Below are 47,902 nucleotides of genomic sequence, written 5' to 3'. Positions count from 1 at the left end.
GCCGGCAAAGCAATCGAGGCAGTGCGCGTCAACAATGGACGGCGCCAGCCAGTTAAAAAGGGTTTCGCGAACCCGGTCGGTGGTCGGCCGCAGGCCCGGGCTCTCCGGCACCGGTAATTTACGGCCGCGCCATTGCCCGCCGATGATGCGGATCTGGCCGCTGCCCGCGTGGTTTGGTTTTTTCATCTCTCTGCTCAAGTCTCAACTTCCAGCCTGCTATTCTAGCGATCGACGGCGGTTGACGAAACCTTAATCCGGGGGCGGTGCTGCGAGTTAAGTTAAGTGATAGACTATCCAACTAATTTCATCATTTTTTCAGCTTCTGATGAAGCTGCGCCATGAATAAACAGCGAGGAGTGTGGTCGCAAATGGCAAAAGAGAAAAAACGTGGCTTCTTTTCCTGGCTGGGCTTTGGACAGAAAGAACAGGCACAGGAAACCGAGACTGAGCAAAAAGTAGAAGAACAGCAAGCGGTTGCCGAAGAGATACCGGCGGTTGAAACCCCTGCTGAGCCGAGCGCGCCGAAAGCAGACCCGGAGGCGTTTGCCGAAGACGTCGTCGAAGTGACCGAGACGGTGGTCGAAAGCGAAAAAGCGCACCTCGCGGAGCCTGCCAGCGCGCAGGAAGAAGAGTGGGTGGAAACGCCTGCTCTGACCGAAGAAACGCCTGTTGTTGAACCGGAGCCCGCGGTCAGCGAACCGCCTGAACAGCCTGCGGTGGTTGAGCCGCTGGCGGAAGAGGTTATCGCCGAACCGGTGGTGGCGGAAGCCGTAGCAGAGCAGCCTGTGGAAGGCATCGTTGTCCAGCCGCAGGAGACAGAAGCGCCCGAAGAGGACGCGCCGTTAAGCGATGAAGAGCTGGAAGCGCAGGCGCTGGCGGCCGAAGCGGCAGAAGAGGCGGCGGTAGTGGTGCCGGCGCCCGAGGACGAGGCGCCGCTTGAAGCGCTGGCTCAGGAGCAGGAAAAACCGACAAAAGAAGGTTTCTTCGCCCGCCTCAAACGTAGCCTGCTGAAAACGAAGCAAAATCTCGGTTCCGGATTTATCAGCCTGTTCCGCGGTAAGAAGATCGACGATGATCTGTTTGAAGAGCTGGAAGAACAGCTGCTGATCGCCGACGTCGGGGTGGAAACCACCCGCAAGATCATTACCAACCTGACGGAAGGCGCCAGCCGTAAGCAGCTGCGCGATGCGGAAGCGCTGTACGGCCTGCTGAAAGAAGAGATGGGCGAGATTCTCGCCAAAGTAGACGAGCCGCTGAACGTTGAAGGCAAAACGCCATTTGTTATTCTGATGGTCGGCGTGAACGGTGTGGGGAAAACCACTACCATCGGCAAGCTGGCGCGTCAGTTTGAACAGCAGGGTAAGTCGGTGATGCTGGCGGCGGGGGATACCTTCCGTGCGGCGGCGGTGGAACAGCTGCAGGTCTGGGGCCAGCGTAATAATATCCCGGTGATCGCCCAGCACACCGGCGCCGACTCCGCCTCGGTGATTTTCGACGCCATTCAGGCGGCGAAGGCGCGCCATGTTGACGTACTGATTGCCGATACCGCCGGGCGTTTGCAGAATAAATCGCACCTGATGGAAGAGCTGAAGAAGATTGTCCGGGTAATGAAAAAGCTGGACGTCGACGCGCCGCACGAGGTGATGTTAACCATTGACGCCAGCACCGGGCAGAATGCTATTAGCCAGGCCAAACTGTTCCATGAAGCGGTAGGATTGACCGGGATCACCCTGACCAAGCTGGACGGCACCGCCAAAGGCGGCGTGATCTTCTCGGTGGCCGATCAGTTCGGCATTCCGATTCGCTATATTGGCGTCGGCGAGCGTATTGAGGATCTGCGTCCGTTTAATGCGGGCGACTTTATTGAGGCACTTTTTGCCCGAGAGGATTAAGAATGATTCGCTTTGAACAAGTCAGCAAAGCCTATCTCGGTGGGAGACAAGCGCTGCAGGGGGTGACCTTCCACCTGCAGCCGGGCGAGATGGCGTTTCTGACCGGCCATTCCGGCGCAGGGAAGAGTACCCTGCTGAAGCTTATCTGTGGTATCGAACGGCCCAGCGCCGGGAAAATCTTCTTCAGCGGTCATGAAATCAGCCGTCTGAAGAGCCGTGAGGTGCCGTTCCTGCGCCGCCAGATCGGTATGATTTTCCAGGACCACCATTTGCTGATGGATCGTACCGTGTATGACAACGTGGCGATCCCGCTGATTATCGCCGGCGCCAGCGGCGATGATATTCGTCGTCGCGTCTCGGCGGCGCTGGACAAGGTTGGCCTACTGGACAAAGCGAATAATTTTCCCATTCAGCTCTCCGGCGGTGAACAGCAGCGCGTGGGAATCGCTCGCGCGGTGGTCAACAAGCCGGCGGTGCTGCTGGCGGATGAACCGACCGGCAACCTCGACGAGGCGCTCTCGGAGGGGATTTTACGTCTGTTTGAAGAGTTTAACCGCGTCGGGGTGACGGTACTGATGGCCACGCACGATCTGGGGCTTATCTCCAGTCGTCCGTACCGCGTGCTGACGCTTAGCGACGGCCATCTGCATGGAGGCATTCGGGGTGAATAAGCGCGACGCAATGAACCAGATTCGCCAGTTCGGCAGCAAGTTCGATCGCCTGCGCAACGCCGCGGGCGGCGGCGGTGGCGGGCGCAATGCGCCAAAACGGCCGAAAGCGGCGCCTAACCCGGCCTCGCGTAAGAGCAACGTATTCAACGAGCAGGTGCGCTATGCCTGGCACGGCGCGCTGCAGGATCTAAAAAGCACGCCGCTGGCGACCTTCCTGACGGTCATGGTCATCGCCATTTCGTTGACCCTGCCAAGCGTCTGCTACATGGTCTACAAAAACGTCAGCAGCGCGGCGTCCCAGTATTATCCCTCGCCGCAGATCACCGTTTATCTGGAAAAAACGCTGGATGACGATGCCGCGGCGCGGGTGGTGGGCCAGCTGCAGGCGGAGCAGGGCGTCGACAAGGTGAATTATTTATCCCGCGATGAGGCGCTGGGGGAATTCCGTAACTGGTCTGGCTTTGGCGGCGCCCTGGATATGCTGGAGGAGAACCCGCTGCCGGCGGTCGCCATCGTGGTGCCGAAGCTGGATTTCCAGAGCACCGAGGCGCTGAATACCCTGCGCGATCGGGTAACGCGGATCCAGGGCGTCGATGAAGTGCGGATGGACGACAGCTGGTTTGCCCGTCTCTCCTCGCTCACCGGGCTGGTAGGACGCGTGTCGGCGATGATCGGCGTGCTGATGGTGGCGGCGGTGTTCCTGGTGATCGGCAACAGCGTGCGCCTGAGCATCTTCGCCCGCCGCGATACCATTAACGTTCAGAAGCTTATCGGCGCCACCGACGGCTTTATCCTGCGTCCGTTCCTCTACGGCGGAGCGATGCTGGGCTTTTCCGGCGCGTTTTTATCGCTGATCCTGTCGGAGATTCTGGTAATGCGCCTCTCGTCGGCGGTGACCGAAGTGGCGAAAGTCTTCGGCACCCAGTTTGAGCTGAGCGGCTTAGGCTTCGACGAGTGTCTGTTGATGTTGATCGTCTGCTCGATGATCGGGTGGGTAGCCGCCTGGCTGGCGACAGTGCAACATTTACGTCACTTTACTCCCGATTAATAAAAGCGTGATATAATCTTTCCCTGCTGCAATGAGTTCCTGTTCGCAGGGAAAGATACCGCAAGCTTGTTCCCCTTTTCCTGCCCTCACTTTTTCATCGTGGTGTCACATTTTGTGCGTAATTTATTCACACCGTTGCATGGAACTTGTGGATAAAATCACTGTCTGATACTAATGTGAGTGATATTCTCGTTGCTCATGAATGCTGGCATGCTTGTTGCCTGATGGGGACAAGAACGCGTCAGAAGATATCAATTGAGAGGATTTGAATGACCAAAGAAATGCAAACTTTAGCTTTAGCCCCCGTTGGTAACCTGGAATCGTACATCCGGGCCGCTAACACTTGGCCGATGCTGTCGGCTGATGAAGAGCGGGAGCTTGCTGAAAAGCTGCATTACCAGGGCGATCTGGAAGCAGCGAAAAAGCTGATTCTGTCTCACCTGCGCTTTGTTGTTCACATTGCTCGTAACTACTCGGGCTATGGCCTGCCGCAGGCGGATCTGATCCAGGAAGGCAATATCGGCCTGATGAAAGCCGTGCGTCGCTTCAACCCGGAAGTGGGTGTGCGCCTGGTCTCCTTCGCCGTGCACTGGATTAAAGCCGAAATTCACGAATACGTGCTGCGCAACTGGCGTATTGTGAAGGTCGCTACCACCAAAGCACAGCGTAAGCTGTTCTTTAACCTGCGTAAAACCAAACAGCGTTTGGGTTGGTTCAACCAGGATGAAGTGGAAATGGTGGCCCGTGAGCTGGGCGTGTCGAGCAAAGACGTCCGCGAGATGGAATCCCGTATGGCGGCCCAGGACATGACCTTCGACATGTCGTCCGACGATGAGTCCGACAGCCAGCCGATGGCGCCGGTCCTGTATCTGCAGGACAAAACGTCTAACTTTGCCGACGGCATCGAAGACGATAACTGGGAAGAGCAGGCGGCGAATAAGCTGACTGATGCGATGCAGGGCCTGGACGAGCGTAGCCAGGACATCATCCGCGCCCGCTGGCTGGACGAAGATAACAAGTCCACGCTGCAGGAACTGGCCGACCGCTACGGCGTCTCCGCAGAGCGCGTGCGTCAGCTGGAAAAGAACGCCATGAAAAAACTGCGTGCCGCTATCGAAGCCTGATACGCCACGCCTGCCTGATACCTGATATCAGGCTCCCCGATAACGCCCCGCCTCAGGTTGGGGCGTTTTGTTTTTCTGCGTCCTCCCGGAGCAGGAGCATCTGCGGGCAGTGCGTCTGCAGGCAGCCGAGTAAGACGCTGAACGCCGACGCCATCTGCTCTTCGGGCTGGCTGGCGAATCCCATCAGTAATCCTTTCTTGCGCGCCGCCGTCAGGTAGTAGCGCGACAGCGGCCGCACCAGAATGTGCCGCGCATTGGCCTCTCTGGCGATCGCCACATCGTCAGCCTCTGCGGGCAAATTGAGGATCAAATGCAGCCCGGCATTATCGCTGAAGTCAGACAGGGCGTACGGCATACAGTGCCGCTGGATAAGCTCAGTTAAAAAGGCCCGGCGACGGCTGTAGAGCAGCCGCATACGGCGGATATGGGCCGAATAGTGGCCGGCGGTAATAAACTCCGCCAGCGCCATCTGGATCAGCGAATGGCCGCCGCGGTAAAGCTCAGCATGGGCGTGCTTCAGGTCGCTGACCAGCGGCCGCGGGATCACCACGTAGCCCAGGCGCAGGCCGGGATAGAGCGTCTTGCTGAAGGTGCCGATATAGACCACCGGGGCGTCGGCGACCAGACCCTGCAGGGCGGGGATCGGCTGACCGGAAAAGCGAAACTCGCTGTCATAATCATCTTCGACGATCCAGCTCCCCTGCTGACGGGCGAGTGCCAGCAGGCGCTGGCGGCGCTCAAGGCTCATCACCGCGCCCAGCGGATACTGGTGGGAAGGCGTAACGAAGATCAGCCTCGGCGCATCGTCAACCGTCTCCGGCGGGCACAGGCCGTTGGCATCGACGGTCAGGGGCTCTGCCCGAACGTCGTTCATCGCCAGCACGTGGCGGATCCCCCAGTAGGAAGGCTCCTCCACCCACGCCAGATCGCCGTTATCACACAGCATGCGGGTGACCAGATCGATCGCCTGGTGGATCCCCTCGGTGATAAGAATTTGATCTGACTGACAGTGGACGCCGCGCGACACGCGCAGATAATCCACCAGCGCCTGCTGCAGTTCCGGGGTGCCGCCGTTGCAGCTATAGCTGAGCCGCTCCGGTTTGGGCCGACGGCTGATGCGGGCCTGGATCTTACTGAACAGCGGGTGGGGAAAGGCGTTAACGTCCGGCACGCCGGGTATAAACGCTCCCCACTGGCGCGGGCTGGCGCTGACCTGGCCGAGCAGATGCTGGCCTCGGCGTGAAAGATGCGCCGTCGGTGCTGCGATACTGCTGTTTTCTTGCTGACCTTTAGCCGTCAATGAGCTCTCAGGGGCGGTTTGGGCAACGAATGTTCCGCTTCCCCGACGGGAAACCACATATCCTTCCGCCAGCAATTGTTCATAAGTTGTTAATATGGTGTTTCTTGATACGCCAAGTTCGCCCGCCAGGTCCCGCGACGGCGGCAGACGGCTTTGCGGCGCCAGCGAACCGTCGAGGATCGCGCGGCGCAGCGCGTTATATAAGCGTTTGTGCAGAAGAGGATCCCGCTCTTCCTGCAGACGGACCAGCACCAGGTCACCCACCAGCGAACGCAATTGGATCCCTCAGATATTCAAAATTGGTACTCGATTATAGGGCCAACTCCTGTGTAAATAAACGACATCGTTTCTAATTTGTTGCGATAACGTGACATACACGACAGGAGATTCGCAGGTGAAAAGCTCAGAACTGAATCAACGTCGCCAGCAGGCGACGCCGCGCGGCGTAGGCGTAATGTGTAACTACTTTGTCGAGAAGGCGGAAAACGCCACGCTGTGGGATATCGAAGGCAATGAGGTGATCGATTTCGCCGCCGGGATCGCCGTGTTAAATACCGGTCACCGCCATCCGAAAGTGGTCGCCGCGGTAGCCGAGCAGCTGCAGGCGTTCACCCACACCGCCTATCAGATTGTGCCGTACGAAAGCTATGTTTCGCTGGCGGAGCGTATCAACGATCTGGCGCCAATTGACGGGCCGGCAAAAACGGCTTTCTTCACCACCGGCGCGGAAGCGGTCGAGAACGCGGTGAAAATCGCCCGCGCTTACACCGGTCGTCCGGGGCTGATTACCTTCGGCGGCGGTTTCCACGGCCGTACCTTTATGACCATGGCCCTCACCGGTAAGGTCGCGCCCTACAAAATCGGCTTCGGGCCGTTCCCGGGCTCGGTGTATCACGGCGTTTACCCCAATGCGGCGCATGGCGTGACCACCGCGGATGCGCTGAAAAGCCTGGAGCGCATTTTCAAAGCGGATATTGCGCCGGATCAGGTCGCGGCCATCATCCTCGAGCCGATCCAGGGGGAAGGCGGCTTTAACGTCGCGCCGGCCGATTTTATGCAGGCGCTGCGCGACCTGTGCGATACCCACGGCATTCTGCTGATCGCCGATGAAGTGCAAACCGGTTTCGCCCGTACCGGCAAGCTGTTCGCCATGCAGCACTATGAGGTGAAACCGGATCTGATGACGATGGCGAAAAGCCTCGCCGGCGGTTTCCCGCTGTCGGGCGTCGTTGGTCGCGCCGAAGTGATGGATGCGCCAGCGCCTGGCGGGCTGGGCGGAACCTATGCCGGTAACCCGCTGGCGGTGGCCGCGGCGCACGCGGTGCTGGATGTCATTGCCGAAGAGCAGCTGTGTCAGCGCGCTGAGCAGCTGGGTAGCCATCTGCAGGAAGTGCTCAACCAGGCGCGCGCTACCTGCCCGGCGATCGTTGATGTCCGCGGCCGGGGGTCGATGGTGGCAGTGGAGTTTAACGATCCGCAAACTGGCGAGCCGTCGCCGGAATTCACCCGCCAGGTGCAACAGAAAGCGCAGGAGAACGGCCTGCTGCTGCTGAGCTGTGGCGTCTACGGCAACGTGATCCGCTTCCTGTATCCGCTGACGATTCCGGATGCCCAGTTCTCGAAAGCGCTGGATATTCTGGCGCGCGTACTGAAGAGCTAACGTCTCCCCGGCGGGCTGCGGCGGCAGGGAAGCCGAACAGAAACAGGATGCCGCAGCCGGCTGTTTATGCTCAGCGTGAGTGGTTTATCACCCTGATATCACCTTTTTTCCGGCGGTGAAAACCGCCGGAGTAAAACGGAAAGTATTATGTCTGAAAACTCCACCTTTTCTCCCGTCCTCACCGGCCGGGAACGTACGGCTGTCCCTGCAAAATCTCTGAGCTTCATCGAAGGGGTATCGATGATTGTCGGTACCAATATCGGTGCGGGTGTCCTCTCTATCGCCTATGCGTCGAGCAAAGCGGGCTTCTTACCGCTGCTGTTCTGGCTGGTGCTGGTGGGCAGCCTGACCACGGTGACCATGCTCTATGTCGCGGAATCCACGCTGCGCACCCGTAAACATCTGCAGCTCAGTGGATTATCGAAGCGCTACGTCGGCGGCTTTGGCGCGCTGATGATGTTTCTCTCCGTCTGCGTCAATAGCGTCGGGGCATTGACGGCGTATATGACCGGCAGCGGTAAGCTGCTGCACTCCCTGTTTGGCATCTCGCCGGCGCTGGGCAGCGTGCTGTTTTTCGTTCCGGCGGCAGGGGTACTCTACCTGGGGCTGAAGGCGATCGGCCGCGGTGAGAAATTTATCAGCATCGGCATGGTGGTGATGATCTCGGTGCTGGTGATTGCCACGCTGTTGAAAGAGACCACCCGCGTCGGCTATCTGCTCGACGGCAACTGGCTGTATATGGTTCCGGTCTTCAACGTCGTGGCATTCTGCTTCTCGGCACAGTATATCGTGCCGGAGATGGCGCGGGGCTTCGCCGACAAACCGGAAAAACTGCCTAAAGCCATCATGGTCGGCATGGCGCTGACCTTTACCCTGCTGGCGCTGGTGCCGTTGTCGGTGATCTCGCTTAACGGTCTGGACAATATCTCGGATGTGGCCACCATCTCCTGGGGCCGGGCGCTTGGCGAATGGGCCTTCTTCTCAGCCAACCTGTTTGCGCTGTGCGCGATGCTGACCTCCTACTGGGGACTGGGCGGCAGCTTCCTGACCAATATCTTCGATCAGTTCCGCCTGGGGAATGACGAACAGCCCGCCCGGCGCCTGATGGTCCTGCTGGTGGTGGCGATCCCGCCGTTCGTACTGGCCTATAGCGGCATGGTCTCCTTCGTCAACGCGCTCTATTTTGCCGGGGTGTTCAGCGGCGTCATTTTATCGATTATGCCGATCCTGATGCTCAAGGGCGCCCGCCAGCGTGGCGATCTGACCCCGGGCTGGACTTGTCCGGCCTGGATGACCCATCCGCTTATCCAATGCTTCATTGTGTTGTTGTATCTTTGCAGCGCCGCCTACGCGATAGCATCCGCGGTGGGCTACCTACCCGCAGGCTGGTAATCAGGCTCTGTTTTGCACCGCGTCCGGTTCATGCTGGCGCGGTTTTTTTATTTGTCACTTATCTGTTACATAGCCCGCAATTTAGTCGTTTCAAATTCCTCAGAATGACGGTATGTTTAGCATAGTGTGCTGCAAAAGCGCGGGCAGTCCCCGGTTGATTAGCTATCATATGCTTTTCCTATCGGTATAAACAAAATAATGCGCTAATAAACAACATCACAACAAATGCAAAAACCATAATAATGGGGAGCCTCAGGATGAATATGAAGGGTAAAGCGTTACTGGCAGGATGTATTGCCTTAGTTATGAGCAGCGCGGCGCTGGCGGAAGATATCAAAATCGCGGTAGTCGGGGCGATGTCCGGCCCGGTGGCCCAGTACGGCGACCAGGAGTTTACCGGCGCAGAGCAGGCGGTAGCGGATATCAACGCTAAGGGCGGCATCAAGGGCAATAAGCTGCAGATCGTCAAATATGATGACGCTTGCGACCCGAAACAGGCGGTAGCGGTAGCCAACAAAGTGGTCAACGACGGCATCAAATACGTTATTGGTCACCTGTGTTCCTCTTCCACTCAGCCGGCGTCTGATATCTATGAAGACGAAGGCATTCTGATGATTACCCCGGCAGCGACTGCTCCGGAACTGACGGCGCGCGGCTATAAGCTGATCCTGCGCACCACCGGTCTGGACTCCGATCAGGGGCCAACCGCGGCGAAATACATTCTCGACAAAGTGAAGCCGCAGCGTATCGCAGTGGTACATGACAAACAGCAGTACGGCGAAGGTTTGGCCCGTGCGGTGCAGGATGGCCTGAAAAAAGGCGGGGCAAACGTGGTCTTCTTCGACGGGATCACCGCCGGTGAGAAAGATTTCTCCACCCTGGTGGCGCGCCTGAAGAAAGAGAATATCGATTTCGTCTACTACGGCGGCTATCACCCGGAAATGGGCCAGATCCTGCGTCAGGCGCGCGCCGCCGGTCTGAAAACCCAGTTTATGGGCCCGGAAGGCGTAGCGAACGTCTCCCTGTCTAACATCGCCGGCGAGTCGGCGGAAGGCCTGCTGGTAACCAAGCCGAAGAACTACGACCAGGTGCCGGCGAACAAACCGATCGTGGATGCGATCAAGGCGAAGAAACAGGATCCGAGCGGCGCTTTCGTGTGGACCACCTACGCGGCGCTGCAGTCGCTGCAGGCAGGTCTGAATCAGTCTGACGATCCGGCGGAAATCGCTAAATACCTGAAAGGCGCGACAGTAGACACCGTGATGGGCCCGCTGTCGTGGGATCAGAAAGGCGACCTGAAAGGCTTTGAGTTCGGGGTCTTTACCTGGCATGCGAACGGTACGGCGACCGACGCCAAATAATTTAACCGGCGCCTTTCACGCTGCAAATGCGTTGTCTGCGACCCTCAACCCCGGTAACTTACTAATGTAAGCTCCCGGGGATTTCGGGTCTTGACGCCTTTTTGCAACGCGAAATGCTGGGTTAAATGGGGGGCGCCTTTCCCACTGCAAATGCGTTGTCTGACCCCGGTCGCGCTGCGCTTACCGGGGCTACAGTCGCCAGGTAGCCCGGCTAAGCGAAGCGCCGCCGGGCTCTTCCTTGGTCATGCTCCGCTTATTGGGGCTACGGCTTAATGCTTTTCCCAACCATTCTGCTGGGCGCTAAAGCCGAGCGCCTGCATAAAGGCCGCCATCACGCCGCGGTCCTCCACCCCATGGTCGGCGACGCGCCAGCTATTGATCGCCGGGTTATCACGCAACGTCTCTTCCACTAAGTATTGCCCGACGCCGCGGCGGCGGGTCACTTCACGCACGCACAGATCGCTGAGCTCACCTTCGACGCCGCGCAGGGTAACGCGCACGGCGCCCAGCAGGCGCTCGTTAAAGCGGGCGGCGTAGAGACGATGGTTTTCATCAAGGGTCAGCGTCGACAGATCCTGCGACGGCCAGATTTTCCCCAGATCAATGCGATCCTGATCGCTGAAGTGCTGTAAACGGATAATGGTCAGTTTCATGGGCGGCAAATCCAGTGCAAAACAGAGGCGCCAGTGTACCCAAAATTGCTGTCTGGCGGAGCGCTGTTTTTTGCGCGTACATCAGGGGATTCGTTTTCCTGGCGTTGTCAGGGTAGCGCAATCCGTCATGGATCGAAAAATAAGCAGAATTTTAACCTAATGTGCAGCGTTTTATTCCGCCTTATGTATCGTTATTTTATGCTGCAGGATGGACTTTTTTTTGTTTATCTTCACCAAAATACAGAATATTATCTTTGCTTAATCGACTGAAAAATAGAGGTTTTAATCTGTTTTTTAGTGAAAAACTGCGCTAAACCATTAAACTCAATGGTAAAAATGGCGTTGTTTAATAAAAGCACAGAATGCTTTTTAACCATAAAAATACAAAACATTTACACCACATCACGAACGGGGTTCTGCAGCATGAAAAGGAACGCGAAAACCATCGTCGCGGGCATTGTCGCATTAGCGATGTCGCACGCGGCGATGGCCAAGGATATTAAGGTCGCCGTGGTCGGCGCGATGTCGGGTCCGGTGGCCCAGTGGGGCGACATGGAGTTCAATGGCGCGCGTCAGGCGATTAAAGACATCAACGCCAGCGGCGGCATTAAGGGCGACAAGCTGGTGGCCGTCGAATATGACGACGCCTGCGATCCGAAGCAAGCGGTCGCGGTGGCCAACAAAATCGTCAACGACGGCATTCAGTACGTTATCGGCCACCTGTGCTCCTCTTCCACCCAGCCGGCTTCCGATATCTATGAGGATGAAGGCATCCTGATGATCTCCCCGGGAGCGACCAACCCGGAGCTGACCCAGCGCGGCTATCAGTACATCATGCGTACCGCCGGCCTCGACTCCTCGCAGGGGCCGACCGCGGCGAAATATATCGTCGAGAAAGTGAAACCGCAGCGTATCGCCATCATTCATGACAAGCAGCAGTACGGCGAAGGGCTGGCGCGTTCGGTGCAGGACAACCTGAAGAAAGCCGGGGCCAACATCGTCTTCTTCGATGGCATCACCGCGGGGGAAAAAGATTTCTCCGCCCTGCTGGCGCGCCTGAAGAAAGAGAACATCGACTTCGTCTACTACGGCGGCTACTACCCGGAAATGGGCCAGATGCTGCGCCAGGCGCGCTCCGTCGGGTTGAAAACCGTGTTTATGGGGCCGGAAGGGGTCGGCAACGCCTCGCTGTCCAATATCGCGGGCGCCGCGGCGGAAGGCATGCTGGTGACAATGCCAAAACGCTACGATCAGGACCCTGCCAACAGCGCCATCGTCAACGCGCTGAAAGCGGAGAAGAAAGATCCGAGCGGACCGTACGTCTGGATCACCTATGCCGCCGTTCAGTCGCTGGCGCAGGCGATGGACAGAACCGGCAGCCAGCAGCCGCTGGATTTAATCAACGATTTGAAAGCGCACGGGGCGAAAACCGTGATTGGGCCGCTGACCTGGGATGAAAAAGGCGATCTGAAGGGATTTGAGTTTGGTGTCTTCCAGTGGCACGCCGACGGCTCTTCGAGCGCGGCGAAATAAGCGCTGAAGACGAGTTATCCCTCCGCCCGCGAACCGCGGGCGGTTTGAAAAAGGTTACCTTATGTCCGAGCAGTTTCTCTATTTTCTGCAGCAGATGTTTAACGGCGTCACGCTGGGCAGTACCTATGCGCTGATCGCCATCGGCTATACGATGGTGTACGGCATTATCGGCATGATCAACTTCGCCCACGGCGAGGTCTATATGATTGGCAGCTATGTCTCCTTCATGATCATCGCCGCGCTGATGATGATGGGCATTGACACTAGCTGGCTGCTGGTCGCCGCCGGATTCGTGGGCGCCATTGTGATTGCCAGCGCCTACGGCTGGAGCATTGAGCGCGTGGCCTATCGGCCGGTGCGTAACTCCAAGCGCCTGATTGCGCTGATCTCCGCCATCGGGATGTCTATCTTCCTGCAGAACTACGTCAGCCTGACCCAGGGCTCCCGCGACGTGGCGCTGCCGAGCTTGTTTAACGGCCAGTGGGTCGTCGGCCACAGCGACAGCTTCTCCGCGACGATCACCACCATGCAACTGGTGATCTGGGTGGTGACCTTTATCGCCATGCTGGCCCTGACGCTGTTTATTCGCTACTCGCGGATGGGGCGCGCCTGCCGCGCCTGCGCGGAAGATCTGAAAATGGCCAGCCTGCTCGGGATTAACACCGACCGCGTCATTGCCCTGACCTTTGTCATCGGCGCAGCGATGGCGGCGGTGGCCGGCGTGCTGCTGGGGCAGTTCTACGGCGTGATTAACCCCTACATCGGCTTTATGGCCGGGATGAAGGCGTTCACCGCCGCCGTGCTCGGCGGGATCGGCAGCATCCCTGGCGCGATGATCGGCGGCCTGATCCTGGGTATTGCCGAGGCGCTCTCTTCCGCCTATCTCAGCACCGAATATAAGGACGTCGTTTCCTTCGCGCTGCTGATTCTGGTGCTGTTAGTGATGCCGACCGGCATTCTGGGCCGCCCGGAGGTGGAAAAAGTATGAAACCGATGCAAATTGCAATGGCGCTGCTCTCTGCCGTGATGTTCTTCATTCTGGCGGGCGTCTTTATGGGCGTGCAGCTGGAGCTGAACGGCACCAAACTGGTGGTCGATACCGCCGCCGATATTCGCTGGCAGTGGATCTTCATCGGTACCGCGGTGGTCTTTTTCTTCCAGCTGCTGCGGCCGCTGTTCCAGAAAGCGGTTAAGAACGTCTCCGGGCCGAAATTTATTATGCCGGCGATTGACGGGTCGACGGTGAAGCAGAAGCTGTTCCTGATAGCCCTGCTGGTGATTGCCGTGGCCTGGCCGTTTATGGTGTCGCGCGGCACGGTGGATATCGCCACCCTGACGATGATCTATATCATCCTCGGCCTCGGGTTGAACGTGGTGGTCGGCCTTTCCGGCCTGCTGGTGCTGGGCTACGGCGGGTTCTATGCCATCGGCGCGTATACCTTTGCGCTGCTGAACCACTATTACGGTCTCGGCTTCTGGACCTGTCTCCCGCTGGCCGGCCTGGTCTCCGCGGCGGCCGGTTTCCTGCTGGGCTTCCCGGTATTGCGTTTGCGCGGAGACTACCTGGCGATTGTGACCTTAGGCTTCGGCGAGATCGTGCGCATTCTGCTGCTCAACAATACCGAGATCACCGGCGGGCCGAACGGCATCAGCCAGATCCCGAAACCGACCTTCTTTGGCCTCGAATTTAGCCGCAGCGCCCGCGAAGGCGGCTGGGATACCTTCAGCAACTTCTTCGGCGTCAAATACGATCCCTCCGACCGGGTGATTTTCCTCTACCTGGTGGCGTTGCTGCTGGTAGTGCTCAGCCTGTTCGTCATCAACCGCCTGCTGCGAATGCCGCTGGGCCGGGCGTGGGAAGCGCTGCGTGAAGATGAGATCGCCTGTCGTTCGCTGGGCCTGAGCCCGACGCGCATCAAGCTGACCGCCTTTACCATCAGCGCCGCGTTTGCTGGCTTCGCCGGCACGCTGTTCGCCGCGCGCCAGGGCTTCGTCAGCCCGGAATCCTTTACCTTCGCCGAGTCAGCCTTTGTGCTGGCGATCGTCGTGCTGGGCGGGATGGGCTCGCAGTTCGCGGTGATCCTCGCGGCTATTCTGCTGGTGGTCTCGCGCGAGTTGATGCGTGACTTCAACGAATACAGCATGTTAATGCTCGGCGGCCTGATGGTGCTGATGATGATCTGGCGTCCGCAGGGGCTTCTGCCAATGACGCGCGTGCAGTTGAAGCTGAAAAACGGTCAGGCGAAAGGAGAGCAGGCATGAGTCAGCCATTATTATCCGTTAGCGGCCTGATGATGCGTTTCGGCGGTCTGCTGGCCGTCAACAATGTGTCGCTGGAGCTCAGAGAGCGCGAGATCGTCTCGCTGATCGGCCCCAACGGCGCCGGGAAGACCACCGTCTTTAACTGCCTGACCGGTTTTTACAAGCCCACCGGCGGCACTATTCTGCTGCGCGACCAGCACCTGGAAGGGCTGCCGGGTCAGCAGATTGCGCGGATGGGCGTGGTGCGGACCTTCCAGCACGTGCGCCTGTTCCGCGAAATGACGGTGATTGAAAACCTGCTGGTGGCGCAGCATCAGCAGCTGAAAACCGGGCTCTTCTCCGGCCTGCTGAAAACGCCGGCCTTCCGTCGGGCGCAGAGCGAAGCGCTGGACAGGGCCGCCACCTGGCTGGAGCGCATCGGCCTGCTGGAGCATGCCAACCGTCAGGCCAGCAACCTGGCCTACGGCGACCAGCGTCGGCTGGAGATTGCCCGCTGCATGGTGACCCAGCCGGAAATTCTGATGCTCGATGAACCGGCGGCGGGGCTAAACCCGAAAGAGACCAAAGAGCTGGACGAGCTTATCGCCGAGCTGCGTAACCATCACAACACCACCATCCTGCTTATCGAACACGATATGAAGCTGGTGATGGGCATTTCCGATCGCATCTACGTCGTGAACCAGGGAACACCGCTGGCCAACGGGACGCCGGAAGAGATTCGTAATAACCCGGACGTGATCCGCGCATACCTTGGTGAGGCATAAGATGGAAAACGCGATGTTAACTTTTGACAACGTCAGCGCCCACTACGGCAAGATTCAGGCGCTGCACAACGTCAGCCTGCATATCAAACAGGGCGAGATCGTCACGCTTATCGGCGCCAACGGCGCGGGGAAAACCACCCTACTTGGTACGCTGTGCGGCGATCCGCGGGCTTCCAGCGGGCGCATTGTCTTTGACGGTAAGGATATTACCGACTGGCAAACCGCGAAGATCATGCGCGAGGCGGTGGCGATCGTTCCGGAAGGGCGGCGCGTCTTTTCGCGTATGACGGTGGAAGAGAACCTGGCGATGGGCGGTTTTTTTGCCGACCGCGATCAGTTCCAGACCCGCATCAAATGGGTGTATGAGCTGTTCCCGCGTCTGCATGAACGCCGTATTCAGCGCGCCGGCACCATGTCCGGCGGCGAGCAGCAGATGCTGGCGATCGGTCGCGCCCTGATGAGCCAACCGCGCCTGCTGCTGCTGGATGAACCGTCGCTGGGGCTGGCGCCGATTATCATTCAGCAGATTTTCGACACCATCGAGCAGCTGCGCGAGCAAGGGATGACGATCTTCCTGGTTGAGCAGAACGCCAACCAGGCGCTGAAGCTGGCCGACCGCGGCTATGTGCTGGAGAACGGCCACGTGGTGCTGGAGGACACCGGCGACGCGCTGTTGGCCAACGAGGCGGTGCGCAGCGCCTATCTCGGCGGTTAATTCATCGCAACCCGGCGTCGTTCACTTCGCCGGTTTGTAGCCCGGGCGAGGCGCTTGCGCCGACCCCGGGAGCCGATCGCACGAATACATTTAAAAGAGCCTGTTGGCTCTTTTTTTGTACATGTATGTTGTACAATAAAAGAGTACAGCTTTGGAGGTTTTTATGAGAACGGTTAACTATAGCGAAGCCCGGCAAAATCTGGCCGATGTGCTGGAAAGCGCAGTGACAGGTGTACCTGTGACCATTACCCGTCGTGGGCATAAATCTGCAGTCATCATTAGTGCAGAAGAGTTTGAACGCTACCAGGCGGCCAGAATGGATGATGAGTTCGCGGCTATCATGGCGGTTCATGGTGATGAGATCAGGGAGCTTGCGGATAAATGACGCTGCAGATTATCTCAGCGGAAGAGATAATACAGTTTCACGACAGGCTGCTCCGCGTCACGCCTGGCGTTGCCGGTATGCCCGATCCGGGGCGTGCCGAAGCGATAATGTATAGGGTGCTAAACAAAATTGAATATGAAGGTGTGACAGACGTGTGGCGACTCGCTGCGATGCATCTGCTGGCGATTTCTCGCGGTCATATATTTAATGATGGTAATAAGCGTACGGCACTGTTTATCACCCTGCTTTTTTTAAAGCGAAATGGAATTATATTGCCAGCGAATCCAGACTTCGTCGGCATGACCGTCGAGGCAGCAGCAGGGCAACTTACCCTGGAACAGATTGTCGCGCGTTTGCGTGGATGACGGTTAACTCGTTGCAACCCGGCGGCTTCGCCGGTTTGTAGCCCGGGCGAGGCGCTTGCGCCGACCCCGGGAGCCGACCGCACGAATATTATCCGTGTCTCAGCTCCCACTTTACTTCCCCCGTCCTTTCATCGGCTTGTCATCTCTCTGACCCGTTACTATCTTTTTTTTGTAATAAAAAAGTTATTTTTCTGTAATTCGAACATGTCATGTTACCCCGCGAGCATAAAACGCGTGAAATCGCGCATCCGGCACAACAAGAGAGATAACCGATGATATCGTTACGACATACAGCTTTAGGACTGGCGCTGAGCCTGGCTTTTGCCGGTCAGGCCCTGGCGGTTACCACCATCCCATTCTGGCACTCAATGGAAGGCGAGCTGGGTAAAGAAGTGGATTCTCTGGCGCAACGCTTTAACGCGGCCAATCCTGATTACAAAATCGTTCCGGTATACAAAGGCAACTACGAGCAGAGCCTGAGCGCCGGTATCGCCGCCTTCCGTACCGGCAACGCGCCGGCTATCCTGCAGGTGTATGAAGTCGGCACCGCCACCATGATGGCGTCAAAAGCCATTAAGCCGGTCTACCAGGTGTTTAGCGAGGCGGGCATCAAGTTTGATGAATCGCAGTTCGTACCGACGGTGGCCGGGTATTACACCGATTCGAAAACCGGCCATCTGCTCTCCCAGCCGTTTAACAGCTCTACCCCGGTGCTCTACTACAACAAAGACGCCTTCAAAAAAGCCGGCTTAGATCCGGAGCAGCCGCCGAAGACCTGGCAGGATCTGGCGGCCTACACCGCGAAGCTGAAAGCCGCCGGGATGAAGTGCGGCTACGCCAGCGGCTGGCAGGGCTGGATCCAGATTGAAAACTTCAGCGCCTGGCACGGTCTGCCGGTGGCCACGAAGAATAACGGCTTCGACGGTACCGACGCGGTTCTTGAGTTCAACAAGCCGGAGCAGGTGAAGCATATCGCGCTGCTCGAAGAGATGAACAAGAAGGGCGATTTCAGCTACTTCGGGCGTAAAGACGAGTCTACCGAAAAGTTCTATAACGGCGACTGCGCCATTACCACTGCCTCGTCCGGCTCGCTGGCCGATATCCGCCAGTACGCCAAATTTAACTACGGCGTCGGCATGATGCCTTACGATGCCGACGTGAAAGGCGCGCCGCAGAACGCCATCATCGGCGGGGCCAGCCTGTGGGTGATGCAGGGCAAAGACAAAGAGACCTACACCGGCGTGGCGAAGTTCCTCGACTTCCTGACCAAACCGGAAAACGCCGCCGAGTGGCACCAGAAAACCGGCTACCTGCCGATCACTACCGCGGCCTACGATCTGACGCGTCAGCAGGGCTTCTATGATAAGAACCCGGGCGCCGATATCGCTACCCGCCAGATGCTGAACAAGCCGCCGTTGCCGTTCACCAAAGGTCTGCGCCTGGGCAACATGCCGCAAATCCGCACCATCGTCGATGAAGAGCTGGAGAGCGTGTGGACCGGCAAGAAAACCCCGCAGCAGGCGCTGGATTCCGCCGTGCAGCGCGGGAACCAGCTGCTGCGTCGCTTCGAGCAAGCGACCAAATCGTAATCTGTAACTTGCCCGGTGGCGCTGCGCTTACCGGGCCTACGATGTGCCCTATGTAGGCCGGGTAAGGCGTAGCCGCCACCCGGCATTGTTCAGGAACCCAATCTCAATGTCATCATCCCGTCCGGTATTCCGCTCGCGCTGGCTGCCCTATGTGCTGGTCGCGCCGCAGCTGATTATCACGTTGATTTTCTTTATCTGGCCCGCAGGCGAAGCGCTGTGGTACTCGCTGCAGAGCGTCGATCCCTTTGGCCTTTCCAGCCAGTTCGTCGGCCTGGATAACTTCGTTGCGCTGTTCCACGATCCGTACTACCTGGACTCGTTCTGGACCACCATAAAATTTAGCGCCCTGGTGACCGTCAGCGGCCTGCTCATTTCGCTGTTTTTCGCCGCGCTGGTCGACTATGTGGTGCGCGGCAGCCGCTTTTATCAAACGCTGATGCTGCTGCCGTACGCCGTGGCCCCCGCCGTCGCGGCGGTGCTGTGGATCTTCCTCTTTAACCCCGGGCGCGGGCTGATCACCCATTTCCTCGGCGAGCTGGGCTATGACTGGAACCATGCGCAGAACAGCGGCCAGGCGATGTTTCTGGTGGTCTTCGCCTCGGTGTGGAAGCAGATAAGCTACAACTTCCTGTTCTTCTTCGCCGCGCTGCAGTCGATTCCGCGTTCGCTGGTTGAGGCCGCCGCCATCGACGGCGCCGGGCCGATTCGTTGCTTCTTTAAGCTGGCGCTGCCGCTGATTGCGCCGGTGAGTTTCTTCCTGCTGGTGGTCAACCTGGTTTATGCCTTCTTCGACACCTTCCCGGTGATCGATGCCGCCACCGCTGGCGGCCCGGTGCAGGCGACCACCACTCTGATCTACAAAATCTATCGCGAAGGTTTCGCCGGGCTCGATCTATCCGCTTCCGCCGCGCAGTCGGTGGTGCTGATGTTCCTCGTCATTATCCTGACGGTGGTGCAGTTCCGTTACGTTGAAAGTAAGGTGCGTTACCAATGATTGAGAACCGTCGCGGGCTGACGATTTTCAGCCACACGATGCTGATCCTGGGTATCGCCGTCATTTTATTCCCGCTGTACGTCGCCTTCGTGGCGGCGACGCTGGATAACAAATCGGTATTTGAAACGCCGATGACGCTGATCCCCGGCGGACATCTGCTGGAGAACATGAAGACCATCTGGGTGAACGGCGTCGGCGTCAACAGCGCGCCGTTCTGGCTGATGATGCTCAACAGTTTCATCATGGCGTTCGCCATTACGGTCGGCAAAATCGTGGTGTCGATGCTTTCGGCGTTCGCTATCGTCTGGTTCCGCTTTCCGCTGCGTAACCTGTTCTTCTGGATGATCTTTATCACCCTGATGCTGCCGGTCGAGGTGCGTATTTTCCCGACGGTGGAGGTGATCGCCAACCTCAACATGCTCGACAGCTATGCCGGGTTAACGCTGCCGTTGATGGCTTCGGCCACCGCTACCTTCCTGTTCCGCCAGTTCTTTATGACCCTGCCGGACGAGCTGATTGAAGCGGCGCGTATCGATGGCGCTTCGCCGATGCGCTTCTTTCGCGACATCGTGCTGCCGCTGTCGAAAACCAACCTCGCCGCGCTGTTCGTCATCACCTTTATCTACGGCTGGAACCAGTATCTGTGGCCGTTGCTGATTATTCAGGATGTGAATCTTGGCACCGCCGTCGCCGGTATTAAAGGCATGATCGCCACCGGCGAAGGTACTACCCAGTGGAATCAGGTGATGGCGGCGATGCTGCTGACCCTGATCCCGCCGGTCGTCATCGTTTTAGCCATGCAGCGCGCGTTTGTGCGCGGCCTGGTCGATAGTGAGAAATAAAATGGCTGGTTTAAAACTACAGGCAGTAAGCAAAAGCTGGGATGGCAAAACCCAGGTAATTCAACCGCTGACGCTGGACGTGGCGGACGGGGAATTTATCGTCATGGTCGGCCCGTCGGGCTGCGGGAAATCAACGCTGCTGCGGATGGTCGCCGGACTTGAACGGGTGACCAGCGGCGATATCTGGATCGATCGTAAACGGGTGACCGAGATGGAGCCGAAGGATCGCGGCATCGCGATGGTGTTCCAGAACTATGCCCTTTATCCGCATATGAGCGTGGAAGAGAACATGGCGTGGGGGCTGAAGATTCGCGGCATGGGTAAGGGATTGATCGCCGAGCGGGTGCAGGAGGCGGCGCGCATTCTTGAGCTGGATGGTCTGCTCAAGCGCCGCCCGCGGGAACTGTCCGGCGGCCAGCGCCAGCGCGTGGCGATGGGCCGCGCCATCGTGCGTGACCCGGCGGTATTCCTCTTCGACGAACCGTTGTCAAACCTCGACGCCAAGCTGCGCGTGCAGATGCGTCTGGAATTGCAGCAGCTGCATCGCCGCCTGAAAACCACCTCGCTGTACGTCACCCATGACCAGGTGGAGGCGATGACCCTCGCCCAGCGGGTGATGGTGATGAACAAAGGCGTTGCCGAGCAGATCGGCACCCCGGTGGAAGTGTATGAGAAGCCAGCCAGCCGTTTTGTGGCGAGCTTTATCGGCAGCCCGGCCATGAACCTGCTGGAAGGGCGCATCAGCGATGACGGCGGTCGCTTTGAGCTGGCGGGCGGCATGCAGCTGCCGACGAATCATGAGCACCGGCGCCACGCTGGGCGTAAAATGACGCTCGGTATCCGTCCGGAGCATTTTATCTTAAGCTCACAGGCGCAAGGCGGCATTCCGCTGCTGATGGACACCCTGGAAATTTTAGGTGCCGATAACCTCGCTCACGGGCGCTGGGGCGAACAGAAGCTGGTGGTCAGACTGCCGCACCAGCAGCGCCCGGCGGCAGGCAGCACGCTATGGCTGCATCTGCCTTTGGAACATCTGCACCTCTTTGATGGTGAAACAGGACAACGCGCATGAGTAACTGGCCTTATCCCCGCATCGTCGCCCATCGCGGCGGCGGTAAACTGGCGCCGGAGAACACCCTGGCGGCTATCGACGTCGGCGCCCGCTACGGGCACACGATGATTGAATTTGACGCCAAGCTGTCGAAGGACGGGCAGATCTTTCTGCTGCATGACGATAATCTCGAACGCACCAGCAATGGCTGGGGCGTGGCGGGCGAGCTGGCGTGGGACGATCTGCTGAAGGTCGATGCCGGTAGCTGGTTCAGCCGTGAATTTAAGGGCGAGCCGCTGCCGTTGCTCTCCCAGGTGGCGGAGCGCTGCCGTCGTCACGGCATGATGGCGAATATCGAAATTAAGCCGACCACCGGGCTGGGGCCGCAGACCGGCAGAGTGGTGGCGCTGGCCGCGCGCGATCTATGGCAAGGCATGACCGCGCCGCTGCTCTCCTCTTTTGAAATCGACGCCCTGGAGGCGGCGCAGGAAGCCGCGCCCGAGCTGCCGCGCGGGCTGCTGCTGGATGAGTGGCGCGATGACTGGCGCGAATTGACCACCCGGTTGGGCTGCGTGTCGATTCACCTCAATCACAAACTGCTGGATGCGGCGCGGGTGGCGAGCCTGAAACAGGCCGGCCTGCACATTCTGGTGTACACGGTCAATAAACCCCAGCGCGCCGCCGAACTGCTGTGCTGGGGCGTAGACTGCATCTGCACCGATGCCATTGATGTCATCGGGCCGAATTTCCAGCCTTAAGACGGATTTGCGGCGGACGACCTTTACGGATTAGTCTGCCGCAGCATTCCACCGTTGTTATTTGGCCGCACCTGCTGCGGCGCATTCAGATTGCCGCCCTGGGCCGCGCGCTGCTGATTAGTCTGCAGCTGGTTTTGCAAATGCTGCTGCTGCGAGCGGGTCTGATTGTTCAGATCCTGCTTCAGCATGCTCTGCTGCTGCTGTTGCTGGATCTTCATCTCATTTTGCATGCGCTGCTGGCTGGGGACCACGTAACCCGGCTGGTTAGGGTTGTTATTAATATTGATCGGCTGGGCTAATACGCCAAGCGGCATCAGCGCCGCCAGAAACAGAATCGCTTTCATGGTTTTCTCCTCCCGTGCGTGGGATCACTTAAGTGTACCTCGAATCTGCCATAACAATGATTTTTTAGGAGTTATCAACCAGGCTTAAGCGGGGAATGAAACCTACCTTTCAGGAGTAAGACAATGATAAAAACAACAATATGGCGTCAGGTGGTCATCGCTGCGTTGCTGGCGGGGGGCAGCTTTACCGTCGCCGCCAATCCGCCACCGCCGCCGCCGGTCTCTTATGGCGTAGAGGAAGATGTGTTCCACCCGGTACGCGCCCGGCAGGGGATGGTGGCCTCGGTGGACGCGCTGGCGACCCGCGTCGGCGTGGATATCCTGCGCCAGGGCGGTAACGCTGTCGATGCGGCGGTAGCGGTAGGCTACGCGCTGGCGGTCACCCATCCGCAGGCCGGGAATATTGGCGGCGGCGGTTTTATGATGCTGCGGACTAAAGACGGCAAGACCACGGCGATCGATTTCCGCGAAATGGCGCCAGAGCAGGCCACCCGCGACATGTTCCTTGACGACCAGGGCAACCCGGACAGTAAAAAATCACTGACTTCGCATCTGGCCTCCGGCACGCCAGGCAGCGTCGCCGGTTTCTCCCTCGCGCTGGAAAAGTATGGCACCATGCCGTTGAACAAAGTGATCCGTCCGGCGATCAAGCTGGCGGAAGAGGGATTTATCGTTAACGATGCGCTGGCGGACGATCTGAAGACCTACGGCAGCGAAGTGATCCCGCAGCATGAAAATAGTAAAGCGATCTTCTGGAAGAACGGCGAGCCGCTGAAGAAGGGCGATCGGCTGGTGCAGAAGAACCTCGGTAAGAGCCTGGAGCTGATTGCCGAGCACGGCCCGGACGCCTTCTATAAAGGGGCCATCGCCGACCAGATCGCTGACGAGATGAAAAAGCACGGCGGGCTAATCACCAAAGCCGATCTCGCCGGCTATAAGGCTGTGGAGCGTACGCCGGTTAGCGGCGAGTATCGCGGGTATGAGGTTTACTCTATGCCGCCGCCGTCCTCCGGCGGGATCCATATCGTGCAGATCCTCAATATCCTCGAAAACTTCGATATGCAGAAATATGGTTTTGGCAGCGCCGACGCCATGCAGGTGATGGCGGAGGCAGAGAAACACGCCTACGCCGACCGCTCTGAATATCTCGGCGACCCTGACTTCGTCAACGTGCCGTGGCAGGCGCTGACCAGCAAGGCTTACGCCAAAGCGATCGCCGCCGAGATTGATGTCAACAAGGCGAAGCCTTCCAGCCAGATCCGTCCGGGCAAGCTGGCGCCGTATGAAAGCAACCAAACCACCCACTTCTCGGTGGTCGATAAAGACGGCAATGCGGTGGCGGTCACCTATACGTTGAATACCACCTTTGGCACCGGCATCGTGGCCGGCGACTCCGGCATTATACTCAACAACCAGATGGATGATTTCTCGGCGAAACCCGGCGTGCCTAACGTCTATGGGCTGGTGGGCGGCGACGCCAACGCGGTAGGGCCGAAAAAGCGTCCGCTGTCGTCGATGTCGCCAACCATCGTGGTAAAAGACGGGAAGACCTGGCTGGTGACCGGTAGCCCGGGCGGTAGCCGAATTATCACCACCGTGCTGCAAATGGTGGTCAACACCATTGATTTTGGGATGAACGTCGCGGAAGCCACCAACGCGCCGCGCTTCCACCACCAGTGGCTGCCGGATGAACTGCGGGTGGAGAAAGGTTTTAGCCCGGATACCGTGAAATTGCTGGAAGCGAAAGGGCAGAAAGTCGCGCTGAAAGAGGCGATGGGCAGTACCCAGAGCATTATGGTGGGGCCGGACGGCACGCTGTATGGCGCTTCCGATCCGCGTTCGCCCGGTGATTTGACCGCGGGGTATTAAGGTGTTGCCCGGTGGCGCTGCGCTTACCGGGCTTACAATTGCACAAAAGTAGGCCGGGTAAGGCGAAGCCGCCACCCGGCAACACGCTACTTCATTCTCGCCATATAATACGCATCCACATACTCGCCGTTGCGCAATGCGTAACGCCTGGCGGTGCCTTCAATCTCAAAGCCGTACTTCTTATACACCGCGACCGCCGGGGCGTTATCGGCAAAGACGGTGAGCTCGATGCGATCGACGCGCAGCCAGTTATCGCACATATCAATCATGGTGCGCATCAGCGCGCTGGCGATGCCGCGGTTGTGCCAGCGCGAATCCACGCTGATACCAAAATCGGCGACGTGGCTACGGCGGGGACGTTGGACGACGGCAATGCATAAATGCCCCACGACTTGCCCATCGATACAGGCCACCAGTTGCTTCACGCCGGGCGTATCGGTTAGCCGCTCCCGCCACATATGCTCGGATGGATGAGGAACCTGTAGCGTGTTGTGATACACCTCCGGCTGGGCGTGAATATGACGAATCGCGTCAATATCTTTCGGTTCAGCATGGCGTATTACGATGTCACTCATTCCTTGTTCCTCAATCAGGTGAAAAGTCCCTTTAAACATCACTGAGTACGGCGTTCGAGTCAACACGCATTATTTGCAAAAAAAAGTAGACAACTGCGAATGAGAATGATTATTATTGTCCTGCATTCAGGGGGCCCCTTGCGGAAAGCCTGAAAGCACGACATTGCTCACATTGCTTCCAGTATTACTTTAGCCAGCCGGGTGCTGGCTTTTTTTTTGCTGCTATCTCAGGCGCTCTGCGGCCTGACGGGCTCCGCGTCGGTTTTGGAGGGGGCGTCTGCTACCAGACCGAGAATATGACTTTTGTTCTCCGCGGCGGCCAGCATTTCAGCGCGACCGCTAAAAACGCCGCCTTTCTTGATCGCCAGCGCGCGATAGGCGAGGGTACCCTCCAGATGGCCGTGCTCCTCGATGGTGATGCTGTCGCCATGACACTGGCCCTGCACCTTGCCGTCAATTATTAGCTCCCGGCAGCTGACGTTGCCCTCCACCTGGCCTTCACGCATTACCTTAATCAAATGCTCTTTGGCCTCAATGTTGCCGGTGACCTGACCGTGGATATAGACATGGCCGCTGGCGACTATATTGCCGACGAAATGCACCCCACTGGCGATGACCGTAGTCTCGTGTTTTTTGCTGGCGACCGCTTCGGGTTCTGGGTTAATTGCCGGAGGCGTGGCTGCTTCTGATATCTGAGGTTCCGTTTTATTTTTCTTAATAAACATCGCGTTAATCTTGTTCCGTTGGCTATGGAGGAGGAAAGCGATAAGCGCGCAGGCGGCCGCCAGGCGCGCCAGCGCGCTTGCATCGACAGACCAGGCGATCAGCGCGAGAAGCCAGAAAAAAAGGGCGCCGTTTATGGCGAGATACTGTTTGTCCATCAGCAGCGGCTGGCTACTCCGTTAGTCATCAGCAACCTCCTGGTTTGCTCTCCACTTATCCGCAGTTTTGCCATGGCGATCAAGGTTTTTTGCCGAAAACTGTTGATTTAATCACTTATTAATCAATAAGTTATTAATAATTACGTATGAGTGATACTCGAACTATTTTCCTAACGAATCTTCACTGCAAGCGAACAGAGAGGATGAAGTGAGGGACCGGCTTGCGCTATGGTTGAAGGTAGCTCATTAACTAAGGACAGCGTTATGACTCTGCACTGCGCATTTATTGGCTTTGGTAAAAGCACCACCCGCTATCACCTTCCTTACGTTTTGCACCGCAAAGACCGCTGGCAGGTAGCGCACATTTACCGCCGCCGGGCGAAGCCCGAGGAGCAGGCGCCGCAGTATTCCCATATTCATTTCACCAGCGACCTTGATGAAGTATTAAACGATCCACTGGTCAAGCTGGTGGTGGTCTGCACTCACGCCGACAGCCATTTTGAATATGCGAAAAAGGCGCTGGAGGCGGGGAAAAACGTGCTGGTGGAAAAGCCGTTCACCCCGACGCCTGGAGGAAGCAAAAACTCTGTTTGCCCTGGCGAACAGCAAAGGCCTGACGGTGACGCCCTATCAGAACCGCCGTTTCGACTCCTGCTTCCTGACCACCAAAAAGGTGATTGAGAGCGGGAAACTCGGCGAACTGGTGGAGATCGAAAGTCATTTTGATAACTACCGCCCGCTGGCGGAGACCAACCCCGGCGGTCCGCAAAACGGCGAGTTCTATGGCCTTGGCGTGCATACCCTGGATCAGATCATTTCGCTGTTCGGCCGCCCGGACCATGTCTCTTACGATCTGCGCTCGCTGCGCAATAAAGCCAACCCGGATGACACCTTTGAAGCCCAGCTGTTCTACGGCGATATGAAGGCCATCGTTAAGACCAGCCATCTGGTGCAGATCGATTACCCGAAATTTATCGTTCACGGGCACAAAGGTTCGTTTGTGAAGTACGGCATTGACCAGCAGGAGACCAGCCTGAAGGCCAATATCATGCCGGGCGAGCCGGGATTTGGCGCGGACGACAGCGTTGGCGAGCTGGTGTATGTCAACGAGGCAGGGGAGATGGTGCGCGAAGCGGTGCCGCTGGAGAGCGGCGATTATGGCCGGGTGTACGACGCGCTGTACGACACCCTCGTCAACGGCCAGCCGAATTACGTCAAGGAAACTGACGTTCTCACCAATATGGAGATCCTGCAGCGCGGCTTTGAGCAGCCTTCACCGGCCACCATTACCCTTACCCGATAAGTCAAATTGGCTCCTCTGCGCTTGTTCATATTTTTTGAACAGAGGAGTCAATTTTCACCCTCTATGATCGCCGGCGAAATGGGTCCACACTGACTCCATCGACAACATACGGGGGTGCAACATGATCTATTTACGCAAAGCGAACGAACGTGGCCACGCTAACCATGGCTGGCTGGATTCCTGGCATACTTTCTCTTTCGCCAACTATTATGACCCGAACTTTATGGGCTTCTCCGCCCTGCGGGTGATTAACGACGACGTCATCGACGCCGGTCAGGGCTTCGGTACCCACCCGCACAAAGACATGGAGATCCTGACCTATGTGCTGGAAGGGGCGGTGGAGCACCAGGACAGCATGGGCAACAAAGAGCAGGTGCCGGCGGGCGAGTTCCAGATCATGAGCGCGGGTACCGGGGTGCGCCACTCTGAGTACAACCCGAGCAAAACCGATCGTCTGCGTCTGTATCAGATCTGGATTATTCCGGAAGAAACCGGCATTACCCCGCGCTACGAGCAGCGCCGCTTCGACGCCGCCCAGGGCAAACAGCTGGTGCTGTCGCCGGATGCGCGAGATGGCTCGCTGAAGGTGTACCAGGATATGGAACTCTATCGCTGGGCGCTGCTGAAAGATGAGCAGTCGGTTCACCAGATTGCCGCGGAACGCCGCGTGTGGATCCAGGTGGTCAAAGGCGAAGTGACCATCAACGGTACCAAAGCCACCACCAGCGACGGTTTGGCCATCTGGGACGAGCAGGCGATTTCGGTTCATGCCGACAGCGATAGCGAGATCCTGCTGTTCGATCTGCCGCCGGTTTGATAGTTATCTGAGCCAGGTTAAATAAATTGCGCAGCCTTCCCTCATGTTAGGGAAGGTTGCGCTTTGTCCGTGATAAACTGAGAAAATGTTTCCCCGTTGATCACAGTCAGGACGATGAAAAAGAAAAGACCCGTACTTCAGGATGTAGCCGATCTTGTCGGCGTGACCAAAATGACGGTCAGTCGCTATTTACGCAACCCGGAGCAGGTCTCCGAAGCGCTGCGTGGCAAGATTGCCGTTGCCCTCGATGAACTGGGTTATATTCCCAATCGCGCCCCTGACATTCTTTCCAACGCCACCAGCCGCGCCATCGGCGTGCTGCTGCCGTCGTTAACCAATCAGGTCTTTTCGGAAGTACTGCGCGGTATCGAAAGCGTCACCGACGCCTTCGGCTATCAAACCATGCTGGCGCACTACGGCTATAAGCCGGAAATGGAAGAGAAACGCCTCGAATCGATGCTCTCCTGGAACATTGATGGCCTGATCCTCACCGAACGCACCCATACGCCGCGCACCCTGAAGATGATCGAAGTCGCCGGCATTCCGGTGGTGGAGCTGATGGACAGCCGGTCGCCGTGTCTCGATATTGCCGTCGGGTTTGATAACTTTGAAGCCGCCCGGCAGATGACCGCGGCGATCATCGCCCGCGGCCACCGCCATGTCGCCTATCTGGGGGCGCGTCTTGATGAACGTACTATCATCAAACAGAAGGGGTACGAGCAGGCGATGCTTGACGCCGGGATGACGCCCTACAGCGTGATGGTGGAACAATCCTCGTCCTATTCTTCGGGGATTGAGCTGATGCGCCAGGCGCGCCGCGAATATCCGCAGCTCGACGGCATTTTCTGCACCAACGATGACCTCGCGGTCGGCGCGGCGTTCGAGTGCCAGCGTCTGGGGCTGAAGATCCCCGATGATATGGCGATCGCCGGGTTCCACGGCCATGATATCGGCCAGGTGATGGAGCCGCGGCTGGCCAGCGTCCTGACCCCGCGCGAGCGAATGGGGCGCATCGGCGCCGAACGGCTGCTGGCGCGCATTCGTGGTGAAGCGATTACCCCTAAGATGTTAGATTTAGGTTTCACATTGTCACCGGGCGGATCAATTTAAACTGACAAGTTTGAAGTAGATCACACATATTCACATCTGGCACGAATGGATATTGCTTCTCCACAGGTCCGGCATGACAATGTTACCGATAACAGTTACCCGTAACAATTAACCGATACGCCGCCTTCGCGCTGGATGAGTCAGCCCCGGCGCGGCGTACCAGTCCAGTGGGAGGACGCTTTGAGCACGACTAACCATGATCACCACGTCTATGTCCTGATGGGCGTTTCCGGCAGCGGAAAATCCGCTGTCGCCAGCGAAGTGGCGCATCAACTGCATGCCGCGTTTCTTGACGGCGACTTTCTCCATCCGCGCAGCAATATCACCAAGATGGCCTCCGGCGAGCCGCTCAACGATGACGACCGCACGCCGTGGCTGCAGGCGCTAAATGACGCCGCGTTCGCCATGCAGCGTACCAACAAGGTGTCGCTGATCGTCTGCTCGGCGCTGAAGAAGAGCTATCGCGACATTCTGCGCAAGGGCAACCCGAACCTCTCCTTCATCTACCTGAAAGGCGATTTCGACGTGATCGAAAGCCGTCTGAAGGCGCGTAAAGGGCACTTCTTTAAAACCCAAATGTTGGTGACGCAGTTTGAAACGCTGCAGGAACCAGGCGCCGACGAGAGCGATGTGCTTATCGTCGATATCGACCAGCCGCTGGAAGGCGTGGTGGCCAGCACCATCGAGGTGATCAACAAAGGCAGTCACTAGTGAGTACTTTAACGCTTGTTTTAACAGCAGTCGGCTCGGTATTGCTGCTGCTGTTTTTAGTCATGAAGGCGCGAATGCACGCCTTCGTGGCTTTGATGGTGGTTTCTATTGGCGCCGGTCTCTTCTCCGGCATGCCGCTGGATAAAATCGCGGCGACGATGGAGAAAGGGATGGGCGGTACGCTGGGCTTCCTGGCGATCGTCGTCGCGCTCGGCGCGATGTTCGGTAAGATCCTGCATGAAACGGGGGCGGTCGATCAGATTGCCGTCAAGATGCTCAAATCCTTTGGCCACAATCGCGCGCACTATGCGATTGGTCTCGCCGGTCTCATCTGCGCGCTGCCGCTGTTCTTCGAAGTGGCGATCGTACTGCTGATTAGCGTCGCCTTCTCGATGGCGCGCCATACCGGTACTAACCTCGTGAAGCTGGTGATCCCGCTGTTTGCCGGCGTTGCCGCCGCCGCGGCGTTTCTGTTGCCTGGACCGGCGCCGATGCTGCTGGCGTCGCAAATGCACGCCGACTTTGGCTGGATGATCCTGATTGGCCTGTGCGCGGCCATTCCGGGGATGATTATCGCCGGTCCGCTATGGGGCAACTTCATCAGCCGCTACGTCGAATTACATATTCCTGACGACGTCACGGAACCGCATCTCGGCGAAGGCAAGATGCCCTCCTTCGGCTTCAGCCTGGCGCTGATCCTGCTGCCGCTGGTGCTGGTTGGCCTGAAAACCATCGCCGCGCGCTTTGTGCCGGTGGGTTCCACTGCCTACGAATGGTTCGAGTTTATCGGCCACCCGTTCACCGCGATCCTGGTGGCCTGCCTGGTGGCGATTTACGGTCTGGCGGTACGTCAGGGAATGGCGAAAGACCGGGTGATGGAGATTTGCGGCCACGCGCTGCAGCCGGCCGGGATTATTCTGCTGGTGATCGGGGCTGGCGGCGTCTTCAAGCAGGTGCTGGTTGACTCAGGCGTTGGCCCGGCGCTTGGTGAAGCGCTGACCGGAATGGGGCTGCCGATCGCTATTACCTGCTTCGTACTGGCGGCGGCGGTGCGTATCATTCAGGGCTCTGCCACCGTGGCGTGCCTGACGGCGGTCGGCCTGGTGATGCCGGTGATTGAGCAGCTGAACTACAGCGGCGCGCAGATGGCGGCATTGTCTATCTGTATCGCCGGCGGCTCGATTGTGGTAAGCCACGTGAACGACGCCGGCTTCTGGCTGTTTGGTAAATTTACCGGCGCCAGTGAAGCCCAGACGCTGAAGACCTGGACCATGATGGAAACCATCCTTGGCACCACCGGGGCGATTGTCGGTATGATCGCCTTCCAGCTGCTGAGCTAAGCCCGCTCATCTCCCGCTCGCGGGAAATAAAAAGCCAGGGTAACGCTGCTTACCCTGGCTTCTTTGCAATAAGCCGCCCTTTTTCCCTCTTTTCCTTGCCAGCTATTGGCCCTTATTAGCGCTACGACGATGCTCGTATCCCTCGTCAGCCCTTGCTGTGACTGGGTTTGTCGCTTTTTTTTGGCAAGCGGAAAAGCACCAGATTTCACGCTTAATCCATAATCAGGATCAATAAAATAGCGACGGAAAATATTCCATTCCCCGGGGGATTTCCCCGATAATCGTTGCGCTTTTGACGACGACCAGCGACGGTGGACAATGTGCAGGATAAGTTGCTTTTCTGATTGTTCAGCAATCATTGATTAATTTCACTTGCGACTTTAGCTGCATTTTGTAAGGTGAGGGATAATCCAGTTGGAAACTGGCCAGGCACAAACAGCACACACCTCGCAGGAATACGTTATGAAAAATGTTGGTTTTATCGGCTGGCGCGGAATGGTCGGCTCTGTCCTCATGCAACGCATGGTTGAAGAGCGCGATTTCGACGCCATTCGCCCGGTGTTCTTCTCTACCTCCCAGCTGGGACAGCCAGCGCCGTCATTCGGCGGTAGCACCGGTGGCACGCTGCAGGATGCGTTCGATCTGGACGCTCTGAAGGCGCTGGACATTATTGTCACGTGCCAGGGCGGCGATTACACCAACGAGATTTACCCGAAGCTGCGCGCAAGCGGCTGGCAGGGTTACTGGATTGACGCGGCTTCTTCGCTGCGCATGAAGGACGATGCGATCATTATCCTCGACCCGGTTAACCAGGATGTGATCACCGCCGGCCTGAACAACGGCGTGAAAACCTTTGTCGGCGGCAACTGCACCGTCAGCCTGATGCTGATGTCCCTCGGCGGCCTGTTTGCTCAGGATCTGGTGGAGTGGGTCAGCGTGGCGACGTACCAGGCGGCTTCCGGCGGCGGCGCGCGTCATATGCGCGAGCTGCTGAGCCAGATGGGGCAACTGCATAATCATGTGGCCGCGGAGCTGGCGGACCCGGCTTCCGCCATCCTGGATATTGAGCGCAAAGTGACGTCGCTGACCCGCAGCGGCGAGCTGCCGGTCGATAACTTTGGCGTACCGCTGGCGGGCAGCCTGATCCCGTGGATCGACAAACAGCTGGATAACGGTCAGAGCCGCGAAGAGTGGAAAGGCCAGGCGGAGACCAACAAGATCCTCGCCACCTCGTCCGTTATCCCGGTAGACGGCCTCTGCGTTCGCGTTGGCGCGCTGCGCTGCCACAGCCAGGCGTTTACCATCAAGCTGAAGAAAGATGTTTCTATCCCGACCGTTGAGGAGCTGCTGGCCGCGCACAACCCGTGGGCCAAAGTGGTACCGAACGATCATGAGATTACCATGCGCGAGCTGACCCCAGCCGCGGTGACGGGCACCCTGACCACCCCGGTAGGACGCCTGCGTAAACTGAATATGGGGCCGGAGTATCTATCGGCCTTTACCGTTGGCGACCAGCTGCTGTGGGGCGCCGCGGAGCCGCTGCGCCGGATGCTTCGCCAGCTGGCGTAAGCCCAGGATGAACAGAAAGGGGGTCTTCAAGCCCCCTTTTTTTTTGCGTAATACAAGGAGTAAACGCGGATGTTAGATTTTTCCCCACGGAGGTAACTCAGCCTTGGCTATGCTTTAAGTAAGGAATTCCTTACCTGAAGGTGGGACGGAGCAGGAGGATGCTGAGAGCACTGCGCCGTTCAGGTCAAAAAAAGTCGCCAGTTACAGGAATGAGCGACACTTACAACAGGATGAAAGCATGTCTAATCATATTGATAGAGACGTGATTAATGCGCTAATCGCCGGTCATTTCGCGGATCCCTTTTCCGTGCTCGGCATGCACCGTACTGACGCCGGGCTGGAAGTGCGCGCATTATTACCCGATGCCACCGACGTGTGGGTTATTGAACCGAAAACCGGACGCAAAGTCGGCAAGCTCGAATGTCTCGACTCGCGTGGTTTCTTCAGCGGCGTCCTGCCGCGGCGTAAAAATGCTTTTCGCTATCAGCTGGCCGTCACCTGGCACGGGCAGCAGAATCTGATCGATGACCCTTATCGCTTTGGTCCGCTGTTGCAGGACCTTGACGTCTGGCTGCTGTCGGAAGGGACCCACCTGCGCCCTTACGAAACGCTGGGCGCGCACGCTGCCACCATGGACGGCGTCACCGGTACCCGTTTCTCGGTGTGGGCGCCGAACGCCCGCCGCGTATCGGTGGTGGGGCAGTTTAACTACTGGGATGGCCGTCGCCACCCGATGCGATTCCGCAAAGAGTCCGGGATCTGGGAGCTGTTCGTTCCCGGCGCGCACAATGGCCAGCTGTATAAATTCGAACTGATTGACGCCCACGGCAATCTGCGGGTCAAAGCCGACCCTTACGCCTTTGAGTCGCAAATGCGTCCGGAAAGCGCCTCGCTTATCTGCGACCTGCCGCCCAAAGTGGAACAGCCAGCGGACCGCAGAGCGGCGAACCAGTTTGATGCCCCGATCTCTATCTATGAAGTGCATCTCGGCTCCTGGCGCCGTCATACCGATAATAATTTCTGGCTGAGCTACCGCGAGCTGGCCGACCAGCTGGTGCCCTATGCGAAATGGATGGGCTTCACCCATCTCGAACTATTGCCGGTTAACGAGCACCCGTTCGACGGCAGCTGGGGCTATCAACCCACCGGGCTCTATGCGCCGACCCGCCGCTTCGGCACCCGCGACGATTTCCGTTACTTTATCAATGCTGCGCACGCCGCCGGGCTGAACGTCATTCTTGACTGGGTGCCCGGCCACTTCCCGGCGGATGATTTTGCCCTTGCCTCGTTTGACGGCACTTCGCTGTATGAGCACGGCGATCCGCGCGAGGGGTATCACCAGGACTGGAATACCCTGATCTACAACTACGGACGTCGGGAAGTCAGCAACTACCTGGTGGGTAACGCGCTGTACTGGATCGAACGCTTCGGCATCGATGCGCTGCGGGTCGACGCGGTGGCCTCGATGATCTATCGCGATTACAGCCGCAAGGCGGGAGAGTGGATCCCCAACGAATACGGCGGGCGGGAGAATCTGGAAGCCATTGAGTTTCTGCGCAACACCAACCGCATCCTTGGCGAACAGACGCCGGGCGCGGTCACCATGGCGGAAGAGTCCACCGATTTTGCCGGGGTGACCCGTCCGCCAGCCGGCGGCGGCCTCGGTTTCTGGTTCAAATGGAACCTCGGCTGGATGCACGACACCCTGGATTACATGAAGCTCGATCCGGTGCATCGCCGCTACCATCACGACAAAATGACCTTCGGCATGCTCTACAACTACACCGAGAATTTTGTGCTGCCGCTCTCCCACGATGAAGTGGTGCACGGCAAAAAATCGATTCTCGACCGCATGCCGGGCGATGCCTGGCAGAAGTTCGCCAACCTGCGCGCCTACTACGGCTGGCTGTTCGCCTTCCCGGGGAAAAAGCTGCTGTTTATGGGCAATGAGTTCGCTCAGGGCCGCGAGTGGAACCATGACGTTAGCCTCGACTGGCATCTGCTGGAGGGCGGCGACAACTGGCACCACGGCGTCCAGCGGCTGGTGCGCGACCTGAACCATACCTACCGTCATCATAAAGCGCTGCACGAGCTGGATTTTGACCCCTACGGCTTCGAATGGCTGGTGGTCGACGACCATGAGCGCTCGGTGTTTGTCTTTGTACGCCGTGACCGGGCTGGCAACGAGATTATCGTCGCCAGCAACTTCACGCCGGTGCCGCGCCACGACTACCGCTTCGGCATTAACCAGCCGGGCCGCTGGCGCGAGGCGCTAAATACCGACTCCATGCACTATCACGGCAGCAATCAGGGCAATGGCGGCGTGGTGGAAAGCGACGCTATCGCCAGTCATGGCCGCGAGCATTCGCTGTCGCTGACCCTGCCCCCGCTGGCGACGATCTGGCTGGTCCGGGAGGCGCAATGACCTCACTCGCGGCAGGCAAACCTGCGCCATTGGGCGCCAGCTATGACGGCAAGGGGGTGAATTTCGCCCTCTTCTCCGCCCATGCGGAGCGAGTGGAGCTGTGCGTATTCGACGAGCAGGGCAACGAGCAACGCTTCGATCTCCCGGCGCGCAGCGGCGATATCTGGCACGGCTGGCTGGCCGCCGCCGGGCCGGGCCTGCGCTACGGCTATCGGGTACATGGTCCCTGGGACCCGGCGCAGGGGCACCGCTTTAACCCGGCCAAGCTGTTGATCGATCCCAGCGCCCACAGGGTCGAGGGCGATCTGCCTGACGATGAGCGCCTGCACGGCGGCATGTGGCAGCCCGATCGCCGCGACAGCGCCGCGGTCGCGCCAAAATCGCAGGTGGTGGATCTGCGCTATGACTGGCGTGGCGATAAACCGCCGCGTACCCCATGGGGGGAAACGGTGATTTATGAAGCGCACGTGAAAGGGCTCACCTTGCTTAATCCGCAGCTACCGGAAGCCATTCGCGGAACCTATAAAGCGCTGGGCCACCCGGCGATGATCGCTTACTTCAAATCGCTGGGCATCAGCGCCCTTGAGCTGTTGCCGGTGGCGCAGTTCGCCAGCGAGCCGCGACTGCAGCGGATGGGGTTAAGCAACTACTGGGGCTACAACCCGTTGGCGTGGTTCGCGCTGGATCCGCGCTACGCCAGCGACCCGGATCGCGCCCTCGATGAGTTTCGCGATGCGGTTAAGGCGCTGCACGCCGCCGGTATCGAAGTGATTCTGGATATCGTGCTCAACCATAGTGCGGAAATCGATCTCGAAGGGCCCACCGTCTCCCTGCGCGGAATCGACAACCGTAGCTATTATTGGGTAAGGGGGGATGGCGATTATCACAACTGGACCGGGTGCGGTAATACGCTCAATCTTAGCCACCCCGGCGTGGTGGAGTGGGCGCGCCAGTGTTTGCGCTTTTGGGTGGATGAGTGCCATGTCGACGGCTTTCGCTTCGACCTCGCCTCAGTGATGGGGCGGACGCCGGAATTCCGCCAGGATGCGCCGCTGTTCGAGGCTATCCGCCGCGACAGCGTGCTGTCGCAGGTGAAACTGATTGCGGAACCTTGGGATATCGGCCCGGGCGGCTATCAGGTGGGTAATTTCCCACCGCTGTTCGCTGAATGGAATGACCATTTTCGCGATAGCGCCCGACGCTTCTGGCTACAGCAAAATGTCTCCCTGGGGGATTTTGCGCAACGTTTCGCGGCCTCCAGCGATCTCTTTGCCCGCGATGGCAAGCCGCCATCGGCGACGGTCAACCTGGTGACGGCCCACGATGGCTTCACGCTGCGCGACTGCGTTTGTTTCAATCAGAAACACAATGAGGCAAACGGGGAGGAGAATCGCGATGGGACTAACAATAACTACAGCAACAATCATGGTATAGAAGGATTAGAAGCGAATTTTGCGGTGATTGAACGGCGGCGCGCCAGCGCGCATGCGCTGCTGACGACGCTGCTGCTGGCTCAGGGGACGCCAATGCTGCTGGCGGGCGATGAACAGGGCCACAGCCAGCACGGTAACAATAATGCTTACTGCCAGGACAACGCCCTGACGTGGCTGGACTGGCGCCAGGCGAACCCGGGATTAACCGCCTTTACCGCGGCGCTGATCCACCTGCGGCGTCGTATTCCGGCGCTCACCCGCAACCGCTGGTGGCAGGAGGGGGATGGCAACGTCCGCTGGCTTAATCGCAACGCCCAGCCCCTGACTGCCGCGGAGTGGCAGCAGGGGGCCGCGTGTATGCAGATCCAGTTGTCGGATCGCTGGCTGCTCACGCTGAACGCCACCGCAGAGGTGGTGGATATGGTTTTACCCGAGGGGGAATGGCGCGCCGTTCCTCCATTCGCCGGAGAGGATAATCCGGTCATCATGGCTGTCTGGCATGGGCCCGCGCACGGAGTGTGCGTATTTCAAAGGTCGTAAGCCCTGAAGCTTTCGGTTGGACCCGTGGCGGCGGCGCGGCGGGATGAGCTGGAAAGCGGGGGTGTAAAAAGGAGTTAATCATGGTTAGGCTTGAAAAAAACGATCCGCTGATGCTGGCGCGTCAATTACCCATCAAATCCGTGGCGTTGATCCTCGCGGGCGGGCGTGGCACCCGGCTGAAGGATCTCACCATTAAGCGTGCGAAACCTGCCGTTCACTTTGGCGGCAAGTTCCGTATTATCGATTTCGCATTATCTAACTGCATTAACTCAGGGATCCGCCGCATCGGCGTTATTACCCAGTATCAGTCGCACACGCTGGTGCAGCACATCCAGCGCGGCTGGTCGTTCTTCAGCGAAGAGATGAACGAGTTTGTCGATCTGCTGCCGGCTCAGCAGCGCGTGCATGGCGAAAATTGGTATCGCGGCACGGCGGATGCGGTGACGCAGAACCTGGATATCATCAGCCGCTACAAGGCCGAGTACGTGGTGATCCTCGCGGGCGACCATATTTATAAGCAGGACTACTCGCGCATGCTGATCGACCATGTCGAAAAAGGGGCGCGTTGCACCGTGGCCTGCATGCCGGTGCCCATTGAAGAGGCATCCGCCTTCGGCGTCATGGCGGTCGACGAAAACGAAAAAATCATTGAGTTTGTCGAGAAACCCGCCAACCCGCCGGCGATGCCGACCGACCCGACCAAATCGCTGGCCAGCATGGGCATTTATGTCTTTGACGCCGCCTATCTTTATGAGCTGCTGGAAGAAGACGATCGCAACGAGAACTCCAGCCACGATTTCGGCAAAGACATCATTCCGAAGATCACCGAAGCTGGCATGGCTTATGCACATCCTTTCCCGCTCTCCTGCGTGCAGTCCGACCCGAACGCCGAACCTTACTGGCGCGACGTGGGGACGCTGGAAGCCTACTGGAAGGCTAACCTCGATCTGGCGTCAGTCACGCCGGAGCTGGATATGTACGACCAGAACTGGCCGATCCGCACCCATATGGAATCGCTGCCGCCGGCGAAGTTCGTGCAGGACCGCTCCGGTAGCCACGGCATGACCCTGAACTCGCTGGTTTCCGGGGGGTGCATTATCTCCGGGTCGGTGGTGGTGCAGTCGGTGCTGTTCCCGCGCGTGCGGGTGAATTCGTTCTGTAACATTGATTCGGCAGTCTTGTTGCCAGATGTCTGGGTGGGGCGCTCATGCCGCCTGCGTCGCTGCGTGATTGACCGCGCCTGTGTTATCCCGGAAGGAATGGTGATTGGTGAGAATGCGGAAGAGGATGCACGCCGCTTCTATCGCTCAGAGGAAGGTATCGTGCTGGTGACCCGCGACATGCTGCGGAAATTAGGGCACAAACAGGAGCGCTAATGCAGGTCTTACATGTATGTTCTGAGATGTTCCCGCTGTTAAAGACGGGCGGTCTGGCGGACGTCATCGGCGCACTGCCGGCGGCGCAAATCGCGGAGGGTATCGATACGCGCGTGCTGTTGCCGGCGTTTCCCGATATCCGTCGCGGCGTGGTGGATGCCCAGGTGGTGACCCGCCGGGATACCTTCGCCGGGCGGATCACGCTGCTGTACGGCCACTTTAACGGCGTGGGGATCTACCTGATAGACGCCCCGCATCTCTATGACCGTCCGGGGAGCCCTTACCACGATACCAACCAGCACGCTTATCCCGACAACGTCCTGCGCTTTGCGCTGCTGGGCTGGGTGGGAAGTGAAATGGCCAGCGGACTGGATCCGTTCTGGCGCCCGGATGTGGTGCATGCCCATGACTGGCACGCCGGCCTGACGCCGGCCTACCTGGCGGCGCGCGGACGCCCGGCTAAATCGGTGTTTACCGTGCACAACCTGGCGTACCAGGGGATGTTTTACTCCTGGCATATGAATGACATTGAGCTGCCTTGGTCGTTCTATAACATGCATGGCCTCGAGTTTAACGGGCAGATCTCGTTTCTCAAGGCCGGCCTCTACTACGCCGACCATATTACGGCGGTGAGCCCGACCTACGCGCGCGAGATCACCGAGCCGCAGTACGCCTACGGCATGGAGGGGCTGCTGCGCCAGCGCCATCATGAAGGTCGGCTGTCGGGAATTCTCAACGGCGTTGACGACGGTATCTGGAGCCCGCAAAACGATCTGCTGCTGCCGATGCGCTACGATCGCGACACGCTGGAGGAGAAGGCGGAGAACAAGCGTCAGCTGCAGATTGCCATGGGCCTGAAGGTCGATGATAAAGCGCCGTTGTTTGCCGTCGTCAGCCGTCTTACCAGCCAGAAAGGGCTGGACCTGGTGCTTGAAGCGCTGCCGGGTCTGCTTGAGCAGGGCGNNCGCTGCCGCTGGTGCGCCGCACCGGCGGTCTGGCGGACACCGTCGCTGACAGTTCGCTGGAGAATCTGGCCGATGGTCTGGCGACAGGGTTTGTCTTTGAGGACAGCAATGCGCTGTCATTGCTGCGCGCTATCCGTCGCGCCTTTGTCCTCTGGTCGCGCCCGTCGCTCTGGCGCTACGTGCAGCGTCAGGCGATGAATATGGATTTTAGCTGGCAGGTTGCCGCGAACTCCTATCGCGAACTTTATCAACGCTTGATGTAACCACTGGAGTCATTGTTATGAATGTACCCTTTAGCTATGCATCACCGACGCTGAGCGTTGAGGCGTTAAAGCATTCTATTGCCTATAAACTGATGTTTATCATCGGTAAAGATCCGGCCATCGCCAACAAGCATGAATGGCTTAACGCCACGCTGTTTGCCGTTCGCGATCGCATGGTGGAGCGCTGGCTGCGCTCCAACCGCGCGCAGCTCTCCCAGGAAGTGCGCCAGGTGTACTATCTGTCGATGGAGTTTCTGATCGGCCGCACCCTCTCGAATGCGCTGCTGTCGCTGGGCATTTATGACGATGTGAGCAGCGCGCTGGCGGAGATGGGGCTCGATCTCGAAGAGCTGATCGATGAAGAGAATGACCCCGGGCTTGGCAACGGCGGTCTGGGCCGCCTGGCGGCTTGCTTCCTTGACTCCCTGGCGGCGCTGGGTCTGCCGGGACGCGGTTACGGCATCCGCTACGACTACGGGATGTTTAAACAGAATATTGTCGATGGCCGACAAAAAGAGTCTCCTGACTACTGGCTGGAGTACGGTAACCCGTGGGAGTTTGAGCGCCACAACACCCGCTATAAAGTGCGCTTCGGCGGCCGCATTCAGCAGGAAGGAAAGAAAACCCGCTGGATTGAGACGGAGGAGATCATTGCGGAAGCCTACGACCAGATCATCCCCGGCTTTGACACCGACGCCACCAACACGCTGCGTCTGTGGAGCGCGCAGGCCAGCAGCGAAATTAACCTCGGTAAATTCAACCAGGGCGACTACTTCGCCGCGGTAGAGGATAAAAACCACTCCGAAAACGTCTCCCGCGTGCTCTATCCGGACGACTCGACCTACTCCGGCCGCGAGCTGCGCCTGCGCCAGGAGTATTTCCTCGTGTCGGCCACGGTGCAGGATATCCTGAGTCGCCATTACATGTTGCATAAGACCTATGACAACCTGGCGGACAAGATTGCCATTCACCTGAATGACACCCACCCGGTGCTGTCGATACCGGAGCTGATGCGTCTGCTTATCGACGAACATAAGTTCAGCTGGGACGAGGCGTTCGAGGTGACCTGTCAGGTCTTCTCCTATACCAACCACACCCTGATGAGCGAAGCGCTCGAGACCTGGCCGGTGGATATGCTGGGTAAAATTCTGCCGCGCCATCTGCAAATTATCTTCGAGATTAACGACTATTTCCTCAAGACCTTGCAGGAGCAGTATCCGAACGATACCGACCTCCTCAGCCGCACCTCGATTATCGACGAGTCTAACGGCCGCCGTGTGCGGATGGCCTGGCTGGCGGTAGTGGTCAGCCACAAGGTCAACGGGGTGTCCGAGCTGCATTCCCGACTGATGGTGGAGTCACTGTTTGCCGAATTCGCCAAAATCTTCCCAATGCGCTTTATCAACGTGACCAACGGTGTGACGCCGCGCCGCTGGCTGGCGCTGGCCAACCCGCCGCTGTCGAAAGTGCTGGATGAGCATATCGGCCGCACCTGGCGGACCGATCTGAGTCAGCTTGATGAGCTGAAACAGCATATCGACTACCCGATGGTCAATCAGGCGGTGCGTCAGGCCAAGTTTGAGAACAAACAGCGGCTGGCCAGCTATATTGCTCAACAGCTCAATGTGGTGGTCAATCCGAAGGCGCTGTTTGATGTGCAGATCAAACGTATCCATGAATACAAACGGCAGCTAATGAATGTGCTGCACGTCATCACCCGCTATAACCGGATCAAGGCCGATCCGCAGGCCGAGTGGGTGCCGCGGGTGAATATTTTCGCCGGTAAGGCGGCCTCGGCCTACTATATGGCCAAGCACATTATTCACCTGATCAACGATGTGGCGGCGGTGATCAATAACGATCCGCAGATTGGCGACAAGCTGAAGGTCGTCTTTATCCCCAACTACAGCGTTAGTCTGGCGCAGCTGATCATTCCGGCGGCAGATCTGTCGGAACAGATCTCCCTCGCAGGCACTGAAGCTTCCGGCACCAGTAATATGAAGTTTGCCCTTAACGGCGCGCTGACTATCGGCACCCTTGATGGGGCAAACGTGGAGATGCAGGAGCACGTGGGCGAAGAGAATATCTTTATCTTCGGCAACACCGCGGAAGAGGTGGAGGAGCTGCGTCGCAGCGGCTATAAACCACGCGAATACTACGAGCAGGATGAAGAGCTTCACCAGGCGCTGACGCAGATCGGTACCGGCGTCTTCAGCCCGGCGGAACCGGGGCGCTACCGCGACCTGCTGGATTCGCTGATTAACTTTGGCGACCACTACCAGGTTCTGGCGGACTATCGTAGCTATGTGGACTGCCAGGATCGCGTCGACGAGCTGTATCAAAACCCGGAAGAGTGGGCTTATAAGGCAATGTTGAATATTGCCAACATGGGCTACTTCTCTTCTGACCGGACGATCCAGGAGTACGCGAAATATATCTGGCATATCGACCCGGTAAGGCTGTAAGCCAGTCAACGCAACACAACGGGGCCATTTGACCCCGTTGTTTGATTATTGCGGTTGAACCTGGCCTCAGGCGTTTCCGCCGGCAGCGTTACGACGCTAACGACAGTTCAGACTTTCCCGCATGCTGCGCCAGCCATTCGCTGATGCGCGCCTGCTGCTCGGCAGTCAGCCACATGCCCTGTTTGGTACGACGCCAGATGGCGTCATCCAGGCTGCGCACCCACTCGTGCTCCACCAGATATTTCAGCTCGGCTTCATAAAACTCGTGGCCGAAATCTTCCCCGAGATCGCTCAGGGCGCTGGCTTCCTTCAGGATCCACTCGCTGTTGCTCCCGTAGGTGCGAGCATAATGGCGGGCCAGTGATTCACTGATGAACGGGAAGCGACGGCGCAGTTTTGCCGCGTAGTCGTCGCGGTCGCCGCCGATATCGCCGCCGGGGAGCACCGCGGTTTTGGTCCATGCCGGGCCGATCCCTTTGTAATAGGGGCTCAGTTTTTCCAGTGCATGCTCGGCCAGTTTGCGATAGGTGGTCAGCTTGCCGCCGAAGACGGACAGCAGCGGCGCCTGACCGTTTTCATCGTGAATATCCAGGGTATAGTCGCGGGTAATGGCCTGCGGCGAATCCGACTCGTCGTCGCACAGCGGACGGACGCCGGAGTAGGTCCAGACGATATCGTCCCGGCTGAGGGTCTTTTTAAAGTGCGCGTTATAGACGTTCAGCAGATAGTTGATCTCTTTATCATCAATGGCCACCGCTTTCGGATCGCCCTTATACTCGACGTCCGTCGTGCCGATGATAGAGAACTCATCCATCCACGGAATAACAAACACTATGCGTTTATCTTCGTTCTGCAGAATATAAGCCTGTTTCTGGGTATGCACCCGCGGCACCACGATGTGGCTGCCCTTGATCAGACGGATGCCGTAAGGCGAGCGCAGATGCATCCCTTCGTCGAAGAACTGTTTGACCCATGGGCCGGTGGCATTGACCAGGCCGCGCGCCTTCCAGGTAAACTTCTCACCGCTATCAATATCTTCCGCTTCCACCACCCACAGGCCATTCTCACGTTTCGCCGAGATAGCGCGGGTGCGGGTACGCACTTCGCCGCCTTTGCGGACGACCATCTGCGCGTTGGCCAGCACCAGGCGGGCATCGTCGACCCAGCAGTCGGAATATTCGAAACCGCGCACAATTTCCGGTTTAAGTACCGATTCTGCGCCAAAACGCAACCCGGTGGATCCCGGGAGGCTGGTGCGTTTGCCCAGATGATCGTACATAAACAAGCCGATACGGATCATCCATGCCGGGCGCAGATGCGGGCGATGCGGTAGGCGAAAGCGCATCGGGAAGGCGATATGCGGGGCCATTTTTAACAGCACTTCACGCTCGGCCAGCGCTTCGCTGACCAGACGGAACTCATAGTGTTCGAGGTAGCGTAGCCCGCCGTGGATCAGTTTGGAACTGGCGCTGGAGGTGGCGCAGGCGAGATCGCGCGCTTCCAGCATCAGTACGGATAAACCACGCCCGGCGGCATCTGCCGCGATACCGGCACCGTTGATGCCTCCGCCTATCACAATCAGATCTTTGGTTTCCACGTTCTTACCCTCTCACACTTTCGTTTAAGCTCATAAATGCTCGATATCGCTCACTATAGCAAACAAACGCGCTTTTGGTAACATCAAAAAAACATTTTGAAGTGATGGGTGTAACATATTGGCGTTTCTTTACCGCCTGACGGTACACTACAGGGTAAAATTGGGCCGGCCATCGCCCGTCATGACAAGAAAGAGAAGAGAATCATGGAACAGTTTGAATGCATCAATGTTGAAGAAGCGCACCAGAAACTGCATCAGCAGACGGCGGTACTGGTCGATATCCGCGATCCGCAAAGCTATGCGATGGGTCATACGCCGGGCGCGTTTCATCTGACCAACGATACGCTGGGCGCGTTTATGCGTGACAACGACTTTGACACGGCGGTGATGGTGATGTGCTATCACGGCAACAGCAGCAAGGGCGCCGCGCAATATCTGCTGCAGCAGGGGTTTGATAAGGTCTATAGCGTTGACGGCGGGTTCGACGCCTGGCATCGCCATTTCCCGGCGGAAGTGGCGCGCGGGACGTTTTAACGACTGGCAGGTATACTATCCCCCTTTGTGTGGAATAAGCGATTCGCTGCATGTTAATGATTACCTCTTTTGCCAACCCGCGGGTGGCCCAGGCGTTTGTCGATTATATGGCGACGCAGGGGATTATCCTGACCATCCAGCAGCATACCCAGAGCGACGTCTGGCTGGCTGATGAGAGTCAGGCCGGGCGCGTCAGGGCTGAGCTGGCGCGTTTTCTCGAAAACCCGGCGGACCCGCGCTATCTTGCGGCGAGCTGGCAGTCCGGACAGACCAATAGCGGGTTGCGCTATCAGCGCTTTCCTTTCTTTGCCACGCTGCGGCATAACGCCGGTCCGTTCACCTGGGCGATTCTGCTGATCTGCATCGCGGTGTTCATCCTGCAAAATCTGCTGGGCGATCAGCCGGTGATGATTTGGCTGGCCTGGCCCTACGATCCTTCGCTGCAGTTCGAAGCCTGGCGCTATTTCAGCCATGCTTTCATGCATTTCTCGCTGATGCATATTCTCTTCAACCTGCTATGGTGGTGGTATCTTGGCGGCGCGGTGGAAAAGCGCATCGGCAGCGGCAAGCTGGTGGTGATCACCGTCATCAGCGCTCTGCTGAGCGGCTTCGTGCAGCACCAGTTTAGCGGCCCGTGGTTTGGTGGCTTGTCGGGCGTGGTCTACGCGCTGATGGGCTACGTCTGGCTGCGGGGCGAGCGCGATCCGCAGAGCGGTATTTATCTGCAGCGCGGGTTGATACTCTTCTCTTTAGTGTGGTTAATTGCTGGCTGGTTTGACGTTTTCGGCATGGCGATCGCCAACGGCGCGCACGTGGCTGGTCTGGCGACCGGCCTGGCGATGGCGTTTGTTGATACCTTACATGGGCGAAAACGCGCATAAAGACTTACCGACAGGGGTCGGGTAGGCGACATTTTTCCAGGGATATTTCATGAAACAAACACAACGTCATGACGCCATTATCGAGCTGGTAAAAAAACAGGGTTACGTCAGCACGGAAGAGCTGGTTGAGCAGTTCGCGGTAAGCCCGCAGACCATCCGCCGCGACCTGAACGATTTAGCCGAACAGAAAATGATCCTCCGCCATCACGGCGGCGCGGCGCTGCCCTCCAGCTCGGTGAACACCTCCTGGCACGATCGCAAAGCGACCCAGACGGCGGAGAAAGAGCGTATCGCCCGGCGGGTGGCCAGCGAGATCCCGGACGGGGCGACGCTGTTTATTGATATCGGCACCACGCCGGAAGCGGTGGCGCACGCCCTGCTCGATCACAACGATCTGCGGATTGTGACCAATAACCTTAACGTCGCCAACACGCTGATGGTGAAAGAGGACTTCCGCATTATTCTCGCCGGCGGCGAACTGCGTAGCCGGGACGGCGGGATCATCGGGGAAGCCACCCTCGACTTTATCTCGCAGTTCCGCCTCGACTTCGGCATTCTCGGCATCAGCGGCGTAGACAGCGATGGCTCGCTGCTGGAGTTTGATTATCATGAAGTGCGCACCAAGCGGGCGATCATTGAGAATTCACGCCACGTGATGCTGGTGGTGGACCATACCAAGTTTGGCCGCAATGCGATGGTCAACATGGGCAGCATCAGTATGGTCGATGCGGTCTATACCGACGTGCTGCCGCCGGCCGGCGTGCTGAAGGTGATCACTGATAACAACCTTCAGCTGGAGCTGTGCTAAACGGCAACGGCGTCGTCAGACGCCGTATCCCATCATCTTAAGTAACTGCTGGGCATGCTGTACCGCGTCCTGCCGGTGGGCGACGCCCAGTTTCTGATACAGGTTGCGAATGTGGGTCTTGATGGTGGTGGCCGCCACGTCAAGCTCGCCGGCAATCTGCTCGTTGCTGTAACCGGAATAGATTAAGCCAAGCACCTGCCACTCGCGCTGGGTCAGCGGGCTGGTGCGGATAAGCTCCGGCACCTCCGGATGATTCAGCAGTCGCTCGACGAACCCTTCGTCAAAGTGGGCGAATTTGTGGCGATGATGCTGGTTGATGTCGCGCAGAATACGCTGGGCGCGATGCTGCTCCAGCTCCGGCAACGTGTTCAACTGGATCAGCTGGCGCAGCTGCTGGGCCATCGCCTCGCCTTCAATCACAAAGTGGTTGATAAAACCGGTGCGGTTGGCGAGCGTCAGGGCTTCCAGCAGGGCTTTCTGCGCTTCGCTCTTGCGTCCCGACTGCCAGTACAGCTGGTTGAGCAGCAGCAGGTTGCGGTTGAGATCGCTCATCAAACGCAGCGAACGCGCATTTTCGTTCAGCTCTTCCAGCACCATTTCCGCCGGTTCGAAGTCGCCCAGCAGGATCTGCGCCCGGGCAATGTTGCGCCACTGGCTCTGCAGGAAGTGGTTGTTGGCGAACTCCGGCTTTGGCGTCTGGCGCAGCCAGTTGGCCGCCGCGGTTTTATCACCGGTCATCTGCCAGTAGATCACTCGCACCTTATCGGCGTTGGAGACCCAGTCGCTGTGATAGTGACCATTACCGAGCAGGTTTTCCAGCCGGTTCAGGTGGCTACGGGCATTATCCAGATCGCCGCGCGCCAGTGAGCACTGGACCATCAGCGCCAGGCACTGCAGCTGCTGCTGCGGCTGATAGGTGGAGAGCACGTCCATCCCCTGGCGGGCGCAAGCTTCAGCCTCGTCGAGGCGCGCCCATGCCCACAGCAGCTGAGAACGGATGCGCAGCAGGAACTCATGCATCGGCAACTGCTCAAGATGCTGTTCGCGTACCAGCTGGAAGGCTTTCTCCTGGCTCTCCCAGGCGGCCTGCAGGAAGCCCTGGGCGAAGAGGATTTCGCTTTGCTGAATGATGCTCCACAGGGCGTAATGCCATACGTCGTGACGGCGGGCCATCTGTTCGGTCTGCTGCATCACGGCGAGGGATTTGGTCAGCTTCCCCTTACAATGGAGAACTTCGCCATGCACCGATGTAGCGACGATGCGGCTGTAATAGTTGGCCAGCGGCAGCTCTTCCAGGGCCACCATTGACAGACGTTCCGCCTCGTCCTGGTCGCCATCGTTAATCGCCACCTGCGCGCGCAGCGCGTTGAAGTCGCCATGCATCGCGGTGTCCATTTCCACACTCATCTCCTGCTCGGCGCGCGCCAGCAGGGTATTGACTTCGCTGTAGCGATGCTGGCTCTGCATCAGCCAGGCCTGGAGCAGGATCAGGCGCGGATTTTCCAGCAGATTGGACCATGGCAGCGCCGCCAGCGACTGCTCCAGTAGCCCCAGCTCGCTATGGTTAAACATGCCCCAGGCATGATTGAGCAAGATATCGCGCAGCATTTTGGCATCGCCGGCCGCCAGCGCATGGTGGATGGCCTCGCTGGGGAAACCTTGCGCCATCCAGCTTTCCGCCGCGGCGCGGTGGATCTCCGGTAGTTCAACCGCCAGCTCCCACTGACAGCGCTGGCG

41 protein-coding genes and 2 pseudogenes are annotated in these 47,902 nt (G+C 58.3%); 34 read left to right on the top strand and 9 right to left on the bottom strand.

The annotated features are described in order from the left end of the window. Nucleotides 1-186 (bottom strand): RsmD family RNA methyltransferase (locus KHQ28_RS02590; protein ID WP_211777562.1); only part of this gene is annotated, 186 nt, incomplete at its 3' end. A 182-nt stretch (nt 187-368) separates the two neighbouring features. On the opposite strand from KHQ28_RS02590, the gene ftsY reads away from it, so the two are divergent. The 4 genes from ftsY (at nt 369) to rpoH (ending at nt 4,735) form a co-directional block, all read left to right on the top strand. Beyond that, nucleotides 369-1,892: a signal recognition particle-docking protein FtsY gene (gene ftsY / locus KHQ28_RS02585; protein ID WP_004173992.1), complete on the top strand. Its 1,524-nt coding sequence runs from the start codon at nt 369-371 to the stop codon at nt 1,890-1,892. 2 nt (nt 1,893-1,894) lie between these two features. Beyond that, nucleotides 1,895-2,563 carry a cell division ATP-binding protein FtsE gene (gene ftsE, locus KHQ28_RS02580; protein ID WP_032418301.1) on the top strand — a complete coding sequence of 223 codons (669 nt, stop codon included), beginning with the start codon at nt 1,895-1,897 and terminating at the stop codon, nt 2,561-2,563. After that, nucleotides 2,556-3,611 (top strand): permease-like cell division protein FtsX, encoded by a 1,056-nt coding sequence (gene ftsX / locus KHQ28_RS02575; protein WP_004173994.1) that lies wholly within the window; start codon nt 2,556-2,558, stop codon nt 3,609-3,611. The genes ftsE and ftsX overlap by 8 nt, the downstream gene beginning before the upstream one ends. Nucleotides 3,612-3,880: 269 nt before the next feature. Continuing rightward, nucleotides 3,881-4,735: an RNA polymerase sigma factor RpoH gene (gene rpoH / locus KHQ28_RS02570; protein WP_002920815.1), complete on the top strand. Its 855-nt coding sequence runs from the start codon at nt 3,881-3,883 to the stop codon at nt 4,733-4,735. Between the two features lie 52 nt (nt 4,736-4,787). Here rpoH and KHQ28_RS02565 read toward each other — a convergent pair whose 3' ends face one another. Continuing rightward, on the bottom strand, nt 4,788-6,311 hold the full coding sequence (locus KHQ28_RS02565) for a PLP-dependent aminotransferase family protein (RefSeq protein WP_004181476.1): 1,524 nt from the start codon (nt 6,309-6,311) through the stop codon (nt 4,788-4,790). Between the two features lie 118 nt (nt 6,312-6,429). On the opposite strand from KHQ28_RS02565, the gene KHQ28_RS02560 reads away from it, so the two are divergent. The 3 genes from KHQ28_RS02560 (at nt 6,430) to livJ (ending at nt 10,448) form a co-directional block, all read left to right on the top strand. Then, a complete protein-coding gene (locus KHQ28_RS02560) occupies nt 6,430-7,695 on the top strand; it encodes a 4-aminobutyrate--2-oxoglutarate transaminase (protein WP_004188289.1) in 1,266 nt (421 codons plus the stop codon). A 147-nt stretch (nt 7,696-7,842) separates the two neighbouring features. Next, a complete protein-coding gene (locus KHQ28_RS02555; RefSeq protein ID WP_032104698.1) occupies nt 7,843-9,087 on the top strand; it encodes an aromatic amino acid transport family protein in 1,245 nt (414 codons plus the stop codon). A 257-nt stretch (nt 9,088-9,344) separates the two neighbouring features. Next, nucleotides 9,345-10,448: a branched chain amino acid ABC transporter substrate-binding protein LivJ gene (livJ, locus tag KHQ28_RS02550; protein ID WP_002920812.1), complete on the top strand. Its 1,104-nt coding sequence runs from the start codon at nt 9,345-9,347 to the stop codon at nt 10,446-10,448. 269 nt (nt 10,449-10,717) lie between these two features. Here the strand turns inward: livJ and panM are convergent, their stop codons facing one another. Then, a complete protein-coding gene (panM, locus tag KHQ28_RS02545) occupies nt 10,718-11,101 on the bottom strand; it encodes an aspartate 1-decarboxylase autocleavage activator PanM (RefSeq protein ID WP_002920810.1) in 384 nt (127 codons plus the stop codon). A 423-nt stretch (nt 11,102-11,524) separates the two neighbouring features. Here panM and livK point away from each other — a divergent pair, with 423 nt between their 5' ends. The 12 genes from livK to ugpQ all read left to right on the top strand — a co-directional run bounded on the left by livK (nt 11,525) and on the right by ugpQ (nt 22,359). Continuing rightward, nucleotides 11,525-12,634 carry a high-affinity branched-chain amino acid ABC transporter substrate-binding protein LivK gene (gene livK, locus KHQ28_RS02540; RefSeq protein WP_004150079.1) on the top strand — a complete coding sequence of 370 codons (1,110 nt, stop codon included), beginning with the start codon at nt 11,525-11,527 and terminating at the stop codon, nt 12,632-12,634. A gap of 61 nt (nt 12,635-12,695) precedes the next feature. Beyond that, the gene (livH, locus tag KHQ28_RS02535) at nt 12,696-13,622 is read left to right on the top strand and encodes a high-affinity branched-chain amino acid ABC transporter permease LivH (protein ID WP_002920807.1); all 927 of its coding nucleotides are present in this window, start codon (nt 12,696-12,698) and stop codon (nt 13,620-13,622) included. Continuing rightward, nucleotides 13,619-14,896, top strand: a complete 1,278-nt coding sequence (livM, locus tag KHQ28_RS02530) for a branched chain amino acid ABC transporter permease LivM (protein ID WP_004174005.1) — start codon at nt 13,619-13,621, stop codon at nt 14,894-14,896. The genes livH and livM overlap by 4 nt, the downstream gene beginning before the upstream one ends. After that, nucleotides 14,893-15,660, top strand: a complete 768-nt coding sequence (gene livG / locus KHQ28_RS02525) for a high-affinity branched-chain amino acid ABC transporter ATP-binding protein LivG (RefSeq protein ID WP_002920803.1) — start codon at nt 14,893-14,895, stop codon at nt 15,658-15,660. Before livM ends, livG begins: the two co-directional genes overlap by 4 nt. A gap of 1 nt (nt 15,661) precedes the next feature. Continuing rightward, nucleotides 15,662-16,375, top strand: a complete 714-nt coding sequence (gene livF / locus KHQ28_RS02520) for a high-affinity branched-chain amino acid ABC transporter ATP-binding protein LivF (protein WP_004145133.1) — start codon at nt 15,662-15,664, stop codon at nt 16,373-16,375. Between the two features lie 163 nt (nt 16,376-16,538). Next, complete coding sequence (locus KHQ28_RS02515) at nt 16,539-16,760, top strand: type II toxin-antitoxin system Phd/YefM family antitoxin (RefSeq protein WP_004174006.1); 222 nt, start codon at nt 16,539-16,541, stop codon at nt 16,758-16,760. After that, entirely contained in the window at nt 16,757-17,125 is a 369-nt protein-coding gene (locus tag KHQ28_RS02510) for a type II toxin-antitoxin system death-on-curing family toxin (RefSeq protein WP_002920800.1), read from the top strand. The genes KHQ28_RS02515 and KHQ28_RS02510 overlap by 4 nt, the downstream gene beginning before the upstream one ends. 272 nt (nt 17,126-17,397) lie before the next feature. Continuing rightward, nucleotides 17,398-18,714, top strand: coding sequence for a sn-glycerol-3-phosphate ABC transporter substrate-binding protein UgpB (gene ugpB / locus KHQ28_RS02505; protein WP_004174008.1), 1,317 nt, complete (start codon nt 17,398-17,400; stop codon nt 18,712-18,714). A 106-nt stretch (nt 18,715-18,820) separates the two neighbouring features. Beyond that, nucleotides 18,821-19,708, top strand: a complete 888-nt coding sequence (gene ugpA / locus KHQ28_RS02500) for a sn-glycerol-3-phosphate ABC transporter permease UgpA (RefSeq protein WP_032418302.1) — start codon at nt 18,821-18,823, stop codon at nt 19,706-19,708. Next, nucleotides 19,705-20,550, top strand: a complete 846-nt coding sequence (gene ugpE, locus KHQ28_RS02495) for a sn-glycerol-3-phosphate ABC transporter permease UgpE (RefSeq protein ID WP_004145129.1) — start codon at nt 19,705-19,707, stop codon at nt 20,548-20,550. The genes ugpA and ugpE overlap by 4 nt, the downstream gene beginning before the upstream one ends. 1 nt (nt 20,551) lies before the next feature. Beyond that, the gene (locus KHQ28_RS02490) at nt 20,552-21,622 is read left to right on the top strand and encodes a sn-glycerol-3-phosphate import ATP-binding protein UgpC (RefSeq protein ID WP_004150074.1); all 1,071 of its coding nucleotides are present in this window, start codon (nt 20,552-20,554) and stop codon (nt 21,620-21,622) included. After that, nucleotides 21,619-22,359, top strand: coding sequence for a glycerophosphodiester phosphodiesterase (ugpQ, locus tag KHQ28_RS02485; RefSeq protein ID WP_019704661.1), 741 nt, complete (start codon nt 21,619-21,621; stop codon nt 22,357-22,359). The genes KHQ28_RS02490 and ugpQ overlap by 4 nt, the downstream gene beginning before the upstream one ends. 23 nt (nt 22,360-22,382) lie before the next feature. On the opposite strand, the gene KHQ28_RS02480 is transcribed toward ugpQ, so the two are convergent. After that, nucleotides 22,383-22,703, bottom strand: a complete 321-nt coding sequence (locus tag KHQ28_RS02480; RefSeq protein WP_004150073.1) for a DUF2756 family protein — start codon at nt 22,701-22,703, stop codon at nt 22,383-22,385. Between the two features lie 123 nt (nt 22,704-22,826). On the opposite strand from KHQ28_RS02480, the gene ggt reads away from it, so the two are divergent. Next, nucleotides 22,827-24,572, top strand: a complete 1,746-nt coding sequence (ggt, locus tag KHQ28_RS02475) for a gamma-glutamyltransferase (RefSeq protein ID WP_032418303.1) — start codon at nt 22,827-22,829, stop codon at nt 24,570-24,572. An 86-nt stretch (nt 24,573-24,658) separates the two neighbouring features. Here the strand turns inward: ggt and yhhY are convergent, their stop codons facing one another. Both yhhY and KHQ28_RS02465 read right to left on the bottom strand, forming a co-directional pair. Further along, complete coding sequence (gene yhhY / locus KHQ28_RS02470) at nt 24,659-25,147, bottom strand: N-acetyltransferase (RefSeq protein WP_032418304.1); 489 nt, start codon at nt 25,145-25,147, stop codon at nt 24,659-24,661. 227 nt (nt 25,148-25,374) lie between these two features. Further along, nucleotides 25,375-26,028 (bottom strand): polymer-forming cytoskeletal protein, encoded by a 654-nt coding sequence (locus tag KHQ28_RS02465; protein WP_004188304.1) that lies wholly within the window; start codon nt 26,026-26,028, stop codon nt 25,375-25,377. A gap of 264 nt (nt 26,029-26,292) precedes the next feature. On the opposite strand from KHQ28_RS02465, the pseudogene KHQ28_RS02460 reads away from it, so the two are divergent. The 5 genes and pseudogenes from KHQ28_RS02460 (at nt 26,293) to gntU (ending at nt 31,309) form a co-directional block, all read left to right on the top strand. Further along, a pseudogene (locus KHQ28_RS02460) lies at nt 26,293-27,331 on the top strand (oxidoreductase). A 121-nt stretch (nt 27,332-27,452) separates the two neighbouring features. Then, on the top strand, nt 27,453-28,148 hold the full coding sequence (locus KHQ28_RS02455) for a pirin family protein (RefSeq protein WP_002920779.1): 696 nt from the start codon (nt 27,453-27,455) through the stop codon (nt 28,146-28,148). A 114-nt stretch (nt 28,149-28,262) separates the two neighbouring features. Next, on the top strand, nt 28,263-29,258 hold the full coding sequence (gene gntR / locus KHQ28_RS02450) for a gluconate operon transcriptional repressor GntR (protein WP_002920777.1): 996 nt from the start codon (nt 28,263-28,265) through the stop codon (nt 29,256-29,258). 180 nt (nt 29,259-29,438) lie between these two features. Continuing rightward, nucleotides 29,439-29,969, top strand: coding sequence for a gluconokinase (gene gntK / locus KHQ28_RS02445; RefSeq protein WP_002920775.1), 531 nt, complete (start codon nt 29,439-29,441; stop codon nt 29,967-29,969). Next, the gene (gene gntU / locus KHQ28_RS02440; protein ID WP_002920773.1) at nt 29,969-31,309 is read left to right on the top strand and encodes a gluconate transporter; all 1,341 of its coding nucleotides are present in this window, start codon (nt 29,969-29,971) and stop codon (nt 31,307-31,309) included. The genes gntK and gntU overlap by 1 nt, the downstream gene beginning before the upstream one ends. Here the strand turns inward: gntU and KHQ28_RS02435 are convergent. Then, on the bottom strand, nt 31,306-31,668 hold the full coding sequence (locus KHQ28_RS02435) for a hypothetical protein (RefSeq protein ID WP_020325126.1): 363 nt from the start codon (nt 31,666-31,668) through the stop codon (nt 31,306-31,308). The two genes, gntU and KHQ28_RS02435, sit on opposite strands and share 4 nt — an antisense overlap. A gap of 103 nt (nt 31,669-31,771) precedes the next feature. On the opposite strand from KHQ28_RS02435, the gene asd reads away from it, so the two are divergent. The 6 genes and pseudogenes from asd (at nt 31,772) to glgP (ending at nt 42,345) form a co-directional block, all read left to right on the top strand. Further along, nucleotides 31,772-32,878 carry an aspartate-semialdehyde dehydrogenase gene (asd, locus tag KHQ28_RS02430; RefSeq protein WP_032418305.1) on the top strand — a complete coding sequence of 369 codons (1,107 nt, stop codon included), beginning with the start codon at nt 31,772-31,774 and terminating at the stop codon, nt 32,876-32,878. Nucleotides 32,879-33,116: 238 nt separating this feature from the next. Further along, complete coding sequence (gene glgB / locus KHQ28_RS02425; protein WP_032418306.1) at nt 33,117-35,303, top strand: 1,4-alpha-glucan branching enzyme; 2,187 nt, start codon at nt 33,117-33,119, stop codon at nt 35,301-35,303. Next, the gene (gene glgX, locus KHQ28_RS02420) at nt 35,300-37,276 is read left to right on the top strand and encodes a glycogen debranching protein GlgX (protein WP_032418307.1); all 1,977 of its coding nucleotides are present in this window, start codon (nt 35,300-35,302) and stop codon (nt 37,274-37,276) included. The genes glgB and glgX overlap by 4 nt, the downstream gene beginning before the upstream one ends. A gap of 80 nt (nt 37,277-37,356) precedes the next feature. Then, nucleotides 37,357-38,652 carry a glucose-1-phosphate adenylyltransferase gene (gene glgC, locus KHQ28_RS02415; RefSeq protein ID WP_002920566.1) on the top strand — a complete coding sequence of 432 codons (1,296 nt, stop codon included), beginning with the start codon at nt 37,357-37,359 and terminating at the stop codon, nt 38,650-38,652. Then, nucleotides 38,652-39,880, top strand: a pseudogene (gene glgA / locus KHQ28_RS02410) (glycogen synthase GlgA). The gene glgC and the pseudogene glgA overlap by 1 nt, the downstream one beginning before the upstream one ends. Before the next feature lie 17 nt (nt 39,881-39,897). After that, complete coding sequence (gene glgP, locus KHQ28_RS02405) at nt 39,898-42,345, top strand: glycogen phosphorylase (RefSeq protein WP_002920561.1); 2,448 nt, start codon at nt 39,898-39,900, stop codon at nt 42,343-42,345. Between the two features lie 88 nt (nt 42,346-42,433). Here glgP and glpD read toward each other — a convergent pair whose 3' ends face one another. Then, nucleotides 42,434-43,942: a glycerol-3-phosphate dehydrogenase gene (gene glpD, locus KHQ28_RS02400; protein ID WP_032418308.1), complete on the bottom strand. Its 1,509-nt coding sequence runs from the start codon at nt 43,940-43,942 to the stop codon at nt 42,434-42,436. A gap of 204 nt (nt 43,943-44,146) precedes the next feature. Between glpD and glpE the strand changes: the two genes are divergently transcribed. From glpE to KHQ28_RS02385, 3 genes are read left to right on the top strand one after another with little or no spacing between them, the layout of a single operon-like run. Further along, the gene (glpE, locus tag KHQ28_RS02395; protein WP_002920552.1) at nt 44,147-44,476 is read left to right on the top strand and encodes a thiosulfate sulfurtransferase GlpE; all 330 of its coding nucleotides are present in this window, start codon (nt 44,147-44,149) and stop codon (nt 44,474-44,476) included. 50 nt (nt 44,477-44,526) lie between these two features. Then, nucleotides 44,527-45,357 carry a rhomboid family intramembrane serine protease GlpG gene (gene glpG, locus KHQ28_RS02390; protein ID WP_004151408.1) on the top strand — a complete coding sequence of 277 codons (831 nt, stop codon included), beginning with the start codon at nt 44,527-44,529 and terminating at the stop codon, nt 45,355-45,357. Nucleotides 45,358-45,406: 49 nt separating this feature from the next. After that, nucleotides 45,407-46,165, top strand: coding sequence for a DeoR/GlpR family transcriptional regulator (locus tag KHQ28_RS02385; RefSeq protein ID WP_002920548.1), 759 nt, complete (start codon nt 45,407-45,409; stop codon nt 46,163-46,165). A gap of 15 nt (nt 46,166-46,180) precedes the next feature. Here the strand turns inward: KHQ28_RS02385 and malT are convergent. Then, nucleotides 46,181-47,902 (bottom strand): HTH-type transcriptional regulator MalT (gene malT / locus KHQ28_RS02380; protein WP_211777561.1); only part of this gene is annotated, 1,722 nt, incomplete at its 5' end.

This window comes from Klebsiella sp. 28 (genome assembly GCF_018223905.1).
GTDB classification, from domain to species: Bacteria; Pseudomonadota; Gammaproteobacteria; order Enterobacterales; family Enterobacteriaceae; genus Klebsiella; species Klebsiella pneumoniae.
The sequence above is the reverse complement of the archived record's forward strand: the minus strand, read 5'-3'. Positions and strand labels throughout refer to the sequence as shown.

Coding starts and splice junctions, on each gene's coding strand:
- glpG (WP_004151408.1), top strand. CDS start 44,527: ATGTTAATGATTACCTCTTTTGCCAACCCGCGGGTGGCCCAGGCGTTT.
- ggt (WP_032418303.1), top strand. CDS start 22,827: ATGATAAAAACAACAATATGGCGTCAGGTGGTCATCGCTGCGTTGCTG.
- livJ (WP_002920812.1), top strand. CDS start 9,345: ATGAATATGAAGGGTAAAGCGTTACTGGCAGGATGTATTGCCTTAGTT.
- livM (WP_004174005.1), top strand. CDS start 13,619: ATGAAACCGATGCAAATTGCAATGGCGCTGCTCTCTGCCGTGATGTTC.
- ugpA (WP_032418302.1), top strand. CDS start 18,821: ATGTCATCATCCCGTCCGGTATTCCGCTCGCGCTGGCTGCCCTATGTG.
- yhhY (WP_032418304.1), bottom strand. CDS start 25,147: ATGAGTGACATCGTAATACGCCATGCTGAACCGAAAGATATTGACGCG.
- ugpQ (WP_019704661.1), top strand. CDS start 21,619: ATGAGTAACTGGCCTTATCCCCGCATCGTCGCCCATCGCGGCGGCGGT.
- panM (WP_002920810.1), bottom strand. CDS start 11,101: ATGAAACTGACCATTATCCGTTTACAGCACTTCAGCGATCAGGATCGC.
- glgX (WP_032418307.1), top strand. CDS start 35,300: ATGACCTCACTCGCGGCAGGCAAACCTGCGCCATTGGGCGCCAGCTAT.
- livG (WP_002920803.1), top strand. CDS start 14,893: ATGAGTCAGCCATTATTATCCGTTAGCGGCCTGATGATGCGTTTCGGC.
- KHQ28_RS02515 (WP_004174006.1), top strand. CDS start 16,539: ATGAGAACGGTTAACTATAGCGAAGCCCGGCAAAATCTGGCCGATGTG.
- KHQ28_RS02465 (WP_004188304.1), bottom strand. CDS start 26,028: ATGGACAAACAGTATCTCGCCATAAACGGCGCCCTTTTTTTCTGGCTT.
- KHQ28_RS02435 (WP_020325126.1), bottom strand. CDS start 31,668: ATGATTGCTGAACAATCAGAAAAGCAACTTATCCTGCACATTGTCCAC.
- asd (WP_032418305.1), top strand. CDS start 31,772: ATGAAAAATGTTGGTTTTATCGGCTGGCGCGGAATGGTCGGCTCTGTC.
- KHQ28_RS02555 (WP_032104698.1), top strand. CDS start 7,843: ATGTCTGAAAACTCCACCTTTTCTCCCGTCCTCACCGGCCGGGAACGT.
- glgP (WP_002920561.1), top strand. CDS start 39,898: ATGAATGTACCCTTTAGCTATGCATCACCGACGCTGAGCGTTGAGGCG.
- KHQ28_RS02385 (WP_002920548.1), top strand. CDS start 45,407: ATGAAACAAACACAACGTCATGACGCCATTATCGAGCTGGTAAAAAAA.
- ftsE (WP_032418301.1), top strand. CDS start 1,895: ATGATTCGCTTTGAACAAGTCAGCAAAGCCTATCTCGGTGGGAGACAA.
- KHQ28_RS02490 (WP_004150074.1), top strand. CDS start 20,552: ATGGCTGGTTTAAAACTACAGGCAGTAAGCAAAAGCTGGGATGGCAAA.
- gntR (WP_002920777.1), top strand. CDS start 28,263: ATGAAAAAGAAAAGACCCGTACTTCAGGATGTAGCCGATCTTGTCGGC.
- glpE (WP_002920552.1), top strand. CDS start 44,147: ATGGAACAGTTTGAATGCATCAATGTTGAAGAAGCGCACCAGAAACTG.
- ftsY (WP_004173992.1), top strand. CDS start 369: ATGGCAAAAGAGAAAAAACGTGGCTTCTTTTCCTGGCTGGGCTTTGGA.
- livK (WP_004150079.1), top strand. CDS start 11,525: ATGAAAAGGAACGCGAAAACCATCGTCGCGGGCATTGTCGCATTAGCG.
- KHQ28_RS02480 (WP_004150073.1), bottom strand. CDS start 22,703: ATGAAAGCGATTCTGTTTCTGGCGGCGCTGATGCCGCTTGGCGTATTA.
- rpoH (WP_002920815.1), top strand. CDS start 3,881: ATGACCAAAGAAATGCAAACTTTAGCTTTAGCCCCCGTTGGTAACCTG.
- ugpE (WP_004145129.1), top strand. CDS start 19,705: ATGATTGAGAACCGTCGCGGGCTGACGATTTTCAGCCACACGATGCTG.
- KHQ28_RS02455 (WP_002920779.1), top strand. CDS start 27,453: ATGATCTATTTACGCAAAGCGAACGAACGTGGCCACGCTAACCATGGC.
- glgC (WP_002920566.1), top strand. CDS start 37,357: ATGGTTAGGCTTGAAAAAAACGATCCGCTGATGCTGGCGCGTCAATTA.
- livF (WP_004145133.1), top strand. CDS start 15,662: ATGGAAAACGCGATGTTAACTTTTGACAACGTCAGCGCCCACTACGGC.
- livH (WP_002920807.1), top strand. CDS start 12,696: ATGTCCGAGCAGTTTCTCTATTTTCTGCAGCAGATGTTTAACGGCGTC.
- KHQ28_RS02510 (WP_002920800.1), top strand. CDS start 16,757: ATGACGCTGCAGATTATCTCAGCGGAAGAGATAATACAGTTTCACGAC.
- glgB (WP_032418306.1), top strand. CDS start 33,117: ATGTCTAATCATATTGATAGAGACGTGATTAATGCGCTAATCGCCGGT.
- ugpB (WP_004174008.1), top strand. CDS start 17,398: ATGATATCGTTACGACATACAGCTTTAGGACTGGCGCTGAGCCTGGCT.